The organism is Enterobacter sp. BNK-34 (genome assembly GCF_048684445.1).
Lineage (GTDB): Bacteria > Pseudomonadota > Gammaproteobacteria > Enterobacterales > Enterobacteriaceae > Enterobacter > Enterobacter pseudoroggenkampii.
Genome location: NZ_JBLQUA010000001.1, coordinates 3987142 through 4043792 on the forward strand (window position 1 = coordinate 3987142; position 56651 = coordinate 4043792).

Annotated in this window: 65 protein-coding genes and 6 pseudogenes (2 of these 71 only partly in view); 2 read left to right on the forward strand and 69 right to left on the reverse strand. The window is 48.3% G+C overall.

Translation table 11 applies throughout. The features are described from left to right. Both pth and ychF read left to right on the forward strand, forming a co-directional pair. Positions 1–260 carry the final stretch of an aminoacyl-tRNA hydrolase gene (pth, locus tag ACMGG5_RS19535; protein ID WP_023336005.1) on the forward strand. It extends 325 nt beyond the left edge of the window, so only the last 260 of its 585 coding nucleotides appear in the window; its start codon lies off the left edge, out of view; it ends in the stop codon at positions 258–260. A 126-nt stretch (positions 261–386) separates the two neighbouring features. Further along, the gene (gene ychF / locus ACMGG5_RS19540; protein WP_020690896.1) at positions 387–1478 is read left to right on the forward strand and encodes a redox-regulated ATPase YchF; all 1092 of its coding nucleotides are present in this window, start codon (positions 387–389) and stop codon (positions 1476–1478) included. Between the two features lie 53 nt (positions 1479–1531). Here the strand turns inward: ychF and ACMGG5_RS19545 are convergent. The 69 genes and pseudogenes from ACMGG5_RS19545 to ACMGG5_RS19885 all read right to left on the reverse strand — a co-directional run. Further along, a pseudogene (locus ACMGG5_RS19545) lies at positions 1532–1826 on the reverse strand (YciI family protein). A 99-nt stretch (positions 1827–1925) separates the two neighbouring features. Continuing rightward, complete coding sequence (locus ACMGG5_RS19550; RefSeq protein ID WP_024907060.1) at positions 1926–2291, reverse strand: hypothetical protein; 366 nt, start codon at positions 2289–2291, stop codon at positions 1926–1928. A 16-nt stretch (positions 2292–2307) separates the two neighbouring features. Beyond that, entirely contained in the window at positions 2308–2688 is a 381-nt protein-coding gene (locus ACMGG5_RS19555; protein WP_047958859.1) for a hypothetical protein, read from the reverse strand. Positions 2689–2731: 43 nt separating this feature from the next. Further along, positions 2732–3208 (reverse strand): hypothetical protein, encoded by a 477-nt coding sequence (locus ACMGG5_RS19560; protein WP_061714950.1) that lies wholly within the window; start codon positions 3206–3208, stop codon positions 2732–2734. A 26-nt stretch (positions 3209–3234) separates the two neighbouring features. After that, a complete protein-coding gene (locus ACMGG5_RS19565; RefSeq protein ID WP_024907058.1) occupies positions 3235–3717 on the reverse strand; it encodes a hypothetical protein in 483 nt (160 codons plus the stop codon). 144 nt (positions 3718–3861) lie between these two features. Then, positions 3862–4107, reverse strand: coding sequence for a hypothetical protein (locus ACMGG5_RS19570; protein ID WP_024907057.1), 246 nt, complete (start codon positions 4105–4107; stop codon positions 3862–3864). 173 nt (positions 4108–4280) lie between these two features. Next, a complete protein-coding gene (locus ACMGG5_RS19575) occupies positions 4281–4685 on the reverse strand; it encodes a hypothetical protein (RefSeq protein WP_420278383.1) in 405 nt (134 codons plus the stop codon). Positions 4686–5096: 411 nt separating this feature from the next. Beyond that, a complete protein-coding gene (comJ, locus tag ACMGG5_RS19580) occupies positions 5097–5579 on the reverse strand; it encodes a competence protein ComJ (protein ID WP_048990650.1) in 483 nt (160 codons plus the stop codon). A gap of 630 nt (positions 5580–6209) precedes the next feature. Then, positions 6210–6530: a hypothetical protein gene (locus tag ACMGG5_RS19585; RefSeq protein ID WP_071994458.1), complete on the reverse strand. Its 321-nt coding sequence runs from the start codon at positions 6528–6530 to the stop codon at positions 6210–6212. 64 nt (positions 6531–6594) lie between these two features. Next, positions 6595–7077 (reverse strand): SMI1/KNR4 family protein, encoded by a 483-nt coding sequence (locus tag ACMGG5_RS19590; RefSeq protein WP_420278384.1) that lies wholly within the window; start codon positions 7075–7077, stop codon positions 6595–6597. Positions 7078–7180: 103 nt separating this feature from the next. Next, positions 7181–7612: an immunity 26/phosphotriesterase HocA family protein gene (locus tag ACMGG5_RS19595; RefSeq protein ID WP_024907053.1), complete on the reverse strand. Its 432-nt coding sequence runs from the start codon at positions 7610–7612 to the stop codon at positions 7181–7183. A 551-nt stretch (positions 7613–8163) separates the two neighbouring features. Then, complete coding sequence (locus ACMGG5_RS19600) at positions 8164–8520, reverse strand: SMI1/KNR4 family protein (RefSeq protein ID WP_024907051.1); 357 nt, start codon at positions 8518–8520, stop codon at positions 8164–8166. A 225-nt stretch (positions 8521–8745) separates the two neighbouring features. Beyond that, a complete protein-coding gene (locus ACMGG5_RS19605) occupies positions 8746–9102 on the reverse strand; it encodes a hypothetical protein (RefSeq protein ID WP_420278385.1) in 357 nt (118 codons plus the stop codon). A 240-nt stretch (positions 9103–9342) separates the two neighbouring features. Then, positions 9343–9552, reverse strand: coding sequence for a hypothetical protein (locus ACMGG5_RS19610; protein WP_267214969.1), 210 nt, complete (start codon positions 9550–9552; stop codon positions 9343–9345). A gap of 279 nt (positions 9553–9831) precedes the next feature. Further along, complete coding sequence (locus tag ACMGG5_RS19615) at positions 9832–10275, reverse strand: DUF6386 family protein (RefSeq protein WP_061714945.1); 444 nt, start codon at positions 10273–10275, stop codon at positions 9832–9834. A gap of 92 nt (positions 10276–10367) precedes the next feature. Further along, positions 10368–10838 (reverse strand): hypothetical protein, encoded by a 471-nt coding sequence (locus tag ACMGG5_RS19620; protein WP_048990655.1) that lies wholly within the window; start codon positions 10836–10838, stop codon positions 10368–10370. A gap of 137 nt (positions 10839–10975) precedes the next feature. Beyond that, a complete protein-coding gene (locus ACMGG5_RS19625; RefSeq protein WP_024907047.1) occupies positions 10976–11494 on the reverse strand; it encodes a hypothetical protein in 519 nt (172 codons plus the stop codon). Positions 11495–11502: 8 nt separating this feature from the next. Continuing rightward, entirely contained in the window at positions 11503–11772 is a 270-nt protein-coding gene (locus tag ACMGG5_RS19630) for a hypothetical protein (protein WP_155267927.1), read from the reverse strand. Positions 11773–12041: 269 nt separating this feature from the next. Then, a complete protein-coding gene (locus ACMGG5_RS19635; RefSeq protein ID WP_420278386.1) occupies positions 12042–13028 on the reverse strand; it encodes a hypothetical protein in 987 nt (328 codons plus the stop codon). Next, positions 13028–14226: pseudogene (locus tag ACMGG5_RS19640) on the reverse strand (RHS repeat domain-containing protein); the annotation flags it as partial. The gene ACMGG5_RS19635 and the pseudogene ACMGG5_RS19640, both read right to left, overlap by 1 nt. Positions 14227–14356: 130 nt before the next feature. Continuing rightward, on the reverse strand, positions 14357–14554 hold the full coding sequence (locus ACMGG5_RS19645; RefSeq protein ID WP_023292191.1) for a hypothetical protein: 198 nt from the start codon (positions 14552–14554) through the stop codon (positions 14357–14359). 72 nt (positions 14555–14626) lie between these two features. Next, positions 14627–14743 (reverse strand): hypothetical protein, encoded by a 117-nt coding sequence (locus ACMGG5_RS19650; RefSeq protein ID WP_350310066.1) that lies wholly within the window; start codon positions 14741–14743, stop codon positions 14627–14629. 83 nt (positions 14744–14826) lie between these two features. After that, positions 14827–15171, reverse strand: a complete 345-nt coding sequence (locus ACMGG5_RS19655) for a hypothetical protein (RefSeq protein WP_024907042.1) — start codon at positions 15169–15171, stop codon at positions 14827–14829. A gap of 349 nt (positions 15172–15520) precedes the next feature. Next, positions 15521–15712 (reverse strand): annotated as a pseudogene (locus tag ACMGG5_RS19660) (DUF6386 family protein); the annotation flags it as partial. 41 nt (positions 15713–15753) lie between these two features. Further along, positions 15754–16224: an Imm26 family immunity protein gene (locus ACMGG5_RS19665; RefSeq protein WP_420278387.1), complete on the reverse strand. Its 471-nt coding sequence runs from the start codon at positions 16222–16224 to the stop codon at positions 15754–15756. Between the two features lie 302 nt (positions 16225–16526). After that, positions 16527–17102 (reverse strand): annotated as a pseudogene (locus ACMGG5_RS19670) (RHS repeat domain-containing protein); the annotation flags it as partial. 79 nt (positions 17103–17181) lie between these two features. Further along, positions 17182–17583 (reverse strand): hypothetical protein, encoded by a 402-nt coding sequence (locus tag ACMGG5_RS19675; protein WP_024907040.1) that lies wholly within the window; start codon positions 17581–17583, stop codon positions 17182–17184. Between the two features lie 87 nt (positions 17584–17670). Further along, complete coding sequence (locus ACMGG5_RS19680) at positions 17671–18459, reverse strand: Appr-1-p processing protein (protein WP_048991413.1); 789 nt, start codon at positions 18457–18459, stop codon at positions 17671–17673. A 202-nt stretch (positions 18460–18661) separates the two neighbouring features. Then, on the reverse strand, positions 18662–19111 hold the full coding sequence (locus ACMGG5_RS19685; protein WP_072050682.1) for a hypothetical protein: 450 nt from the start codon (positions 19109–19111) through the stop codon (positions 18662–18664). Positions 19112–19113: 2 nt separating this feature from the next. Next, positions 19114–19431 carry a hypothetical protein gene (locus ACMGG5_RS19690; protein ID WP_228117517.1) on the reverse strand — a complete coding sequence of 106 codons (318 nt, stop codon included), beginning with the start codon at positions 19429–19431 and terminating at the stop codon, positions 19114–19116. Positions 19432–19512: 81 nt separating this feature from the next. Further along, positions 19513–19614 (reverse strand): hypothetical protein, encoded by a 102-nt coding sequence (locus ACMGG5_RS19695; RefSeq protein ID WP_080690917.1) that lies wholly within the window; start codon positions 19612–19614, stop codon positions 19513–19515. 102 nt (positions 19615–19716) lie between these two features. Then, complete coding sequence (locus ACMGG5_RS19700; protein WP_230581847.1) at positions 19717–20037, reverse strand: DUF7660 family protein; 321 nt, start codon at positions 20035–20037, stop codon at positions 19717–19719. Between the two features lie 229 nt (positions 20038–20266). Next, positions 20267–20785 carry a hypothetical protein gene (locus tag ACMGG5_RS19705; protein ID WP_420278388.1) on the reverse strand — a complete coding sequence of 173 codons (519 nt, stop codon included), beginning with the start codon at positions 20783–20785 and terminating at the stop codon, positions 20267–20269. 190 nt (positions 20786–20975) lie between these two features. Then, positions 20976–21635: an Imm43 family immunity protein gene (locus tag ACMGG5_RS19710; protein WP_420278389.1), complete on the reverse strand. Its 660-nt coding sequence runs from the start codon at positions 21633–21635 to the stop codon at positions 20976–20978. A 125-nt stretch (positions 21636–21760) separates the two neighbouring features. Continuing rightward, entirely contained in the window at positions 21761–21958 is a 198-nt protein-coding gene (locus tag ACMGG5_RS19715) for a hypothetical protein (RefSeq protein ID WP_071994455.1), read from the reverse strand. 26 nt (positions 21959–21984) lie between these two features. Next, positions 21985–22436: pseudogene (locus ACMGG5_RS19720) on the reverse strand (type IV secretion protein Rhs); the annotation flags it as partial. Positions 22437–22461: 25 nt separating this feature from the next. Further along, positions 22462–22941 (reverse strand): hypothetical protein, encoded by a 480-nt coding sequence (locus ACMGG5_RS19725; protein WP_420278390.1) that lies wholly within the window; start codon positions 22939–22941, stop codon positions 22462–22464. A 325-nt stretch (positions 22942–23266) separates the two neighbouring features. Next, positions 23267–23675: pseudogene (locus tag ACMGG5_RS19730) on the reverse strand (RHS repeat-associated core domain-containing protein); the annotation flags it as partial. A gap of 143 nt (positions 23676–23818) precedes the next feature. After that, the gene (locus ACMGG5_RS19735) at positions 23819–24079 is read right to left on the reverse strand and encodes a hypothetical protein (protein ID WP_024907031.1); all 261 of its coding nucleotides are present in this window, start codon (positions 24077–24079) and stop codon (positions 23819–23821) included. Continuing rightward, positions 24079–28455: an RHS repeat-associated core domain-containing protein gene (locus tag ACMGG5_RS19740; RefSeq protein ID WP_420278391.1), complete on the reverse strand. Its 4377-nt coding sequence runs from the start codon at positions 28453–28455 to the stop codon at positions 24079–24081. Before ACMGG5_RS19740 ends, ACMGG5_RS19735 begins: the two co-directional genes overlap by 1 nt. A gap of 3 nt (positions 28456–28458) precedes the next feature. Then, positions 28459–28899 (reverse strand): DcrB-related protein, encoded by a 441-nt coding sequence (locus ACMGG5_RS19745; RefSeq protein WP_420278392.1) that lies wholly within the window; start codon positions 28897–28899, stop codon positions 28459–28461. Between the two features lie 73 nt (positions 28900–28972). Continuing rightward, on the reverse strand, positions 28973–30049 hold the full coding sequence (locus tag ACMGG5_RS19750; protein ID WP_420278393.1) for a hypothetical protein: 1077 nt from the start codon (positions 30047–30049) through the stop codon (positions 28973–28975). Between the two features lie 3 nt (positions 30050–30052). After that, entirely contained in the window at positions 30053–30607 is a 555-nt protein-coding gene (locus ACMGG5_RS19755) for a hypothetical protein (RefSeq protein ID WP_417927519.1), read from the reverse strand. Between the two features lie 75 nt (positions 30608–30682). Beyond that, positions 30683–31180, reverse strand: a complete 498-nt coding sequence (locus tag ACMGG5_RS19760; protein WP_232057348.1) for a hypothetical protein — start codon at positions 31178–31180, stop codon at positions 30683–30685. Beyond that, positions 31173–33095: a type VI secretion system Vgr family protein gene (locus ACMGG5_RS19765; protein WP_420278394.1), complete on the reverse strand. Its 1923-nt coding sequence runs from the start codon at positions 33093–33095 to the stop codon at positions 31173–31175. The genes ACMGG5_RS19760 and ACMGG5_RS19765 overlap by 8 nt, the downstream gene beginning before the upstream one ends. Before the next feature lie 158 nt (positions 33096–33253). Further along, positions 33254–34354 carry an ADP-ribosylarginine hydrolase Tri1 gene (gene tri1 / locus ACMGG5_RS19770; RefSeq protein ID WP_420278395.1) on the reverse strand — a complete coding sequence of 367 codons (1101 nt, stop codon included), beginning with the start codon at positions 34352–34354 and terminating at the stop codon, positions 33254–33256. 38 nt (positions 34355–34392) lie between these two features. Further along, entirely contained in the window at positions 34393–34773 is a 381-nt protein-coding gene (locus ACMGG5_RS19775; RefSeq protein WP_022651396.1) for an immunity protein Tsi6 family protein, read from the reverse strand. An 80-nt stretch (positions 34774–34853) separates the two neighbouring features. Further along, positions 34854–35921, reverse strand: coding sequence for an ADP-ribosylarginine hydrolase Tri1 (gene tri1, locus ACMGG5_RS19780; protein ID WP_420278396.1), 1068 nt, complete (start codon positions 35919–35921; stop codon positions 34854–34856). Between the two features lie 25 nt (positions 35922–35946). After that, on the reverse strand, positions 35947–36297 hold the full coding sequence (locus ACMGG5_RS19785; protein WP_420278397.1) for an immunity protein Tsi6 family protein: 351 nt from the start codon (positions 36295–36297) through the stop codon (positions 35947–35949). 253 nt (positions 36298–36550) lie between these two features. Beyond that, positions 36551–37624: a hypothetical protein gene (locus ACMGG5_RS19790; protein ID WP_048992419.1), complete on the reverse strand. Its 1074-nt coding sequence runs from the start codon at positions 37622–37624 to the stop codon at positions 36551–36553. Positions 37625–37646: 22 nt separating this feature from the next. Further along, entirely contained in the window at positions 37647–38081 is a 435-nt protein-coding gene (locus ACMGG5_RS19795; protein ID WP_073961692.1) for a hypothetical protein, read from the reverse strand. 24 nt (positions 38082–38105) lie between these two features. Beyond that, positions 38106–39161: a PAAR domain-containing protein gene (locus ACMGG5_RS19800; RefSeq protein WP_024909805.1), complete on the reverse strand. Its 1056-nt coding sequence runs from the start codon at positions 39159–39161 to the stop codon at positions 38106–38108. A gap of 22 nt (positions 39162–39183) precedes the next feature. Beyond that, a complete protein-coding gene (locus ACMGG5_RS19805; RefSeq protein ID WP_157189340.1) occupies positions 39184–41142 on the reverse strand; it encodes a type VI secretion system Vgr family protein in 1959 nt (652 codons plus the stop codon). Positions 41143–41206: 64 nt separating this feature from the next. Beyond that, the gene (locus ACMGG5_RS19810; protein ID WP_232473022.1) at positions 41207–41617 is read right to left on the reverse strand and encodes a hypothetical protein; all 411 of its coding nucleotides are present in this window, start codon (positions 41615–41617) and stop codon (positions 41207–41209) included. Between the two features lie 230 nt (positions 41618–41847). Then, complete coding sequence (locus tag ACMGG5_RS19815; RefSeq protein ID WP_148768544.1) at positions 41848–43266, reverse strand: serine/threonine protein kinase; 1419 nt, start codon at positions 43264–43266, stop codon at positions 41848–41850. A 24-nt stretch (positions 43267–43290) separates the two neighbouring features. Continuing rightward, entirely contained in the window at positions 43291–45906 is a 2616-nt protein-coding gene (tssH, locus tag ACMGG5_RS19820) for a type VI secretion system ATPase TssH (protein WP_420278398.1), read from the reverse strand. A gap of 34 nt (positions 45907–45940) precedes the next feature. Then, on the reverse strand, positions 45941–46981 hold the full coding sequence (gene tssG, locus ACMGG5_RS19825) for a type VI secretion system baseplate subunit TssG (RefSeq protein WP_420278399.1): 1041 nt from the start codon (positions 46979–46981) through the stop codon (positions 45941–45943). Continuing rightward, positions 46978–48849 (reverse strand): type VI secretion system baseplate subunit TssF, encoded by a 1872-nt coding sequence (gene tssF / locus ACMGG5_RS19830; RefSeq protein WP_090419874.1) that lies wholly within the window; start codon positions 48847–48849, stop codon positions 46978–46980. Before tssF ends, tssG begins: the two co-directional genes overlap by 4 nt. 2 nt (positions 48850–48851) lie before the next feature. After that, the gene (tssE, locus tag ACMGG5_RS19835; RefSeq protein ID WP_024909842.1) at positions 48852–49415 is read right to left on the reverse strand and encodes a type VI secretion system baseplate subunit TssE; all 564 of its coding nucleotides are present in this window, start codon (positions 49413–49415) and stop codon (positions 48852–48854) included. Next, positions 49408–50220 carry a type VI secretion system accessory protein TagJ gene (locus ACMGG5_RS19840; protein WP_290093186.1) on the reverse strand — a complete coding sequence of 271 codons (813 nt, stop codon included), beginning with the start codon at positions 50218–50220 and terminating at the stop codon, positions 49408–49410. Before ACMGG5_RS19840 ends, tssE begins: the two co-directional genes overlap by 8 nt. A gap of 9 nt (positions 50221–50229) precedes the next feature. After that, positions 50230–51228: a hypothetical protein gene (locus ACMGG5_RS19845; RefSeq protein ID WP_420278400.1), complete on the reverse strand. Its 999-nt coding sequence runs from the start codon at positions 51226–51228 to the stop codon at positions 50230–50232. A gap of 16 nt (positions 51229–51244) precedes the next feature. Then, positions 51245–52042, reverse strand: coding sequence for a PP2C family protein-serine/threonine phosphatase (locus ACMGG5_RS19850; RefSeq protein ID WP_008502637.1), 798 nt, complete (start codon positions 52040–52042; stop codon positions 51245–51247). Further along, positions 52039–53814, reverse strand: coding sequence for a type VI secretion system-associated FHA domain protein TagH (tagH, locus tag ACMGG5_RS19855; RefSeq protein WP_290093187.1), 1776 nt, complete (start codon positions 53812–53814; stop codon positions 52039–52041). The genes ACMGG5_RS19850 and tagH overlap by 4 nt, the downstream gene beginning before the upstream one ends. A gap of 87 nt (positions 53815–53901) precedes the next feature. Continuing rightward, complete coding sequence (locus tag ACMGG5_RS19860; protein WP_061714910.1) at positions 53902–54255, reverse strand: T6SS amidase immunity protein Tai4 family protein; 354 nt, start codon at positions 54253–54255, stop codon at positions 53902–53904. Then, on the reverse strand, positions 54252–54743 hold the full coding sequence (locus tag ACMGG5_RS19865; RefSeq protein WP_061714909.1) for a type VI secretion system amidase effector protein Tae4: 492 nt from the start codon (positions 54741–54743) through the stop codon (positions 54252–54254). The genes ACMGG5_RS19860 and ACMGG5_RS19865 overlap by 4 nt, the downstream gene beginning before the upstream one ends. Positions 54744–54801: 58 nt before the next feature. Further along, positions 54802–55284 (reverse strand): Hcp family type VI secretion system effector, encoded by a 483-nt coding sequence (locus tag ACMGG5_RS19870; protein ID WP_008502640.1) that lies wholly within the window; start codon positions 55282–55284, stop codon positions 54802–54804. A 180-nt stretch (positions 55285–55464) separates the two neighbouring features. Further along, positions 55465–55884: a T6SS amidase immunity protein Tai4 family protein gene (locus tag ACMGG5_RS19875; RefSeq protein WP_231103383.1), complete on the reverse strand. Its 420-nt coding sequence runs from the start codon at positions 55882–55884 to the stop codon at positions 55465–55467. Between the two features lie 71 nt (positions 55885–55955). Beyond that, complete coding sequence (locus ACMGG5_RS19880) at positions 55956–56387, reverse strand: Rap1a/Tai family immunity protein (protein WP_061714908.1); 432 nt, start codon at positions 56385–56387, stop codon at positions 55956–55958. Between the two features lie 53 nt (positions 56388–56440). Then, positions 56441–56651 carry the 3' portion of a hypothetical protein gene (locus ACMGG5_RS19885; protein ID WP_061714907.1) on the reverse strand. It continues 23 nt past the right edge of the window, so the window shows 211 of its 234 coding nt (coding positions 24–234); its start codon lies beyond the right edge, outside the window; the stop codon is at positions 56441–56443.

The following is a 56651-nucleotide window of genomic DNA, read 5'->3' on the forward strand; positions in this document are numbered from 1 at the left end:
GCGGGCACGGCGGCCACAACGGTCTTAAAGACATCATCAGCAAGCTGGGCAATAACCCGAATTTCCACCGTTTGCGCGTCGGAATCGGCCATCCGGGCGATAAAAACAAAGTTGTCGGTTTCGTACTTGGTAAGCCCCCGGTTTCTGAGCAGAAACTGATTGACGAAGCGGTAGACGAAGCGGCGCGCTGCACCGAAATCTGGCTAAAAGACGGGTTAACCAAAGCGACAAACCGCTTACACGCTTTCAAAGCGCAATAATCTGCCCGATCCGGCTTTTTTACCGCGCGTCATGCGGGTTACGTGTATAATAGGCGTAGTTATTTACTTTTCATCAATCGGTTATCGTTAACGGATTGATTATCAAGATATTAAGGTGATTTAGAAATGGGATTCAAATGCGGTATCGTCGGTCTGCCAAACGTGGGCAAATCCACCCTGTTTAACGCGCTTACCAAAGCGGGTATCGAAGCGGCGAACTTCCCGTTCTGTACCATCGAACCTAACACTGGCGTGGTGCCAATGCCTGACCCGCGCCTGGATCAGCTCGCGGAAATCGTGAAGCCGCAGCGTATTCTGCCGACCACCATGGAGTTCGTGGACATCGCGGGCCTGGTAAAAGGCGCATCCAAAGGTGAAGGCCTGGGTAACCAGTTCCTGACCAACATCCGTGAGACCGAAGCGATCGGCCACGTTGTACGCTGCTTCGAGAACGACAACATCATTCACGTAGCGGGTAAAGTAAACCCGGCTGAAGATATTGATGTCATCAACACCGAGCTGGCGCTGTCGGATCTTGATACCTGCGAGCGTGCGATCCACCGTATCTCCAAGAAAGCCAAAGGTGGCGATAAAGATGCCAAAGCCGAGTTGGCGGTGCTGGAAAAATGTCTGCCACAGCTGGAAAACGCGGGCATGCTGCGTTCTCTGGATCTGAGCAAAGACGAGAAAGAGCTCATCCGCTACCTGAGCTTCCTGACGCTGAAGCCAACCATGTACATTGCCAACGTGAACGAAGACGGTTTTGAAAATAACCCGTACCTCGATCAGGTGCGTGCTATCGCCGAGAAAGAAGGTTCTGTCGTGGTTCCGGTTTGTGCCGCAGTAGAAGCCGATATCGCCGAACTGGATGACGAAGAGCGTGATGAGTTTATGGCAGAACTGGGCCTGGAAGAGCCCGGGCTGAATCGCGTTATCCGTGCTGGTTATGCCCTGCTCAACCTGCAGACCTACTTCACCGCTGGCGTGAAAGAAGTGCGTGCCTGGACCATTCCAGTGGGTGCAACTGCGCCTCAGGCTGCGGGTAAAATCCACACCGACTTCGAGAAAGGCTTTATTCGTGCGCAGACCATCGCGTTTGAAGATTTCATCACCTACAAGGGTGAGCAAGGCGCGAAGGAAGCCGGCAAGATGCGTGCGGAAGGGAAAGAATACATCGTTAAAGATGGCGATGTGATGAACTTCCTGTTCAACGTCTGAGTCGTCTTGAATGAAAAAAAACCACGCCCTGGCGTGGTTTTTTTATTGCGGGGTCAAAAGACATTGTCTAAGAGTTCTGTTTTCATGCTGGGTTCAAAAGGAATGATTTCAGCCGTCGCGAGCTTTAACCTCTGAAAAAGGATCCTCGCGTAATCGCTCTTCAAGAGAGGCAAGACTCTCACATTTCGCGAGAATGACCCCACCGATTCTCGGCACCCGTTTTCCGGATGCGAGGAAAATTCCCTCTGCATACCCTTTTTTTAGCCACTCGACATGCGCAGGTATTGCTGCGTCAATCTCTTCGAGTGGTTTGATATAGGTTAAAATGACAATATAAACCGTGCTCATCCTTTGCCTCTCAGCTGTGTTTTTAGCCGTTTGTTGGAATTGCTTATGCAGTTCCTCTGTTGCCATCGGGTATCGTTATCATTTTGGGCACATTTGATCTTAATATGCAGGGCCCGATCGAGACAACGCGTTATTCTTCCTATTCCACGAATAGAACCAGTCATGCCAGCCGTTTTGCTTTACCACATAGCTACAGGCCACAATTACTTCCTTTGACTGGTTGAAAGTTAAGTAATAGAAAATAGCGCCTTCAGGAGGTGCAGACCAAAATAGTTTTTCGCCCTGAGCACTGAAGATGGTCAAAATAGTTGGTAATGGCTTTGGTTCGCTTAACGCAAAGACTAACTGGCGTGTTGAGTCGACCATTGCAGAGTCTAAAAATGGCATCCTAACCCGTATGTTACGTTCAGCACACGCCCACTGAAGCAGGTCATTTTCTTTAATACAAATGAGATTTTCAATCATCGGTAAACCTCAACTTTTAAAGTTTGATCTGTTTCAAATCACCTTCAAAAAGCCCCACAAGATATACCCGGTATCGTGCTGGCTGCACTTCTTTATACGTTAATACAGTAGAAAATTCCTTTACACACTTTGAACAAGTGTTTTTCGAAACATATAATTGGCTTTCATCGTAGATATACTTCTTATGTTCACTAACAAACTTCACACCTCTCATTTTCTTAACAAAAAAGTCTTTCACCTCTTCAGAGAGCGAGTCAAATTCATATGAGTTTACGATAGAATAGATTATTACTCCCTCGCATTCAGGGCATGCTATTTCTGCGCCAGAATCTAAAAAGTCATTATCTATGCCATCCAGGACTAGTACCTTCTTTTTCAGTCGATTAGTTATTCTCATTTTCTATAACCTTTTAATTTTATTAATCAATAATGTCATTCAGTCAAACATTCCATTCGATATAAATTCCACAGTCGAAGCTTTTCTCATTAGACTGTACAATAATGCTTCCCCACTCATGATGCCACTGAGTTCCGTATGGAGGCGTACTAATTTTAAGTTTAGGGCGTGAGGTTATTTCACTATCAACCCATGCTGTCAAGCGCTGTTCTTCTTCAGATAAATTACGCAAATTGGCTCTTTTATCCCAATCCCATAAAGTTTTATAAAAATTCCCATTCTTACTGGTAAGGAATATGCAAGGAGAAAAAGAAAACACAGAAGGCCTCAGTTCTAATATGAAAGTTTGATCTTTCCAATCGATATTATCAATAGAGAAATAATAAGAGCCTATTGTATTCAACGGAGAGAATAACATGTAAAATTCGGAGTTTTTAAAAGTCTCAACATCCTTTAACTCGAGGGGGTAATTGTTAATAGCCACAAAGCCACTATTAACATCAAAATTCATTTCTAACATATCTAAACCACCTTGTCTGGAAGTGACTACATTATATTCCAGGTTAAATATATCCCGTGATTAAATGATTTTATCTCATATGAGACAGAAACCCGCCCCCATTCAAAGCGCCACCTAATCATGTCTGTTTCCGTGGTATCAGGCGTGTCCAGATTGAGTGATTCTTTTAGCCAATCAGATAAGCTTTTCACTGATTCATTTAGCATGTGAATATTAGCTCGCGCATTCCAGTCATTTAATGCGTTATAATACTGACTGTTTTTATCAACAAGATGAAGCATAAAAGGAAAACCATAGCACAACGGGCGTATAGTAACTTGAAATTCTTTGTCGAAAAACGCTACTGAGTCAACAAGGTAGTGATTCGGCATGGTTTTATTTACAGCTTTTCGCTTGTTTAATTCGTGGTATAATCCACTCTTACAAAATCCTTCTTCAGTATCAATTCCCAAAGGAAGATCATCAAATGTCAGATCACCGGTAATCGGATTTAAATTGAATTCAATCATGTTCCCCTGCTTTACTTTTGACTGTCTAACAAGATCTTAATGATATAGTCGACTTAACATGATAACAACTATATGACGATAATTTTCCGTGTAAAATCACATTTGTTATAACATTTACAATAATATCCACATAGCAATAAAGTCTTATTGCCAATGGTGCAATAAGTCAATCCACATTTCTTTTTCCCCAGCGATAACTTTTATGCCATCTTTATTTTGTTTTACATACTGCATGTATGTTTCATAAATAGCTCTTATCATCACCGTTTTTTCAGAGCGAGATCCTTCAATCAAAGTCATTATTTTTTCTAAATAAATTGATGAATTCACTCTTTCGTTGAAAAAAACAATGAGGTAATCGAGTACTTCGTTATATGAATCGTAATTCATGACAGGCTTCTCTGAGCTCTTATTTCGATTTATTTTAGTACATCCAACTTTTGGTTGCGCCTAAAACAGTGTTTCCATTTAACAAAGGAGTCATGTATGCAAGCGTTAATTGATACTGGAACGCTACGCATGGAGATTCTGGTTGGTTTGTACACCTGTTTAAGCAATAAAAACTAATCATTTTCTATGTCAGGAGGAGGAGTCGTAATGCCAAGAACATCTCGCCCAAATCGAATTTCATCGTTGGTTTTCTTTTTTAATTTTAGGATTATAACACCCAGTAGAGCATTGTTTTTATCTGAATAAATTTTAAAGGAAAATGACTTAGTTAGGATATTAATTACTAAGACAGTTTCTTCATCATAGTTTTCAAGAGCAATAATTAATTCATCAAGACCTTCTACCTTCAACCCTGTAAGTTTTGTATTATTTTTATGCGCTTTCATTATTCGCAACTCATCTTGAGTATTGTTTATAAATGATGCACATTGAAGATTATTCTTTTTATTTAGAGAAGAATTATATTCATCCGGAATTTTTTCTCGCGCATACTCAATAAGGTCATCATCATTTATCATGGTAAATTCGCCTCAACGTAGCCTCTTAGAAGTCCTTTCAGAATGATTTCATGTTCCTTCATGCGTCAAAAGAAGACTCCCACGACCACGAGTCACCTTGTAAAGGAGTCTATTGAAAGTGCAGTGTCTATATCTGATCCACGCGACCGCGCTGTCATCTCTCTTCATTTCTGTACCTCAGAGTAATCGGCCAGTTCAAAAAATACCGGAACTGATTGTCGTGCAACCCTGCCGGTGCATCATCGCCGTCAATACGCGGCAATGAGCGATCGAGACGGTAGAATTCATCGCATGCGCTCAACAGCCCTGCGTGCGGAAGGGAAAAATTGCATCGTTAAAGATGGCGACATAATGATCGCCTTCTTTACGTCTGATTCTTTATAAATTAATCTTCTTTGGTTAGCTTTAAATTTAAAAAACACCTTCTTTAAGAGGATGATTTTTTATTCCACCCCAGGGATCGTCTAGCAAAAACTTAGCTGCAACAGTTTCTTTTGTCGGTACGAGCGTGAAATTATAATAAATTTCATCTCCTTCACAAACTTCATAAAACAGTGAATAAGTTTTATCATTTAATCCTAAGCTTAAATCAAATTTTTCAGTTGCTGAAGCGACTTGTAATTTATGTTGTTCCGTAACAAAAAATGGCACAACGATGCAGCGCTGAGAATTATCATCTAAATTGAAAGATTGTTCTACTTTAATATTCACGTTTGCGCCAAATGCATCATCTGGCAATGGATCAAATATGACATAATCCTTATGAAGTACAGCACCTTGTGAAATATTTCCTTTCCCCCACTGACTCAGTTTCTCATCATAGTCTCGGGATCGTAACAATATTTGACTATGCGAAATCAGTAGATTAACTATTTGTATGTTTTTATTGTTCATTACCTTACCTCGATTTTTATTCTCGTTACACCTGACTGCTCTGATAAAAATGTTACCAATATTACAACATGCACCACAATTACTGCTCTTTGATATCCGTCATCTCTTGCCAGTTTTGATTATAAAAATTTATTGCCATATATTGAACAACTGCCTCCATATCTCCTGTTCCTCATGAGCAATGACTCTATAATCTTGAGTCTTTCGTCTATATACCATAAAGCATGAGTCTATAGATTGAATAGAAACCGTTTTTTCTTTTCGACAACCCTCTAAAATAGATTGCATATCCTGGAGGCAATTATAATCAAGAATATATTTTTGAAAAAATAATTCCAGAAAATCCAATGCTTCATTATAAGATTGCAAATTTATCATAGTTCCTCTGAGAAAATATCAATCTTGTCGTAATTAATAACTCTATTTTCAGCATGCAGCTGTTGAACACGACCCTGGTCGTATTCAGGGTATGAACTGTAAAGCTACAGACAACATTTACTTCCTTTGACTTTTTCAATTTTAAGTAAAAAAACGCCTTCAGCCGGTAAAACAAAAGTATTTTTTCTTCCTGTACTTTGAAGATTATCTGAATGGTTGATTAGTGCTCTTCAGAATTTATTTTATGAGGGATTATCTCTCCTCTATATGGTATGTATTTCTATTACTCCAGTAAATAATTTTATATTTACCAAATTTGATGTTTTGTTCTTTATAATACTCTATTACTTCAGATGGATACCAACCATGTCCAAATAAAAAAAGAGCACCTTCGTCAACTAACAGTCTTATTATTCGTTGTTTATTCTGTTCGTCAATTACAGGTATAACCATAAACTCATCTTTTAATGAAAAACCTATCGCCTGCATTTTTTTAATTAAACCACTTCCCAAAACACGTATTTTTATACTAGTCCCAGCCACATCAATAACAACAATTGAATTATCTGGCATCTTATTCAATTTACATTTACCCTTATTAATTGTAGTGAATATATTGCTAACATTCAATGGCTTCTTATGAAAGATCTTCTTCTGTTACCAATCCATTAACAAAGATGGAAAATGAATTTGTCAGATATCTTTGAAGTTTTATATGATTCTCTTGCATAGTCAAATACTCATCAAAAGAATCTGTAGCAAAGTATACAATTGAGTAATTATCTAAATCCAGACAGAAGAAATTCCCTCCCCAATCATTTGCGAAGGGAAAAAGGTTTTTTGGGATCACTTGCCTATCCAACATGCTGACATAGCAACCATCAATTAAAGATCCAGGGTCATCATTTGTCTGACTATTATAAATAAACGGTTTAAACCCAGCCACCTCTACTGGTTCAAAATCTTCATCATCGGCCCACCAACTTTTCTCAGGAGTGCCACCATTAAATTGCAGATAATGTGAAATGAAATCATCAGGAAGAATAATAGATAATTCTTCTTCATTTTTAGCAATATCTGCACGTCCAATCTTTTTTTCACAGTTACTGAAATGATTCATATATTATTTGGCCAGATGATCAAAAAAATCGCGAATTTATTTAAGGTGTTTATGAGCTGTTGCTGTATGAAAATTAGCTTAGGAAGCCCGCCTCCCCTGATGATCAAATATTTATCAGAACATTGTCGACAAGCTCAAAGCCTGAAACCCCCATTGTTGTGTAATTTGGATATTCAGCAACAGATAAACGCCTGATTTCGTCCTCCCCATCATATAAGCCGCCAGCATAATTAAATATTTTTAATTCTTTTTTTTCTTCAGTAAGATTAGCGTGGCCAATAATTTTCCAAATGCCTTTGCTAATATTCTGATTGCCAGTGAAAACAACCTTCATCTCTTTGCCAAACTTTTCAAAAGATAAAGGTCTCAGTGAACTGTTATCTTCAAGCTCCTCCGTATTCTGTATTGATAAAATGCAGAAACCTATTGCTTGCTTAAACTTTTCTTTTGGAGCAAATACAATCTGGCAAATCGCAAATTTCCCATTACTCATCGGAATGACAAAGATGTCACCCTCTTTGTATTTTACTTTCATAAGCTATTACCTTTCAGAATTGATAACGCATCTTTCAATACTTTTCCACCCCAATCACTGTTATGACCCGCAATATCCTATGTGCTAGCATTTAGGTTATAAGGACTAAATGATCTGATTTTATTTATGAGATTTTTTAAGGAGATCACTGACTTAGCTCCACCATTAAGAACCATAATCCTTTGTACCAAGAATTTAATTTCCGCTTTGGTCAAATTATTATCAAACATAATCAACTGTTGCAAATGTGATTTACCCGGTGTATTCGCATGGCTATTCAAACGAGCTGGAGCTTCCCCACGTCCTCCATAGATAATATTCTTTTCATCGTGAAGGGTTATCGTCCCGCTCTTCCCACACCAGGTTATTGCGGCAATCGTAATCCAGGCAGAGAGACCAGCGGTGGATCGCGGGTGTGGAAGGGGAAGATTATATCATTAAAAATTGCGATTTGATAAACTACTTTTTACTATTTGATTTGTTTTGAAAAAAATTCACGATTTGACGAGGATTTTTCAATGTTCTGAACTAGATGATTAATAAATCAAACATTATAGCCTAAATATGCTATTACTTTCTTTATCCATGTCCAGACTTCCTAACGCTCCAAGATCTAAAGAATAAATCTCATCAGTACCTTTACGCAAATTCAAAAAGTATCCCAAATCACCATCTTGACCAATCAATAAAACGTCAGGCTCCACCGATTGAATTGTGTATGTATTATTTCTTTCAAGCAAGTCAAAACAATTGAAAACATAAAGCTGGCCACCATTTGCTCGTTGAATTTCATAAGAGTAGCTATCTTTGACGTTCTCAATCATAAAGCGCTTATATTCAGAAGGTAAAGACATGTGTATAATCTTTTCAACTTCATTTAACTGATCAATTAAATCTTGCTTTTCCATATCGGCTTACCTATAAATGAATAAATCCTATATTGAGATAAATATTATCTCCATTAGGTTCGCATTTATTGAGGAATTAGTTGTAATTATTAATAAGGGCAATTATTGTTTCTTTCCTGAAACTAACCAGCCATTAATTGCATAATAAAAAATGGAATAAAAAAACCAATTTTTCTTATCAATGTTCTATATATTCAGCGCAATGGTTAAAGATTGATAGAATCTTTATTTATAAACACCAAGCTCTTCAGATCTTGAAATTAATTCATCTTGTAAGGAGCCTTGTATTTCATCGCCGTCATATTCAAGTTTAAAATCCCCATCAATATTTGGAGGGAAACGTGAACCATCGATTGTTCCGAGAACAGTAGAAGTTGTATCTACAATGACCAACCTAAGGAAATTGAAAATTTTCTCCTGTTCTTCTGGGGATAGTTTATGAATTACACTTCTTGCCCGCGAATAAGGATCATCATCACCATTTGACTTGGATAAATCAGATAGATTATCAATATAATAATTTAGCGTATCGCCTAAAAGCTCGGCAAGTAATGATCTCACAACTAACTCATCTTTATTCACATTATCTCCTACAATTACTTTTACCTTTAGGTTTTGATTTTCTCATTTCAGGATACATTGCTTTATTTTTTGCGATTAATTCCTGAAGAACGCTGTTTGCAATGTCTTGATAAACTCGCCTTAATTCTAAGATGTCTCTAGCAAGCAGTTCCCTCGCATTAGCAAATGGTTAGCCAGTTGAAGGATTAATTTTCTTCGTGAAACAATACCGACACCTTCTTTTGATATAGTATGGCTTTCTTAAGGTACTAAAATTGACGGGCCAGTTTTAGGGTCATAACCTTCTACAAGATCTTTCATAGTAGCTTTTTGCCCCGCTTGATGAGCATCAAGTCCTGTGTTACCTCGCAAAACTATATCTCTCAAATCAGTGTAGACGTAGGTCAGCGTCACGTCTCCATGCAGTTCCTTCAGCAGGCTGAACCCTTCCCGGACAAACCAGGTGGTCACCAGCTTACCGGCGGGCTGTCCGCCCAGCACCTGGCGGCTCGTTGGCGGGTAAAACATCCCGGCGATGCAGAAGCCCGAGGAGGTCGTACTCGCTGCGGGTGGTCAGCAACTACGGGGGCTATCCTGAGGTTGGGGTTATTCGTCACGAGTATAATGACCGATTATGGAGGTTAAGAGTAAGCAAAGTGCAAAAAAGCAAGCAAGGTGCGTGCAGAAGGAAAAAGAAAATTGTTAAAAATGACTATGTGATGAACTACTTGTATTATTCTATTTTTTCATTCAAAGATAAACTCCCTCTTCTAATGAGTTTTCAGTAATCGTTGCTTTTGCAAAGGAAATTAGAATATTTGAATCTTGCTTTTTATATTTAACTTCGTAACTACCAGGTTCTAAAGTAATAAACTCACCTGAAATGGCATCTGAGTCGTCAGGCTCAAGATCTCCGCCAGTGACATCTTCTCCCGCCCCAATGAAAACCTTTCCAGAAGGTACGTTTAAAAATAGCGACCCGGTACATTCATCAACATCTCTTTTAATATGGACTTTATAGGTTCCATCATCTCCAAGATTGAGAAATAACACATTACCTTTATTTATTTCTTCAACTTCATCTTCTGGAAGGCTCCACCAATCTACATCATCGTTAAGTCTATGTTTTAGTGACATTAAATCATAAATCACAATTGTTGCTGTATTTGTTTGGAAATGTATTATTGCATGCATAATTTTCAATACTTAATCTTTTATGAAATAATTAAAAACACTATTATGTCAAGTTATAATCTGTAGTATCAATCCCAACTCACATTTCAGCGTTATATTTTTTGAGGATTCCAGTCAGAGTAATCAGCTACACGGATTTCATTAAGAACGAGATCCAGTGGAACATGTGCAATGCTATCTGCGATTTCATCATAAGGCGCTGGCAACTCAAATGAAAAACCAAAGTCGTCATTTATAATAATGAAACCATTAAAAATGCGTTGTTTATTAGTCAAGTCGATTATTTGCCTCATCGTTTGACCTGGTTGTAATATGTTATTATACCTCCCCTTATAGCTTACATTACAACCAATCGAAATGATCGTTCCATCTTCAAGGGTAGCGATTGTGATAGTGTCATCTACAATATATGCAAGCCTTTTCTCATCATCAGGCAAAAAATAATCAAAGTAATTTACCTTAAACCCGGTATATAACTCATTCATATATTTACTTATATTTTCACCCAAAAACACGTTACCTAGCGCTCTCCCTGATAAAATATCAGCATTAAAATCAATCATTTACACCCATCCATTCGGAAAAAGAATTAAATTATAGTAAATTCCATCTCCTTCACAATTCAGCGCAATGGTTAAAGATTAACATGATGCATCTACCATTGCACACTCAAAAAAAATGGTATGTTGGAAATATATTTTTACCCTTTAGTGATTACAATGCTCCTATGATCTGTCTCATTTTTTATCCATAACATTTCATCTTGAGGTAACGATCCATCACTGCAGAAATCTACAAGTTCACCTTGCCAATCATCAGGAACATATTTGTGATAATGCATACTTTCGACATATTGGGAATATAGTCTTTTATTATCAAAGTCTATAAACAAATCTGGCATTAGATCATATATATCCCACCAGGTGGTTTTTTGCGAAAGCCTATTATAAAACTCCTCAGCTATATCATCCTTATTATATAAATAAGCATCTTTAATTAAACCATCAATGAATATCTTTGCGTTTTCTTCATTTACAACTGGTATGTTATATCTTTCCTTATGAATATCCTGTAGGTTTATTTCCATCCCACTTCTCACAAAATCTTCTACCCATTTTGCTCTGTCTAAAACCCACATTTCTTTAAAGGCCACGAACCAATAAAATCTTCCTTCGTTCTTTATTATCACAAGGAGTTCTTCATCTTTATTAATATTCATATAATAACCTATTTTACACTCCCCGAGACTGGAATCGCTACTTCGTCAAGCCATTCTGCCCATATTGATGGTAATTCATACGATCTAACTGGCGTTGTCGGATCCACACGCTTAGGAATTAATCCCTCTTGATGTAACGGATTAGTACGATAACCAACCTGAGGTATTGCACTTTCTTCTTTTAAATCCGCCATCCGCTTAGGGACTTTAAAGGAGAATACATTTGCCTCGCTCATGTAGATATTTTTAAAAGTTACAAAATGACCCTTTTCCCACATGAATTATCCGTAATACTTGGCGGAAATAACAAATTATTTTTTCCAATAAAGAATCCTCTGGTTAAGAAAATAATCCGCACGATTAATAGAGGCATCCGCCAAGGCACGGTATGAGAGATACCAAGTTTTCAACTTACAACGAGCAAACCGTAAATCTATTGTCCTGCCATGGTTTGGCCTTCAACAATCGAGGGCTCTACAGCGGTTTGAACATTCAAAACCTAATGCCCCCGACAGTGATCTAACATTAATGCCTTAAATCGAATATATTAAATTAAAAAGCATTCGACCTTCATTTTTTTAAGGCTGATGTCATATTCATTGCCAACCACCTTAAATATCTCGTCTTCATTCACAAAAAAAACTCTGTACACTATTGAGGAAATTATTTGTCTAAACATATCTGAAGAAACATGTCTTCTTAAAGTTTTGAGATCAGCCAAATTATTTCTAACAATATAATACGAATAATTCATTAGAATGAAATTTGATATTAGTAAATTCTTCGTGGATTGATACTTGTCAAAACAATGTTCCAAGGCTCTATAAATTGTTTTTTTAGATTTCTCATAAGTATTAATAAAACTATCAGGATCGCAAAGGTAGCAGTTTTTATCATTAAAAGACAGGGAACTTCTATCGTTGTTCGCAACAAACAAAAAATTCAGCACTGATAATTGATAATGTTTTATAGACTTAATATCTTCAAAGTTTTTCTTTTTTTCAAATTGTACATAAAATTGCTCAAGCAAAGACAATATTGAGACATTATCATGCTGAGAAGTATTTATACAAATCCCATCTTTAGTAATGCATAGCAAATTATAAGAGTCATCATCCATGCCCATTTCAAAACACAAAAATCTTAAAAAAAAGCTTTTTGCTTTTATAGCGTAATCTTCTTCGTTATCTTTTAAAGAAAACAGTTGATAGATATAAAACAAGATAAAGATATCTTTATCTATACGCTGTCGGTTATCTATTTGAAAAAGATAACCTAATCGAGAAAGGAAAACTTCAAATGCATACTTACCATCTTCACTTAGGCCTAACTTGTTTAACGCACGCTGAAACATAACTTTAGGAAAGCAAGTTTGCCAACGACTCAACTCTACATGCTTCCCATTTTCTTTTTTAAAACAAACGGGGAATAGGTCCGGTTCATCCTGAACATAGATATATTTTCCAAAACTTTCAATCTCTGCTCTCGCATTAGTGAAGTGTTCAATTTTATGTATAAACATTTCAAAAATCATTACGTAATCCTCTTACCACATTTCTTCCAATTACCTTTAGCATCTTTCTTTTCAATCTGGAATGAAGTGATTTTATCATTAAAACGAGGAAGGATATTTTTATCCAGGGTTAAATCCTGGTCGGCTATCATGATTAACCCATATGGCTTTATCACCTCGATTATTTGGGACCAATCCACCTTTACCACCACGCTCAGAAGCTGATGCAATCGCTTCATCTTTACTCGTATAGCGTATAACTTCCTCTTGTTTTAATCCCAGAAGGTCTATTCGCGTAAGACTATTTGCACCATACAGGTAAAGATTTATCTCCCCCGCCAGCCCTATCGGGTCCTTCTGCGTAAACCGTCCGCAGTCCGGGTCGTAATACCGGAACAGATTGTCGTGCAACCATCTCACAATGCAGGTGTTGACCCTGCATCCGCAGGTTCTGGGAATATCCTGATCCCTGCGTCTCGCTTTCCCGCAACAGCTTGCCCCAGGCGCTGTTCACCCCTTCCCAGCGCACCTGCCCTTCGATATCCGTCATCCGCTCTGGCGTGCCGTTGGACTGGCAGTGGAACCAGAAGATCCCCGGCGCTTCCACGCCGTCAATTCGCGCCAGCGGGTCGTAGCTGTCCTGGTCGCTGTAGACATAGGTCAGAGGCACGTCTCCGTGCAGCTCCTGCAGCAGACGGAACCCTTCCCAGACAAACCGGCTTGCCGGTTAGCTGTCCGCCTTGCATTTGGCGTCGCATTTTGCTGATGCGTGGTCCGAGCGGGTCGTAGCGGAAGCTGACCTGCATCTGCGGCCTGTTGCGATCCCGCGGCTGGCTGATAACCTCCGTCAGGCGGTGTTCGCCGTCGTACCGGTAGTGCCAGCGGATCTGGCCGTTATCCTTCTCTACGGTACGGCCGTGGATGTCATAACGCCACTGAATACCGTTCAGTTGCGTGACCCGGTTATGGGCAATCTTCTTTCCAGCGCCCTCTAACGGATTACCAGCCGCATCCCAGCGCCACTGCTCCTGACCGGGCAGCGAGCCGTCCTGAGCGAGCAGGCCCCGGCGCTGTCGTACTGCCAGCGGTTCCAGTTAAACGGGTTATCGTCCCGTTCTTCCCGCACCAGGTTATTGCGATAATCGTACTCCAGGCGGCGGGACCAGCGGCGCGGCGACGGGCGCTGGGCATTGCCGGTAAAGTTGTCCCATCGATAAAGATTACATCGTTAAAGATGGCGACGTAATGAACTTCTTGTTTAACGTTTGATTTGTTTTGAATGAAAAAAAACCAAGCTTTGGGATGGTTTTTTTCAATATGGGGGACTCATTGCGCCCCCCGAATACTACTTATAATTGAAGTGGTTTATAACTTATAATTTTATCCGCAATTTCTTCTGCGCTAAGTTCTTCATAATAAATATAATTAGCTGCCTGAGGATCTGCGACACTTCTACAAAGGAGGTCGATGTCATTATCAGCTTCTTCTTCTGTCCCTTCGCTGTGTTGGATTTTCCTTATTAGTTCGATAAGCACTTGTCTTTGCATATTATACCTCAAAAATGATAAGCACGATCTAGAATGTCAAGGTGATATTTTGTTGTAACGATTACTTGATTATCAATCATCATAAATACCGCCTCCATGTTGGATAGGGGTTCTCTGGTGTAGGACATAAGATCTATTTTTCCCGCTCCACTGTGTATCATGCACTATTGGAGCTTTTCCGCCCCGCATTCCAGAAACGACAGAGCGTGGGCTTTTGTCAAGGCATTTCGAATTGGTTGCTTAATTAAGCGAACTGCTCATCATTATTAAAATCATGTTCTATATGTGTCATTTTCCCTATAATAATTCACCTCATCGATAAACCATTTATTCCCATGACCTCCACTATTTTTATTCTTCACCATATAGTTCAAAGAACTGACTAACATCCATCCTTTCAAAGAAAAAGTTTCTACTGCTAAGGGCATTTCCAGACCCTCTTCATCAAGGTATATTTCGTCATCCTCCAAACTTTGTATATAATCCCAAGAAATATAAAAGAAGTGAGTATCTTCAGGCCGTGCTTCCCATGTGTTTATATTAGTATAAATCCATTCACCAGGCTCTAACTGAGAAAGACTTGCTATTAATTCATCTATAGATGTATATGTATTCATTATACCCTCACAATTATCTGCATCGAGCCCCCCCAAGTTTTTCTTCCACCATATCCTTTCGGGTCATAATCCAGATGCCTTGAGTTATGATCTGGCCAATCAACCAATTGTAACAACCCACCAACTCGCTCATGATGATGCCTAGTTGTTTCCCAACCAGAACCTGTTGGAGCTGTTCTTAGGAGCGCGCCACGCTTACCTGGTGAAACCTTTTCAAATATGCCCGGGAATTTTTCCTCAAGGGAAGCTCTATATGATGGGTCATTATTCATTTTATAATATAATTGTCTGTTCGCTTTCTGGAAGTGTTTTCCGTCACTCATTCTAAACATGTTTTTAGGTAAGTTTTTTTAATATTGACTTTATAGGCGCCATCATCCCCAAGATTGAGAAATAATACATTCCCTTTATTTACCTCTTCTACTTCATCTTCTGGAAGACTCCACCAATCTACGTCTCCATTTATTCTATGCTTTAATGATATCAAATCATAAATAACTAAAGTGGTAGTATCTGTTTGTATGCTTATGATTTTTCTCATTGCGTAAGCAAAGGCCGGAAATACCTCCCCGGTCTAGCCTATTAGTTAACAAAGCTTTCTATAGATTTTATAATGCTTTTATAGAATTGAATCGACTCTTCACCGACTGGTATATTCTCAGTCGGCGATTCAATTGGCACTCCATGCTGATCATATATTTTATTTCTGACAGGATTTTTAAAATAATGCTGTGGTAAAATATCCACTTCGCTCGTTTCGATAGTTTTAAACGTTACGAAAGAACCGTTTTTCCAACATGAATTATCAGTAATAATTGGTGGCAATAGAAAATTATCTTTTGCCAATACAGCATCTTCTTGAAGCGAAGAAGTAAAATAGTCATATATATATATAACTATAGTATTTTTGAATGGGCCGACATCTATTTTACCCAGGGCGACCATACCATAGCCTAATCGATCATCATTTAACTGGAAGTAAAAAACATCGCCTTCTTTTGGCCACTTTTTTTGCTTTTCATTTCCTGACACTACTGTAAGTCTGTCGGCCATTTTACATTAAACCCATTGTTTTTAAGCCAGTTTCCACCCCACAAAACAGCATCCGAGTATAACTTTCTTGTAGGACTTATGCTATTGATAGAATTTTCAAAATGGGAATTATTGTGAATAACTGCTTATTCTATGCTCCGTGCATGACCGCGATTTAGCCTTCTTCAGTGATTCTAAATCCTAAATACACATGGGTATTATTCCCACCTTTTGCCTTTCTTTTAATCCAGTCAGCAAATGACATGTTTCTCACTGACCGTTTAGGGCTTCCATTTTTGCAAGCGGTTAAACCTATAGGATCCCCCCAGCGCATTCGGCGCATACTGGTAAAGATTTATCCCCCCGCCAGCCCTATCGGGTCCTGATGCGTAAACCGTCCGCAGTCCGGGTCGTAATACCTGAACAGATTGTCGTGCAACTCTCTCACAATGCAGGTGTTGCCCCTGCATCCGCTCGTTCTGGGAATATCCTGATCCCTGCGTCTCGCTCTCCCGCAGCAGCTTGCCCCAGGCGGTGTTCGCCGTCGTACCGGTAGTGCTAGCGGATCTGGCCGTTATCCTTCTCTACGGTACGGCCGTGGATGTCATAACGCCACTGAATACCGTTCAGTTGCGTGACCCGGTTATGGGCAGTCTTCTTTCCAGCGCCCTCTAACGGGTTACCAGCCGCATCCCAGTGCCACTGCTCCTGACCGGGCAGCGAGCCGTCCTGAGCGAGCAGGCCCCGGCGCTGTCGTACTGCCAGCGGTTCCAGTTAAACGGGTTATCGTCCCGTTCTTCCCGCACCAGGTTATTGCGATAATCGTACTCCAGGCGGCGGGACCAGCGGCGCGGCGACGGGCGCTGGGCATTGCCGGTAAAGTTGTCCCATCGATAAAGATTACATCGTTAAAGATGGCGACGTAATGAACTTCTTGTTTAACGTTTGATTTGTTTTGAATGGTATAAATTACTGTTCTTACGCCTTCTTACGCAGATAGAACTCAAGATATTTTTTAGGTCTATCCTGAAAAGCACGCTCTTTGCCGTAGTTATAAGCATCGTTAAAATATTTATACGCTTCATTGAATTGATTCAACTCGTAACAGACCATACCCAAGTCGATTAACGGTGCAGTGTCTATATCCGATCCACGTGTCCGTAAAGCCGTCTCTCCCCATTTCTTTGCCTCAACGTAATCCGCAAGATCAAAATATGCGCTGTACATGCATGCAGAGATCCAGTTGGCAAATTCTGATTCGGACTTTGGTTCAGGAAGAGCTTGCCAGGCCTTTTGGTATTGTTCTAAAGCCTCGGCGTATTTTTGGCTGTCGTGTAACTCGTTTCCTTTTTCAATAGTATTTGTTATAGATATTTTCATACTCAAGCGCCTGTCCTTTTAATTAAAAATCCTTTTCTAAGCAACAATCGAATTCAATAAAATGCATTATTAAATTATCTTTTTATATTATAAAATTATTACATTGCAATCGATCATCTTATAGCAAATCTTTTTAAGTATCAATGACTCTATAACATCCCAATCACCTCCACCGAGGCCAGCGCCTATTCTTGGCATTTGTACTGAAAGGCGATTTACTAAAGCAAAGTCAGATAACTTTTCAAGACAAACTTCCAGGGATGCATAACATACGTATTGATTTTTGTCATTGACATTTTTCTTAATACCATCTTGTGCATACATATTAGCAATAAATATCTGTTCTTTAGCATCAACCAAGACAAAATCAACCGTACCTAATTCTGGGGTGTTATTTCCATTGAAGCTATTGAGATAGTATTCCTTTGCAGAAGGATATTTATTTGAAAGAGACAGAACAAAGCCTTTACCCCATTTCCCTTTATTATTCACAATGTGAGCAATAACTATGGATTTTTTCAAAGGTTCCACAGCATTTCCAGACAAGAGCTTTATTTGTTTTTTTTCTTGCAATGAACTCGTTGATGTTTTCCAGAAAGTTTCAAATTCCTCATTCGAAATTTCTTCAGTATCACTTAAGTCCAGATCGCTTTTTTTACCATCATACAGCAGAAAACCAACTTTCTCGTTTTTATCTAGCAAAGAGGAAGATGCATAACAATCGCCATCTATAATATTTATTTGTCGTGTGGCCACCTCCCCTATGAATTCATTGAGAATAATTCCTTCACCTGCAATAAAATCAACGTTACCTTTATAGTATTTTTTCACATCAACCACAACTCCTCGCACTTTTAACAATTCTTTCGGAGACATCAAGATCTTTTGTGTTTAAGATAAAGAATGTATTTTTCCGGGGTTCAATTACATCCAGGCCAGTAACATCTATGTCAACAAAATGGCTTATACCTTTTTATTTTCTCGTTTAGGATGGCAACTGTCCAATTTATATTGGAAACACTATGATATAGTCATATAAGTAACTTCAATTGAATCATATATTTTACCAGTTCTCCACTTACAATTCATGAGGGTCTAAGCAATAGTGGCAGAGAATTGTTCCTGTTAGGTTATGAGGGTCATAAGCAGCATCAACATGTCCCCACTCCCTTGATACAGGAAGAACAATAGTAGATTTAGTTTTGAACCATTCCCTTAAACATCGGGTGACTTTCCCTTCGGGTCTATTCTGTTTTCCCATCAATAATTTTTCTGGGGCGAAGCGCCAACTACGAATTATTGAGTTAGGATCATTGGGAACCAAGAAGTCAATTATTAGATATATATCTCCGAACTCATGGTCACCTTTAAGGATAGTTCTGTATGAGACTGTTTTATTGTCTTTTTTTTCAGGCCACCCCTCCCACCTTACATTTGTATTATTAAACAACTCTGTCTTAGTAACTCTTGGTCCTAATAGAACCCTTTTATTAAATTTAAGAACACCAGTTTCTGCGTCAAAATTCATTTTCACATCCCAATATCAAATGGAAGACCAATAGGTTCCAGAACTTTTTTATAATTCGAAAGGAAGAATTGGGTACCGCCACCGCTTCCTAACATTTCAGTATCTGGTGACAAAGCTTGTCCCGTACCAGCAATAGCATCTCGTTTGACTCTATACATCTGAATCTTACTTCTAAACCCATATTTTTCATGAGGTAGAACTTGTAAACTTTCCCATAATTTTTGTCGACTACCACTAGCAGCTTCTAAAGTGGCTTTGTCGAAATAAAATCCTGACTGCCCAGGTGCTCCACCATAAACAATATCACCTTCTTTAAGCATTGTGTTTGACCAAGAATAACGGCCTTGATAAATCCCTCTTCCTTGCCACTGCCTACCAAATGCCGCCTGGTTATGGTCATTTTATCGAGTCGGTGCACACTTCGCTTTCAATCCTAATGGATCAACCCAATTCAACGGATTAGTGGCGTAAACGTAAGTATTTATACCGCCATTAAAACCTATCGGGTCATCGGAACGATTCGGACGCCATCATACTTTTTAACACGTTAAATAATAAAACGCCGGGAAGATTTGATGCTCTTCCCGGCCAATTATTATTGAATATTATTCATAAACTCTTGCAGCCATTAAAATATCTGCAATAAATGTCCAGTTAACATTTTCTGGAACAGGTAATTTTTGATTTAAATAATATCCATCCATATCTTCAACCCAAGATGCCATCGATTCAAAATATGAGGGTAAGTCTTTGCTCTCCCACTCACTTAGATCATTTCTGGCATTTGAAGATAAATTCTCAAGAAATTTAATAAAATCGTCTCTAGTATTTATTCCTTTAGTATTCATAACAATATTACTCCAGTACTTTTTTATTCCATCACCCAATTTGAAAATAATCGACTTACCATCTGTTTTTGTTGTCATTTTCCACATCTGATCAGCAACTTCACTAGGTGAGGCCCATTTAAATGGAACTCGTTTCCTTTTTCTACAAGAGATGTAACTTTTTCATCAAATTTATCGAAACCGTTTTTCATATGCTTATTCATTATCAATCGAAAAGAGACCTCCTTGCCTATATAAAAGTGGTTTTAAGCGAAAAATGTTGTCAGAAGTAAGGAGGGTTCTAAAAGTGTTAGTTTTTATTATTAACCTAGCCAAAAAAGAATTGCTTAAAACCTTCCGCCTCAACATCCTTAAGCTTGCTTTTTAGCATTAAATCGATATCTTCCAGAAAGTCCTCTCTGAAATTAAAATCATCATCTGTAGCATCACCATCATATTTACTTTGTTCGATCTCAATGGCAGAACAAAAAGCATCCAAAAAGTCGGCTAACGAATTGGAAATAATGAAATTTCTTTTTTGAATACTACCATAAACAGGAGATGTGATATTTTGGGTATCACAAAAAAGAACATCTCCATTTCGTTCAGCAAAGATTATATATTCATCGCGCCAGGTCGTGTCATTTTGAACTCGCCAGCCTGATAACATTTTATTAAGCTCTTGGGGCTCAACAATCTGTATAATGAATGCACCATCAAATGTTGGGTGGTCATTTAAAATCAAATGGCTATAAAAAAATCGAATTTCACCATTTAAATTTACAGGAAAAGAAGTTTTATTTTCATCGTCTGCATAGTCTATCTCTCCCATATTTAAATCATTCATTTTGAATTTCTTGACAAAGTCTTGGATAGTATTTTTTATATGCATTATTCCTCTTTAAGAGTTATCATTATTGGCTACGCTTAAAATTACCATATCCATAGTTGAAAAATGTACTCATAATCCAAAGAACTTCTTCGCGCCATTAAAAAAGAAAAACAAAGAATCAATAATGGCACGACACCCTTCAATATTAAGGTAGTTTATTGCCCTTTCTTTTACGATTTGAGTGTATTTCGTAGAAATAATCTTCACAAAAAACGTCTAAAGCATTTTCCAGTGGAACAAGTTTCAACCCCCGGAATCCTTTACTGTTTATAACTTCCTTGACCTCTTGTTTAACAATGATAAAACCACCTAACAATGTGTCGTTCAACGAAAGTATATCATTTTCTAGCGCATCATCCTTGAATTCAATTTTAAAAGGTATGGTATCTCCGAACTTATCCTCTTCGAGAATAGATTTATCCTTATCTATAACATCGCCGCCTGGAAAATATGCATATTTAAAATCATCCCGAAGAACTTGACCATTCCCAATCGAAACTGGTGTAATATCTCGGCCAAAAAAAACATTGTGCTTATAATTTTCAAAAATCGAAAATAAAGACTTATCCATCAAGTGTCCAAAGTCTTTTTTATAATAGTCAAATTTCAAAGCCCCAACATTTTTATTGCACAACAAATAAATATGGTCTGGGCATGCATCGTCTGTTATTCGATAAGGGAAGGGAAAGGCAGAGCCTTCTATTTCCCAGTTTTCATTAACCTGTAATCTTTCATCAACCATGCCCTGTAAATTTCTTGGCATGCGTGATGATTCAAAGTCATTCATGATCACATAATAGGACATTAATTCATTCCCCTGATTTTTTTTGTGGGAACATGACCCATCCAAATTTTATTCTTCATATCAATCTGGATCCGCCTTATAGCTATCCTCGCCCCTTTAGCATCTAATCTTCCAGAAATATATCGTTACTCAACACGAGCAATGCGCCGACGGAGAATGTCACTATAGTTATGATAATTACTGCTATGGAAGATATCCATACCTTTCCCTGCATCTTGTTTCATCGCTGATGCGCTACCTGGAAAATTAATACCATTAAACGCAGAGTTCATGTCTTTTCCGATGCCAATATTATTGAAGAATGATTGCTCCTCTTTCCACACCTCAACGGGTATAACATGGTGAGCAGAATTCGCTCCGGCGTGCCGTTCGGCTGGAAGTGGAACCAGAAAATCTCCGGGGCATCAACGCCGTCAATACGCGCCAGCGGGTCGTAGCTGTCCTGATCGCTGTAAACGTAGGTCAGCGGCACATCCCCGTGCACTTCCTGCAGCAGCCGGAACCCTTCCCAGACAAACCGGTTGGCTGTCCGCCCAGCATCTGGCGGCGCGTTTTGCTGATGCGGCGACCGAGCGGATCGTAGCGGAAGCTGACCTGCGTCTGCGGTTTGTTGCGATCCCGCGGCTGGCTGATGACTTCCGTCAGGCGGTGTTCGCCGTCGTAGCGGTAGTGCCAGCGGGTCTGGCCGTTATCCTTCTCCACGGTGCGGCCGTGGATGTCATAACGCCAGCGAATGCCGTTCAGCTGCGTCAGGCGGTTGTGCGTGACCTTATCAGCGGAACCTTCAAGCGGGTTATCAGCACAATATGACAACCTTATTTAATAGTTAATTCCACGTTAAATAAATACCGCAATTAAATGATTTAATATCATAGAAAATAGTTATATCACCCCATTCCAAGTGCCACATTATACTATGTTTTTCTTTTTCATCTGGTTTGCCAAGATCATATTCACCCGACACCCATTGATATAAAAATTCGACTTCTTTATTTAGCATATCAATGTTAGAAACCTTATTCCAATCATTTATTGCCTTATAATACCCTCCCTCTTTATAAATTAATTGCACCGTAAATGGCAAATTACTGAAGCATAATGGTTGTATTATAATCTCGAATTCCTTTCCCGACCAAAGAACGGTATTAACTGTATAATGATGGGGAATTAATTTCTGCATTTTATTTTCTGATTCAAGATATTTGTAAAGATCAGAAGTTATAAATTCCTCCTCCCTTTGTATTAAAACACATTTATTGTCTAACTCAACCTTACCATTTACCACGTTAATTTTAAAATTAATCATATGCTAATGACCTTCCCCGGTATCAAAAGATTTCTAAATTCCTCAGGGATAAAGAATTGCCCCCCCCCTCGACCATATATCTCATTAGCCAATGCTCTTCCATATGCTACATCAATATCCTCACTTACATAATAAGCTCTAACTTGCGTTCTTAATGTACGATGAGGATCTATTTTAACCTGAAGTGCTTCATGGTAGCCTATAGCATTTCCTTTATTTTGCCTAACGGTTGGATAAGTCACTGCATATGATGGAGGAGTATCACCGTTTGGATATAATGCATACAGAATCGTGCCTTTTTTCAGTTTCCTGTTTTTGTAGACATCTATACTTTGTAATCACCTTGACCTTGCCATCTCGTAGCTTCTTTAGATGGATCCTTACATTTACGGCTCAACCCCCACGGATCCACCCACCCCAGCGCATTCGGCGCATACTGGTAAAGGTTTATCCCCCCCGCCAGCCCTATCGGGTCCTGCTGCGTAAACCGTCCGCAGTCCGGGTCGTAATACCGGAACAGATTGTCGTGCAGTCCTGTCTCACGGTCCAGGTATTGCCCCTGCATCCGCAGGTTCTGAGAATATCCTGATCCCTGCGTCTCGCTCTCCCGCAACAGCTTGCCCCAGGCGGTGTTCGCCATCGTACCGGTAGTGCCGGATCTGGCCGTTATCCTTCTCTACGGTACGGCCGTGGATGTCATAGCGCCAGCGAATACCGTTCAGTTGCGTGACCCGGGCTTTGATTTTAATATATTAAGCCAGCCAATAGTGTTCTTTTATTAAAAATCATCTGGTTTTTGTTGTTTGAGTGAGCACTTCAAAAACAGACGCTGCTTAATTATAACCTCGCAAAAATCAATCCTTCTCTTTGCTTAATATCAGGGCATCATTTTTTTAATATCAAGTGCGTAATTAACAACATCATCTAAAAGTTTTTCTTCCCTGAGGGAAAAGTTTGCGTATTGAGCCATAGCTCTGCATGTTGACAGACTTTCAATTATTTCAAATGGAATTTTGTCTCCAAAAATTATTATCTGTTCATAACGAGTTTGAAAAAAATTTACCGATTCATGTTTACCATTGGCATTAAGTTCAAAAATTATTTTTTCAAGTGCATTTTTTAAGTTATTCAATTTCATTACCAGGGAACCCTTAAAGTTTTAACCACCCATGCTCTTGGAAGATTTGATACCACAGCCTGGTATCCCATCCCAGGATATCCTGCCCCTTGAGCTGCAGCAGGACCTTCACTCACCCACGTTCCTTTAGGAACTCTAAACTCTGATACATTAGTAATATTAACACCCCAATCATGGCGAATAGCTAGCTTTTCTCGCAAAACCTCCTCGGAATTGTATTTTTCATTTGTCAGCCAAGAAATTTTTCTTCCTGTTCTATTATTTACACCATGATATTTATAAAAAGTCTCGTCTCTTTTCAGCTGCCTGTTTTTATAAACGCTTTTATCAAATGTTTCTGCAATTCCTCCAGGAAGTTGCGGCCCTGGTTTTTTCCCTGTATTGCATCGGCTTAACCCCCACGGATCCACCCACCCCAGCGCATTCGGCGCATACTGGTAAAGGTTTATCCCCCCCGCCAGCCCTATCGGGTCCTGCTGCGTAAACCTTCCGCAGTCCGGGTCGTAATACCGGAACAGATTGTAGTGCAGCCCTGTCTCACGGTCCAGGTATTGCCCCTGCATGCGCAGGTTCTGAGAATATCCTGATATCTGCGTCTCGCTTTCCCGCAGCAGCTTGCCCCAGGCGCTGTTCACCCCTTCCCAGCGCACCTGCCCTTCGATATCCGTCATCCGCTCCGGCGTGCCGTTGGGCTGGCAGTGGAACCAGAAGATCTCAGGGGCATCAACGCCGTCAATGCGCGCCAGCGGATCGTAGCTGTCCTGATCGCTGTAAATGTAGGTCAGCGGCACATCCCCGTGCACCTCCTGCAGCAGGCGGAACCCTTCCCAGACAAACCGGGTGGTGACCGGCTTGCCGGTTGGCTGTCCGCCCAGCATCTGGCGTCGCGTTTTGCTGATGCGTCGCCCGAGCGGATCGTAGCGGAAGCTGACCTGCGTCTGAGGTTTATTGCGATCCCGCGGCTGGCTGATGACTTCCGTCAGGCGATGTTCGCCGTCGTAGCGGTAGTGCCAGCGGGTCTGGCCGTTATCCTTCTCCACGGTGCGGCCGTGGATATCATAACGCCAGCGAATGCCGTTCAGCTGCGTCAGGCGGTTGTACGTGACCTTCTCAGCAGATCCTTCGAGCGGGTTACCGGCAGCATCCCAGCGCCACTGCTCCTGGCCGGGCAGCGTGCCGTCCTGAACGAGCAGGCGCCCGGCGCTGTCGTACTGCCAGCGGTACCAGCTGAACGGGTTATCGTCCCGCTCTTCGCGCACCAGGTTATTACGGTAGTCGTAATCCCAGCGGCGGGACCAGCGGCGCGGCGACGGGCGCTGCGCATTGCCGGTAAAGACGTCCCGGCGGTGCAGTCGGCCGAGGCGGTCGTACTCGCTGCGGGTGGTCAACAGCCCCTGGGTGCGGCTGGTCTCACGGTGGAGTTCGTCGCGAGTAAAATCGGAGACCGACAGCTTATCGAGAGCAATGCTGAGCAGATGTCCGCTGCCGTAGTAGAACTGCTTCAGCTCGCGGCCATCGGGCAGCGTGACGGAGGTGCGGTTGCCCAGTGCGTCATACTCCCACGCCAGCTCGCCGTGCTCGCCCGCCTCGCGCGTCACGCGACCGAGCGCATCATACTCAAAGACGAGCTCCTGCTCTGCCTCGGTGCTCCACGCGTCGGCTGAAAGCGCAGGATGCAGCCCAATCCGGCTTAACAGCCCGGACGGCGTGTAGTGGTAGCGTGTCTGCCCTTCCGGCGTGGTGCGGGCGACCAGCTGACCGCTCGCGCTCCAGGCGAAGGCGTGGGTGATAGCCTCCGGATGACCGGCGGCAAAGGTGCGCGCAATCGTGCGCCCGCAGGCATCATAGCGATACTGCGAGGCTACGCCATCGAGCCCCACCTCTTCCAGCAGCAGCGAGTCTGGCCCCCAGCGGAACTGATACGCTTCGCCGTTCTCGTTTTCCAGGGCAATCAGACGCCCGCGGCTGTCCCAGCGGCGGCGCACCTCTTCACCCTGCGTATTACGGGTGGCGGTTAAGCGCCCCGCCTCGTCATATCTGAACTCGCTCTCTTTCCCGTCGGCGCCCGCATGCTTCACCGGCAGGCCACGTTCGTTCCATTTGAGCGATTCCGTCCAGCCTTCCGGGCGATCGAGCTGCACCGGACGCCCTGCGGCGTCGTAGCGGTAGCGCGTCTCTTCACCGTCGGCGCCAGTCTCGGCCACCAGCCAGCCCAGCGGATGATAGCGATAGCGGGTAATTCGCCCGGAACAGTCCGTCGCACGAACGATCTGCCCGGCCTCGTTGTACTCCTGGTAGCGGCTGTTGCCTGCGGCATCGACCTCTTCCACGACCAGGCCGAACGCGTCCCGGCGCAGCTGCGTAGTCTGCCCCATCGGATCCACCACGCGCTTCAGCCCGTGGTGTTCGTCGTACCAGAACCGGGTGGCGCTGCCGTCGGCTTCGATAATAGCCGCGGGAAGCGCGCGGTGCTCCAGCCAGGTGGTGGTGCGGGTATTGCCGTCGGCATCGGTCTCCTGCACCCGGTTGCCCATCTCGTCGTAGACGAAGGTGACGGCGTTGCCGAGCGGATCGATGCGACGCGTGAGAAGCTCGTTATCATCCCACTCGTAGCGCCAGTTTTCACCGCGCTCGTCAACGTAGCGGACAATCAGATTCTTCGCGTTCCAGTAGTGGCGGCGCGTCTGACCATCGTAGTGCTCGACGGTCGTCAGCCCGGCGGCTAAATCATAGCTAAAGCGGCAGCCATCGCCGGTGCTGGTGCGGTTTTCCACCACGCGCCAGTGGTCGAATTTTTGCCAGCGGTATTCGCTCTCCAGACCGCCCGGCAGGCAGTGCCAGACCATCAGCCCTTGCTCGTTATAACGGTATTCACGCGTCACCACGCCGGAGGCATCCGTCGCGCTCGCCAGCTGGCCGCTCGCGTCGTAGCCCCACTGCATCAGCGGCCAGGTTTGGTTGCCGTCGAAATGGCTGGCCGAGGTCACGCGCAGCGGGAAGCGCTCATCTTCATAGCGCAGGGTGACGTCTATCGCCCGCGGCTCATCATGGATACCAACCAGCCTGCCGTGCTCGTCCCACGCCGTCAGCAGCGCGTTGCCGTATTCATCGCTAAGGGAGGCCAGACGCAGGATAGAAGGATTGATGCGGGTCGGTTTGTACAGACGCCACACTGCACCGTCATCGTCGGCAATCGCCACGTCGCCGTTCTCATTGCGGCGGATAATGATGCCTTCGCTGATGCTGTAAAACGCACGGTCGACAGGCGGCAGTTCAAAGCTCAGCTCGCGCCCGGTTTCATCGAACCAGGTCGCATTGTTATCTTCCAGCGTCAGATAGCTGTCAAAAGTCGTTGCCCAGCCCAGACCAAACAGCCCTTCGCGGGTCGTCAGGCTGTTGTAGCTGCGCTGCCAGCGAAGCGGGAAGCGCCCCGGCAGCGAGAAGTCGAGCTCATCGTCGTCGTTCAGCACCTTCACGCCGGTGGCGGCGTGGACCGGGTGCGAGGAGCCAAACACGGCGTTGACGGCCATATCCGCCAGCATCCCGCCGCCGGCCGCCGCCAGCGCGCAGGGCATGTTTTTCAGGAGCTTGCCCGGACGCCCGCGCAGCAGGGAGAGCGCAATCATCCCCAGCGCCAGACCCGGCGTTTTACCGCTTTTGATATCGCGAACCGTGAGCGTGTCCCCGCCGATGATCACGTTCGGGGAGACGTCGTCGGACACGGTGCCTTCGCAGGTGGTGCGATCTTTCGCACGCACCGCGGGCTGTCCGTTGATGAAGACGCTTTTAGAACCTTCCGCCAGATACTGCGGCCCGGAGTGCTTTTCACACGCCACCTTGTCTTCTTCCAGCGGCGAGGTCCCCGCGGCGGCAGAGGCCACGCTCGGCTGCCACATTTCGCTGCCAAACTGTCCGGCGGCGGAAAGCAGCATGCCCGCGTAATCGGCAAAGCTGCCCGGCGACTGCGGCTCAGGGGACGGTGTATCGGCGGGCGTCAGCGTCCCTGCCGCACGGGCTGCGGGGATTGCGTTGGTCAGAACGTTGTTCGAGCCGGTGGTAATTTTACCCGCAGGCGACGGCGGGAAGAGCGCATTGCCTAACCCTTCCGCGGAGTTGCTGATATCGTCGGTGATCCCCGCCACGTTCGCCAGCACGCCACCGATAATCCCGCTTAACAGACAGCTCGATCCAACTGCCGCCACGCCTGCTGCGGCGGCTCCGGCACCGAGGAGTGGCGCGGCGGCCGTAGCCGCCAGCCCCACCGCCGCGCCGATCACCGCATAGGCAGCACCTTCCGCCACAATGCTGGTGATGTCAGCAAAAATGCTAGAGTGAATAATCTCGTCGCCCTTACGGGCCGCGTTGTTATCGCTCATGCCTTACACATTCCGGTTGTCGTTTAGCGTCAGGCTCTGCTTAAGCGCGCTCCAGCGCACCTCGTCCTCTTCGGTAAAGGCTCTGAGTGCCGAGAGGGTAAAAATCATCAATACCGGTTTGCCCGGCGTCTGCACGGCCAGCTGTTTTTGCCACAGGCGTTGCCCGTTACGGTCAAACGTGGTTTCAACTTCCAGCCCGCTAATCTTTCCGTCAGGCCCGGCTTTTACGTCCCGGAATTCGCTCTGGGCGATCTCACCCATCTGAGGACGCAACACATCCCACTGGCGGTGAAACTCTTGTTTGTAGTCGCTGCCATCGGGAATCACACCGCGGCTGACCACTACGGACAGCCCGCTTTCGTCATCGCGAATAATGTTCATACTGTTATCCTGCCAGGCAGCAGGAAAAAGGGAAAACGAGCCTTCCTGGAGGGTGTATTTCATAAGTGAACTCGGGATGCTTAATATTGAGAGAAACAAGAAGGCCAATCGATGCTGGCCTTTTGGCTGGCTATGGTTATTTAAGCCACTGGCCTGACTGTTCGACTAAAACATGGCTGCCTTTGCTGACAACCAATTTCACGGGTGCATACGTGACGGTATAAGCGATCTCGCCATTCTTGTACGTTGAGCCGATTATTTTACCTGCGGGGTCGTGTAACGTTTTTCCCTTTAAGGAGATCGTACTGTTATCGCTTTTGCGCACGCCGAGATAAACCATCTGGTCACATTCACCCTCGAAACGCCCGCACTTGTTTATCAGAGAGATAGTGAACTTTTCGGTGTCCAGTTTTCTGGTTTCCGCGTTTTGAACCGAAGCGGCTTTACGTAACGTATAACGCAGCGGAGCAAAATCATTTCCTTTTTGAGGAGGAGTAACTAAACGCCATTCCATTTCACTCCCCTTTAGTTCCAGAACAGCCCGTCCGCCTGCGCCGCCAAACGATGAATTGAACTCAACGTCCGCACGGTTTCCCGCGATCGTACCGCTAAGATTATGCTCATCATCTTCCGGGCAATCGATGCGATTTCCTCTCCGGGAGACATAGCAATAAGACCCGGTGATACGGTTGCCAGATTCAGCTAGCCGCAGGGTTAACGTCGAGTCGTTCTCGAATTCACCAGCCCACTCCCCGTCAAACGCGAGTCCTGATTGGCTGCTTTTTGCAAACTGCATCGTATTGAATCTGGCGGCCCATTGCTGAATATCGGCATTAATGGCCTGACTATTATCAGATGACTGGTAATGGATAACGTTTGATTCTGGAACCACCCAGGCCGCAAAGATTTTGCCGTCAGGATTGATGACCAGCGCGGATGCGTTCTCCAGATAAAGATCTTTTAGCCAGCCCTCAACAAACAATCCTCCACCTGGGGTGGTATGCGGTTCGCCGAAGACATCAAAGTTATCAATAAAGGTCTGGTAATGATCTCCCAACGTCTTCCTGAGATTGTCTGTCACTTCGCTGTCGTTAACGATGCGTCTGACCGTATTGAGGTTATTGTATTGCGATAACTCTAACGCAGATGACGTTTCAACTGCGCCTGTCAATAAAGCCGTGAACAATACGGCTGCAACATATTTTTTGGTCATAAATTATTCTTGAGAATCATTGTTGTAATTCATCGTTATTTTTATAACGTTGTCGCCTTTTATCTCAAAAGAGAGCAGTTTTTTATCCAATTCGTAGGTAATCCACTGCTCCCCGGCATCATTTTCGACCTGACCGGTACCGTATGCGCTGTTCAGTTCCTTTCTCGTTGAACCCACATGGACACCGCGCGGCGTTGCGAAGTCTTCGGCAGTCAGTGTAATTTGAGACACGATATAATCATCAACGCTTCTTTCCGCTTTATCCCACCAGAGGTTGGAAGTGAATATTTCTACTCCAGCGTTTTGATGCTGAAAGAATTTATATTGGACTCCATCAAAAGGAACCTCACCGGTAAAACTGCCTTCCACCGGCACGTCAATTTTACGGGCAATATCAGACGTCCATCTGTCGCCCAGGGCGACAGGCTGGTCTTTGATCTGCACAGAAAAATCCCGTTTTGTCAGAACGGGAGGCATCACCTGAGCCAAAACCACATTGCTGCCGAGACAGGTAAACATCAGGACGGAACAAAGAAATATCGGCGTGTGTTTTTTCACGTTAATCGTCATTTATTGAATGTGTATGGCCATTATCACCCTGAAGAAACCGTCAGGACATGAGTGCAGTATTTCTTAGTCGGCGCTAATGACGACTGAACCCAGACAGTGAGGATTTTTCACGGTGAAACTGAAGCTCACTTTTTGTCCATTCATATCTTTTCGGGCTGTATAGCTGGTCACTTCGTTCTCCGAACGGCCGCGCGGATAATCAGTTAACCTCAGCTGCGGATAACGCTTTTTAACGGTATCAAGCGTTATGCATTGACCTGAGGAAGGTGAAAAATTCAGTAAAGGCGCCATGCCGTCGTTTTGTTTGCTTAAACGTAACCCAATTGCGGTTATGTTCGTTCCATCAGCGAGTTTGATATCGTCGGCATTGTAGAAATTGATATATTCATTTTGCCTGGTCATCTTAAACGATAACGGCGCGTTACTAAGGGTTGTAACGGATAACGTCTTAAGCGATGCACTCATCCCGGAAATAAACATCCAAAGATCCTTTTTCTGCGCATCTCCTCCAGCCATTCCCGTCGTTAGTAACGCGATAAGCACCGCACCTGCTTTACTCATCTTTGGCCGTAAATTTCGCCTGCACCGCCGCATCAATATCCCCTTTATGCCCCGATCCCGGCGCCGTGGTGCCCGGTTTTGTACCAGAGGTATTCAGATGCAGCTTACCGCCCGTGGTGATATACCCATCCCCTTCCACGAAGAAGTTAAACTCTTTGCCGATGAGGTTAATCTTGCCGTTAGCATTCAGCTCAATGGCACTCTCACCGGAGACCAGCCGCAGCTTCGTCCCGGAAGCAATGACGTACTGCTCCACCGCCGCATCCAGCTTGCCTTTCCCCGTCAGGATCTCGGTGCCACCTTTCACGGCCTGAGTCTGATTCGCTTCCACGCGATGCAGTTCATTTTTCTTCACGTAATGGCTGCGCTCGCCGCCGACGCTGTGCGTTTCATCATTTTTAACGCTGGTGTCCATGTTACGCTCGGCCTGGATCCACACCTGCTCTGCACCCGCTTTATCCTCAAACCGCAGGGCGTTGGCGTTGTCCACGGAACCGTCTTTCGTGCGGCTCATAAAGCCCATCTGCGTGGCCGCAGCCGGCAGCGCCCACGGCGGCATGCTCGCGTCGTTGTACACGCGCCCGGTAATGATCGGACGGTCCGGGTCGCCGTTGATAAAGTCCACCACCACCTCATCGCCGACGCGCGGGATTTGCACCCCGCCGTAGCCCTGGCCCGCCCACGCGCTCGACACGCGCACCCAGCAGGAGCTGGTGTCATCGCCCTTCGCCAGACGGTCCCAGTGGAACTTCACCTTCACCCGACCGTATTTGTCCGTCCAGATACTCTCCCCGTTCGGCCCCACCACTTTCGCCGTCTGCGGGCCGTAGGTGCGCGGCCACGCCGTGCTCTGCGCCGGACGGTACACCACCGCCGACGGGATGACCGTGAAATCGGTCCGGTGAATGGTCTCCCCCTCGCCGCTGGCATAGCGGTTCTCTTCGAGGTGGTAACCCGCCGCCGTCACCAGATACTCACCGTTGTCGCTGAAGAACGGCGCGTTGGTTAAGGTGAAGGTGTGCCCGGGCGCAATCCCCGCCGCCGTCGCGGTGGCCTGAATCTGCTGGTGCTCCACCTGCCAGCGCTCCTGACGGATGCGGGCATAGAACTCCCCGTGCCCCTTGTCCACAAAGCGACCCGGCCAGTCGTACACGTCGATGCTGCCCGGCTTCGGCGACGCCGGGTTCTGCTGGGCCTGGAACAGCCACGCGTTCGGCTTGCGGAAGTCATAGTCGTCGAGGCTGTAAATCCCCGGAGTCACGCTGTCCTCCAGCGCCCACTGGCTGATGCCCTCTTCATCCGTACTGCCGCCTGACGGCGTCTGGTGATACGGAATGACCTCATAGCCGCTGAACGGCTGGTACTGCGTGGCGGCGTCGGTGAGCACCAGGGTGTGCTTGTCCGCCTCATGGCGGAAGTGATACGCAATCCCCTCCAGCTCCATCAGGCGGCTGATGAAGTCCAGGCTCGACTCCTGATACTGCACGCAGTAGTCCCACACCCGGTAGCTGCCGGTGAGTTTGTCCTCAGCGTTGACCTGATGCTCACCGAGCAGGGTTTTCACAATCTGCGGCACCGTCTGCCCCTGGAAAATACGCAGGTTACGGTCGCGCTTCATCGGCCACAGGTCAGGCTCCACCGTCAGCTGGTACACCGCATAGCGGGTGCCCGTCAGCTCAACGGCGCTGACCGCCACGCGGGTAATCTTGCCGTTAATATAGCGGGACGTCAGCAGGCTCTGCGTCGGGATGGTCACCGTGACCGGCTGGCCCAGCAGCTTACTGCGGTCAATGCGCGCGTCCGTGCCGAGCACGGTCAGCGTCAGCGCGAACGACTCGGACATCGCCTCGCGGCCCGTCAGTTTCCAGAACAGAAGCCCCTCCACCGGGAGCTGAACGGTAATTCGGTTGAGCATAATCTTTATTCCACTATGGACTAATCTCAGTGCCAGAAGTTAACTCATTTCAATACGCAAAGCGTAAACGCTGCTGGTTTGATAATGAGTAGCTGTAAGTTTGACTTCCCATGCCACAAAAAAAACAACTTTTCCTGAATTTTCATCGAGATAAACAGTTACAAGAAAGTGTCTTCAGGGGCTCTATCGAACAATTCACCAGCCATTTTGGCGATACGTTCATGTTGTACGAGTTTATTTTTCCACTCCTGCGGAATAGCGGAATAACCATATAATGCTCCCGCTATTTGTCCCGCCGTCGCCGCAACGCTGTCAGCATCATCGGCAAGGTTGGCTGCCAGCAGAATGGCATCACGGAAATTATCCGTTTTCCATACGGACCACATCGCGGCCTCAAGCGTATCGATAACGTAACCGCTTGAACGAATCTGATCGCGAGTTTTTTGCTTATACTCACCCGCGTTAATGATCATTACACGTGGCTGAAGCGGCATAACGTGTGGTGTAAAAACAAAATCTTTATTGCTACCGTTAATCATATGCACAAGCAAAAAACTTAAATACTGCGTGCTATTTATTGCTTCCGCGGCACCGTGTGTTGCGATACATTGTTTTTTAGCTTCATAAAACGCTTTGCTTAATGATTTTCTAAAAAAAATAGAGACAGGTGCTTGTCTGATAATGGAAGCATTACCTGCAGTTTCTGGCGAAGTATTACCGTTCCACCCAGGACCAACTATTAAATATTGTTCTAAAGCAAACCGAGTTGTATTGCCTATATCAAAACAGACGCCATTTGAACTGTTATAACCATGCTGATACCATTCCAGAAGCTTATTCCTGAAGCATATAGTATCAGCATCACCCTTCTCAAGGAGTGTTTCCGCAAGACATAACGCCATGGATGTATCATCCGTCCATTCGCCGGCACGAAGCCGAAATGGCCCACCACCTGTCATATCTTTGACGTGTGCTTTGTCACGAGGTAAAAATTCGAGCGTCGTACCTACAGCATCTCCAACAGCAAGACCAATAAGCGTACCTACCGCACGATCCCGTGATTGCGCTAGTGAGATATTACATGGTGGTGTTAAATCCCATTGTTTTTGTACATCACTATTTGAGGATGATTCTAATGGCTTATTATCATACGTATACTGCATCCTTCGCTGGACTGAAGGTCTGCTAATGGGTAAGTATTTACGATATCTATCAACATATTTTAACAAGGCATTTAAATCAGCATGTAAGTCAATCACCTTTCACCCATAATAAAAAATATTATTCATATGAAATACTAAAATTCATCAGGGAATTTCTTCATGAGGTTTTGTTTCTTTTTATTATAGTTGGTATCGACCTCATGCGGCAGCCTAACCTTTAACCCTCGGCGGATTTGATCCACAATAAACCAGGCATCTGACAACCTTTCAAAAAACAACTCATCAGAATGATCAAACTCCTTCCCTGCATACATACCGAACGTCATATCCCATAATTTCGCTCTATCCTTTTCCTTGCCTTCGATTAAATCCCGTAGAAATAATAATTGTTGTACAATAGAGTCGTACATTTGCAACAGCGGGGATTGGGGATCACGATTCTTGACGTCTGCATATCTTTTCTGTGCTAAAGTTAATGCTCTATCAACGTAACCAAACATTGTCATTTCATTCATTGCAGTAGATTCAGTTAACTAAAAATTCCATACCTGATCGCAAGTCATCATATGCCCTCGCTTACCCTTGGTAATTCTAACTATAAAAAATTATCCTCAGGCGCTCTATCGAATAGTTTACCCGCCATTGTGGCAATACGTTCGTGTTGTACGAGTTTATCTTTCCAGTCCTGCGGGATAGCGGAATAACCATACAACGCCCCCGCTATTTGTCCCGCCGTCGCCGCGACGCTGTCAGCATCATCGGCAAGATTGGCAGCCAGCAGAATCGCATCACGGAAATTGTCAGTATTCCATACGGACCACATCGCGGCCTCAAGCGTATCGATAACATAACCACTTGAACGAATCTGATCGCGAGTTTTCTGCTTATACTCACCCGCGTTTATGATCATTACACGCGCGCATAATGGGAAAACATGAGGCGAAAAAGCTTCGTCTTTTTGATAACCGTTAATTAAATAGTGCAATACTAATCCGAGGAATTGGCATGCATTAATTGACTCTACTGCACCATGAGTTGCTCGACTCTGAGCCTGGGATTCGAAGTAAATCGCACGCAGCGATTTCCGACGGAAGATAGACACCGGAGCTTGACGAATAACCCCAGCATTACCAGCCGTGTGCTTTTCTGTATTACCATACCAGGAAGGTCCGACAAGCATATACTGTTCAAGCGCGAATCGCGTCGTTTTACCGATATCAAAACAACGACCATTACTGCTGTTCTCCCCATTGAGATACCATTTCAGGAGATATTTTCTAAGTACATCGGTATGCATTCTGTTTTCTGAAAGATAAGTTTCTGCCAGACATAATGCCATAGACGTATCATCTGTCCATTCACCGGGTTTTAATTCAAAGGGCCCGCCACCAATCATATCCACTACATGTTCACTATCTCTGCGTTTAAATTCAAGAGTAGTGCCAACTGCATCGCCAACAGCCAAACCCACTAACGCCCCAAGTGCTTTATCGCGTGAAACATCTTCATTTGTGATTAAAGGTAATGTTTCATCCCATACATGAGAGTAATTTGAATCATCAATGCTGCTTCTTATTACCTTACGAACATTAACTGGCATGTAGTGATGATAACGATCGGCATAATGATTAATTACTGAATCTTCGCTGTAAAGATCTATCATCCCGCACCCTTTAATCAAACGTTGTTTACCACTTGCGATACCGTCTTTGCCTTTTCAAATACTCAACGTCTTGCTCATGAGGGAGAATAAACTTCAATCCTTTTCCCATTTGCGAAGCTATATAATTAACATTGGACAAATGCTGAGCAAGTTCTGCATCGGTTGTATCAAACTCTTTTGACGCAAGCACTCCAAGATTTAATTTGTGCAATTTACTTTTATCTTTCTCAGACCCCGTTAGAATAGACTTAATATAGTCCAACTGATTCTTTGCCATAACATATAAAGGAAATGTAGGATTTTCTTCTAATCGATGATTAATTGCGTCAATAGCATCATTGATATAATCCAGCGCGGTGTGATTTTCTTTACTCATGAGTCACCTCAAATACTGCCCTGGCGTGCCGTTAACATAGCGGGATGTCAGTTTTCAGAACAGAATATCCACTCCCGCGAGCTGAACGATAGTTCAGCTGAGCATGATTTTTTATTCCACGATGATCTGTTCTCAGTGCCTGAAGTTAACTAATTCTCAGAACGAAGGCGGTTATGATATTGTTTCTGTGAAACAAAAATAAAACCACATTTCTGTGGTTTTATTTAGATGGTCATGAATTAACTTTGTCAGCTCATCGTTTTTCTATGCGAAACGTAGAAAGAATGATTTCCATGCATCGTTTATTGGCTTCGTAATAATAATCCTGATGATTACGATGAGGCCCAACCACCTCAACGTAACACCACAAATCATTAATTTTAAAGATACGCATATCGTAATAAGCCCTGATATTCTCAGCAGCACTGACTACCTCTCCCGTACAGCTATAAAGATCGCCTGTAAACGTGGGATTGATATCATTTGGGATGCTGGCAATGTCCGATGTCGTAAGAGAGACTGCACTATCGTGGCGGTTAAAGCGCGCAGTTGCTTCATCGAAAATAGCCTGCGCAGCGGGATAATCAGCCTGACGGAAAAGACAGAAATTAATCACTCCATGGTTGACGTTACCTATTGTGTGTTCAATTACCAGACGATTATCATCCAGCGTATTCACCAGCCATGAATCCGGAATTTTAAATCCACTGTCATTTTTGTTGCTAAGGCTGACTGTTTTCAACAGTTCTGAAAGCATCAAATTGCTGCGATGCAGTAAATCCCAGTTGATAGCAATCAGGAAAATAGTATCGGCAATCGTGTTGTAATCCTTCGACGCACAAGCCGTTTTCAAAAGGAAGTAATTTCCCCCACCATTTACAGGATTATAATCCTTCTGCACCGTATATCGTGAAACGACCTCATCACCCGATGGCATCGTTTTAATGGACAGGATATCCGCAAACTTCCCGCTTCCTGAAGGATGAGTAATTATCCTTTGGCTCAGTACTTTCTCACCCATTAAATCGAGCTTATTGATAAGCCAGTCTGACGCATTCATCTCCCACTGACAGTGTTCATATGCAGCCCAGACTTCAATATAGGGGCCGGTGTCATCGGCGATGTATCGTCCGATATTCGTCAGCCCAACCTCCTGAAACGTGATCGGCTTTAACTCTGCTGGCTTAACATTCTGGGGTAACAATAGCCAGTAATGAAGCATCTCTTTTTCTGCAGAGGTATAGAGACATTTCCAGAAATTTTCCCGAATCTCTTTTTCCTGATCCTTTATCTCAAGAGGAAAAAAATATTGTTTTTCAGTAACCATAATGCAACCTCACTCGTCGCGCTTACTTAAGCCATAAACCCGAAAACATAAGGAAGCTTCCGAGGGTAATTAAGCTTTTAGCAAAGATAAGTAAGCCAGGCGCCACGGCACGTGTCATAGACGATAATTTTTCATAATTTTCCGCGTTGTATCTTTTGTGCCCCCCCATAATCCCGGAAAATAACGTGCAGAGCAGCACTACTGTGATCTTTAATCCCCAAACACACAGGAAAGACATGGATAAGATGATCGAATAATGCTTGGCCGTTGCGACGGAAAATAATGACATTGACTGAGCAAGCCATTTCAACGTAAAGCCAATGACGACCGTAGCCACTAACACCAGAACGAACATTAACCCCGCAAGGAGCCACTGCTTTTTGTTAAATAAATCTTTTCCATTCCAGATAAGCGCTAGCGTCCAAATCATAAAGAGAATAAAGAAAAACCAATGCATCACAACGTTCCCCATTTACACATTTTAATCTCCTATCAGGACTGTAACACAGCCAGTCTTAATCACACCATCGCCACTGCCCGCCGCTGGGGACGGCTTACTTTCATCATCGTCATAAATCCAGTCAAGGATCGGTTTGAGAGCAAATTTGATACTGGCATCCCCTCCCAGACCGAGCGCCGCTGCAAGCTCACCGGACACCTTAAGGTTAAATGAATAATCAGTGCTATCAATCCAGGTTCCCACGCCTGCAGAAGCGCCAGCGCTCCCTGCACTCCCTGAAAGTTTGCCATCGGCAACGACTACGCCATAAAAATCGGCTTTAGCCGTCGCCTCTCCTTTGACCGCCGCGGCTTCTGCGCCAAGTTCAACATTAAAACCATAACGCCCTTTATTTCCGTCATATAGTTCACTGACGGCCTTCGCTTCAGCGGTTGCCAGGTATACATCCCCACCGACGCCGCCGTATTGTTGCCCTTCTTTTCCAATGCTTCCCGAGGCGCCATATTGTATCGCGGTGGCGTTTGCATTGAGATTAATCGCCCCGTAATCAGCTCGATCGGTCACTAACGTGCCACTGGCAGTCGCCACCCCTACTTTAGTACGTACCTCGCCTTTATATTTATCCTGGCTTTTTGTATTCCCGACCGTGATATCGGCAAGTGCGAATCCGGCTGAAGCCGTATCGGGTTTTCCAAAGCCGGATTTATCTTCAAGGCTTGCATAGGCGCCAAGCACACGGGCGTCGTAAACATCACCATGTATAGCACCATCTTTACCCGCATCCTTCGCCGCCGTACCGCCCCAGTATTGCGGAGGTGCGGGTTGAGTGGATGCGACTGCAGGGGTCGCTGAGGTATTGCAACCCGTCTTGTCACCTTCCCTGGCGAGAGGCAAACCGTTCACAAATACCGTTGTTGAACCACTGAGAATACTTCCCTGACCATGTTGGGAGCATGAAAGCGGGTCGCCTTTTCGTGCTGCCGGAAATCCGCCAATAATTACGTTGGGACTTCCGCTTTGAATTGGGCCAGTATGTGCGCTGGAATCAATGCGCGCTCTGGCGGCTGGTTTTCCCATAATAGCGTTCTCTGTACGCAGATTAACTGTTAACTTTTACAATCGCGCCCTTAATATCGGTAAGGTTAGTTCCCGTTATACTCACCGTATCATTTGCCTTGAGCTCGGTATTGATCCCATCACCTAGTTTTGTAAGCTCATCACCTTTGAAGATGGCTTGTTCCACAGCCTCTGCTTTGAGGTTGCCCTGGCCTACGTGAATCTCAATGGTATCCGGGGCGATCAGAATATAGTTGTCTTTAACTTTGAGTTTAATCGTGGTCACAGATTCCAGCAGCGCGTTACCTTCTTTATCCATGGTCAAGACGGTTTGATCTTTCCCAACGTTTATAACGTGCTTGTTACCAATATTATGCGTTTCATTATTACCTACATCTGATTTCAGGTTCCGCTTAATCGTAATATTCTCATCCTGTCCGATGGTTTTTCTACGATCGACACCGACATCATGAGTTTCAGAATTTTCAATATCCGTATCCATATTTTTTTCTGCATGGATCCAGATCTGCTCGTGCCCGGCTTTATCTTCAAAACGGAGAATATTGGCATTGTCTTTATGGCCATCTTTGCTGCGGCTATAAAAGCCCATCTGCGTCGCCGCAGCCGGCAGCGCCCACGGCGGCATGCTCGCGTCGTTGTACACGCGCCCGGTGATAATCGGGCGGTCCGGGTCGCCGTTGATAAAGTCCACCACCACCTCATCGCCGACGCGCGGGATTTGCACCCCGCCGTAGCCCTGGCCCGCCCACGCGCTCGACACGCGCACCCAGCAGGAGCTGGTGTCATCGCCCTTCGCCAGACGGTCCCAGTGGAACTTCACCTTCACCCGACCGTATTTGTCCGTCCAGATACTCTCCCCGTTCGGCCCCACCACTTTCGCCGTCTGCGGGCCGTAGGTGCGCGGCCACGCCGTGCTCTGCGCCGGACGGTACACCACCGCCGACGGGATGACCGTGAAATCAGTCCGGTGAATGGTCTCCCCCTCGCCGCTGGCATAGCGGTTCTCTTCGAGGTGGTAACCCGCCGCCGTCACCAGATACTCACCGTTGTCGCTGAAGAACGGCGCGTTGGTTAAGGTGAAGGTGTGCCCCGGCGCAATCCCCGCCGCCGTCGCGGTGGCCTGAATCTGCTGGTGCTCCACCTGCCAGCGTTCCTGACGGATGCGGGCATAGAACTCCCCGTGCCCCTTGTCCACAAAGCGACCCGGCCAGTCGTACACGTCGATGCTGCCCGGCTTCGGCGACGCCGGGTTCTGCTGGGCCTGGAACAGCCACGCGTTCGGCTTGCGGAAGTCATAGTCGTCAAGGCTGTAAATCCCCGGCGTCACGCTGTCCTCCAGCGCCCACTGGCTGATGCCCTCTTCATCCGTACTGCCGCCTGACGGCGTCTGGTGGTAAGGAATGACCTCATAGCCGCTGAACGGCTGGTACTGCGTGGCGGCATCGGTGAGCACCAGGGTGTGCTTGTCCGCCTCATGGCGGAAGTGATACGCAATCCCCTCCAGCTCCATCAGGCGGCTGATGAAGTCCAGGCTCGACTCCTGATACTGCACGCAGTAGTCCCACACCCGGTAGCTGCCGGTGAGTTTGTCCTCAACGTTAACCTGATGCTCGCCGAGCAGGGTTTTCACAATCTGCGGCACCGTCTGGCCCTGGAAGATACGCAGGTTACGGTCGCGCTTCATCGGCCACAGGTCCGGCTCCACCGTCAGCTGGTACACCGCATAGCGGGTGCCCGTCAGCTCAACGGCGCTGACCGCCACGCGGGTAATCTTGCCGTTAATATAGCGGGACGTCAGCAGGCTCTGCGTCGGGATGGTCACCGTGACCGGCTGGCCCAGCAGCTTACTGCGGTCGATGCGCGCGTCCGTGCCGAGCACGGTCAGCGTCAGCGCGAACGACTCGGACATCGCCTCGCGGCCCGTCAGTTTCCAGAACAGAAGCCCCTCCACCGGGAGCTGAACGGTAATTCGGTTGAGCATAATCTTTATTCCATCTAGCTTATGCGATGCAGAAAAGGGGTTCGCATCTGTGATAAAGCGTCATTCAAGAAAGGGGCTTTTCCCTCTTGATCATCCAAAAAACAAGAGAGTAGATTTTCAGTAATTCTGAAGTGACAAATAAGCCTACATTCAACCAGATGTTTGAAATATCAAACATACTTACTAAAAGAGGGAAAAATGAGACCGAACATCTGAATGAAATCAAGCGAAATACTTCCTGAGCAAGGGCAAATTTAATCGCTCCGATCTTTCGCTTGAAGAATAACCAGGCCGAAGCACACAAAGAGAGTAATAAAAGTAAGTCAAGCACAAAAAAAAGCATGACCAAAATGCTGAAACCATCACCTGCATAATAATGCAACGAATCACTAAACGCTTTTGCATCAGAAATGAATGGAATTCTGTCGTGGCGAACTGAATTCACGCAATAAAGCAATATTGCGAGAAGATCCATACTTCCCCAGAAATACCATAATTTGCTATTTAAATGAGCGAGGTTATTTTGCGTACGCCCGATATTGTTATTTACAAAAATGGGGAGGCACATGTTGGCTTCAACTCAACTCTCCGGGTTAGGATTAAATTCAAAACGCATAAACAGGAGAGACAATCTTCTCGCATTCCCTGGATGAAGCCTCTGGCTTCGAAAAGCGTACACTTCCATAGTCTCTCCTGTTTAAATTCCTACGGATTCACCAGCCAGGTGCCCGGTTTGGCAATATCCAGCGTCTGGCCACGCGTTCTTCCGTTGCCCTGCAGTTCAATCTTCGCCTCACCGGCCGGCAGCTTGAGCGATGCATAGCCGTTGGTTCCCGGGCGCAGCGCTTTTGGCTCGCCGTTCACTTTCAGCGTTTCGCCGTCGAGGATGCGGATATAGACCAACGCAACAGGGTTCGCGACAGGCGGTGGCGTCTGTTGCGCCGTCGCCTGCTCGCTCACCTTCGCCGTTTCCGGCTTCACGTCTGGCGCGTTCGCGGCGGTTTCGGTCGAACGCGCCTCTGCCGGTGCCTGTGCAGCCTGCTCAGGCGTATCGTTACCGCCGCTGAACAGCATCGCCCCGGCGACAATACCCACCAGCACCCCTGCGGCAACCATGCCCGGGATCTTGTAGCGGCGCCAGTCGAGCAGCGAAGCAGGTTGTTCCTCCTCCACCGGTACCAGCATCGTGCCGGGCTTTTTCGCCGTCAGCACATCGTTGATACCGGCGACCGGCATCTCTATCAGCGCGGCGAACTCGTCGATGGACTGCGGACGGTCCTCCATGTGCAGCGCCAGCGCGCGGTCAATGGCCTGCAGCAGCGGAATGGAATAGCCCTGCGGCATGATTTCCACCAGCGGTTTGCAGGTATCCTGAATAGAGCGCACCACGCTGACCGGCGGCGGAGAACCCACAATCAGGGTACGCAGCACCGCGCCGAGGGCGTAAATATCCGTCCACGGGCCCTGCTCGCTTTCGTTGTCGTCGGTGTACTGCTCAATCGGCGCAAATCCCGGACGCAGCATGGTTTCCGTTTCGTCGGAGAGATTACCGATGGTGCGTCGCGCGGAGCCGAAATCGAGCAGCACCGGCAGGCCGTTATCCTGGATCTGAATGTTATCCAGAGAGATGTCGCGGTGCAGGTAGCCTTCGTCGTGGATGGTCTTGATCGCACCGAACAGCATCGGCAGCGTGCGGCGGATCCAGGCTTCGTTGATCAGCTCCGGCTTTTCTTCGCGCAGGCGCGACAGCGTGGTGCCGCTGTAAAACAGCGTCCCCATATAGGCCGTGTCGTTTTGCACCCAGAAACGCAGGACGTGCAGCAGGTTCGGGTGGTTAAAGCGCGCCAGCAGACGTGCTTCCTGAATAAAGCTGTTCAGGCCCGCGGAGAACGCTTTGCCAAAGCGCTCGCTGCGCAGCACCAGGGTCATGTCGTCGCCGCGCACGGCGAGCGAGGAAGGCATAAATTCTTTGATAGCGATAGTGCGTTCGAGCTGGTGATCCCACGCGCGATAGACGATGCCAAAACCGCCGCCGCCGATCACCTCTTTGATTTCAAACTCGTTGAAGCGGTACCCGACCGGGAGCGCGTTTGGGACAGTCCGATTGTTATCATTATCCGTCATCTTTTACAGTTCTCTTGATGATTATTACGCGGCAAACTGACAGTGAAACTCGCCCTGCTCGCAGGTGACGTGCAGACGTCGGTACTGCTCGTCGCTGCGGCTGGCGGTAAGTAAGATCTGGCTCATCTGAGGCAGCAGAGTGTTGGTCAGAATAGCGTCCACCATGCGGCCGCCGGACTCCACCTCGGTACAGCGCTGAACGATTTGTTCCACCACGCTGTCGTCAAACTCAGAAATAATGCTGTGATTCTCTTCCAGACGACGCTGAATGCGCTTGAGCTGCAGGCGAACAATCTGCCCCAGCATCTCGTCGCTGAGCGGGTAATACGGCACCACCAGCAGACGGCCCAGCAGTGCCGGTGGGAACACCTCCAGCAGCGGCTGGCGCAGCGCGCCGCTCAAGGCGTCCGGCTCCGGCACCAGCTCCGGATCGGCGCACATGGCGCTAATCAGGTCGGTGCCGACGTTAGACGTCAGAATAATGATGGTGTTACGGAAATCAATGTGGCGCCCCTCTCCGTCTTCCATCCAGCCTTTATCAAAGACCTGGAAGAAGATTTCGTGGACGTCCGGGTGCGCTTTTTCAATTTCGTCCAGCAGCACCACGCTGTACGGGCGGCGGCGCACGGCCTCGGTCAACACGCCGCCTTCACCATACCCTACGTATCCCGGAGGCGCACCTTTTAAGGTGGACACGGTGTGCGCTTCCTGGAACTCACTCATGTTGATGGTGATAACGTTCTGCTCGCCGCCGTACAGCGACTCCGCGAGCGCCAGCGCGGTTTCGGTTTTACCGACGCCGGACGGGCCGCACAGCATAAAGACGCCCACCGGTTTGTTGGGATCGTCGAGCTTCGCCCGCGAGGTTTTCACGCGGCGGGCAATCAGATCCAGACCGTGACGCTGGCCGATAACGCGCTGGTTCAGCGTGTCGGCAAGGTTTAGCACCGCGTCGATCTCGTTTTTCACCATCCGGCCCAGCGGGATCCCGGTCCAGTCAGAGACCACCGCGGCAACCACGTTTTCATCCACCGCCGCAAACAGCAGCGGTTCATCACCCTGTAAGGCGTTCAGCGCCTGCTGCTGTTCCGTCAACTTGCCGCGCAGCTCAGCGGTATCTTCTTCGCCCGCCGCGAACAGCGCGGCGCGCAGGCGGATAATCTCCTGCACCAGACTGCGCTCTTCTTCCCAGCGCCGGGACAGGGCTTCGCGTTTTGTCTCATACGCGTCACGTTCGGCGCGTAACGTTGCTACGCGCTCAGCGTCTCCGGCACCGACGCGCGCCTCGCGTTCTGCGATCTCAATTTCCACGTCCAGCGCGGCAAGATGGCGCAGGCAGTCTTCCAGCTGCGCAGGCGGCGCGCTCTGGCTGACCGCGACGCGGGCGCAGGCGGTGTCGAGCAGCGCAACGGCTTTATCCGGCAGCTGACGCGCCGGAATGTAGCGATGCGACAGCTTCACCGCCGCGCTGACCGCTTCGTCAAGCAGCAGAACCTGGTGGTGCGTCTCCAGCGGCGACACGGTGCTGCGCAGCATCAGAATGGCTTTCGCTTCGTCCGGCTCGTGCACCTGCACCGTCTGGAAACGACGGGTCAGCGCGGGGTCTTTCTCGATGTACTTTTTGTATTCCGCCCAGGTAGTGGCGCCGATGGTGCGCAGCTGACCGCGCGCCAGCGCGGGCTTCAGCAGGTTTGCCGCATCGCCGGTCCCCTGCTGGCCGCCTGCGCCAATCAGGGTGTGGATCTCATCAATAAACAGAATGATCGGCGTGGCGCTGGACTGGACTTCATTAATAAGCGCCTGCAGCCGGGCCTCGAACTCGCCTTTCATGCCTGCGCCGGCTTGCAGCATGCCGATATCCAGCAGCCACAGCTGAATGTTCTGCAGCGGCTCCGGCACGTCGCCGTCGGCGATACGCAGCGCCAGACCTTCCACCACCGCCGTTTTCCCGACCCCGGCTTCCCCGGTCAACAGCGGGTTGTTCTGACGACGGCGCATCAGGATATCCACCATCTGGCGGATCTCCTCGTCGCGCCCGACAACCGGGTCAATCTTCCCGTCGCGGGCGCGGGCGGTCAGGTCCTGGCCGTACTGGGCCAGCGTCCCCTGCGCAGCCGGTACCGCACCCGCCGGTGCATCGACGGCAGCAGTGGCCTGCTGCGTCTCTTTGCTGTTGGCGCAAATAGCGTCGAACTGCTCAATCAACACCTCGACGTTAAGGCGGGTGAACTGCGACGAGATGCTTTTCAGCACGTTGGCCAGATTCCAGGTTTTCAGCATGCCGATCAGCAAATGGCCGCCGCGAATGCGGCTGACGCCAAACTTCAGCGAGCCGAAGACCCAGGCGCGCTCCACGGCGCTGTCGATGTGTTCGGAGAGATCGGAAACGGAACTCGCCCCGCGCGGAAGGACATCCAGCGCGGCAACGATATCGCGCGTCAGCTGCTGTTCATCAAGGGCAAAGTGGCGGATGACCTGCTGCAGATCGCCATCCTGCTGCTGCATCAGCTGATGCAGCCAGTGCACCAGCTCAACATAGGGGTTGCCGCGCAGCTTGCAGAACGCAGTGGCGCTTTCCAGAGAGGTAAATAACAGCGTATCCAGTTTGCCGAAAAGCACGGCACGGCTTATTTCTGACATGTTCGGTTCCATTGATAACAATGCGTTAGAAAAATTATCGCTCTGCGCAATACACCAGATCGCCACGCGGGACAGGCCGCGGCTGAAGGCCCAGCCAGGTGTTGTAGCCTAATCGCCCGGCACCGCCGAGCGTGGTGCCCTGCACCGCGTCTTCACGCAGGATCACCCGTGTTTCCCATTCAAACTCCACCCCGGCGTACTGACGCACCCAGTCACGCAGCTCGGTGACCCACGCTTCCCCCGGCAGAAAACGGTTGTACTCTTCCGCGCTCAGCGGGCCAATCTCGATGCGAAACTTATGCTGCACGTCGCGGACGGCGACGCCGAGAAAGGCGGACTCACCCATGCGCGGCATGCGGCGTCCTGCTCCCAGCTGCGCCTGCTCGCGCGTGGAAAGCGGCATCCACTGCGGCACGTTGCTCACCAGCTTAACCGGCGCCTTAAAATAGCTGCGCAGGATCTTCTCCAGCCCCTCCGGATCCCGCCCGTGACGGGTCAGGTGTCCGGCGTGGGTAAAGCGGGCATGCGAGCTCAGGCTGCCTTTGTTCATCTGACCCGGCTGCCCCATGCCAATCAGCGACGCCAGGTAGCCTTCAAAACGCCTGTTATCGGCGCGATCCAGTGAGACAGTGGGCTGCGCATCCGCCCAGGCACGGTAAAACAGCAGCGCAAGGCGGTGATGGAACAGATCGGCAAACGCGCTGAGGCTGGTGTCCTGATGATGATAAATACGCTCGCGGGCGTATTCGGTCATGTGGACCGGCAGCGGGCCGTTCGGGCCAAACAGGCCGAAGCTGAGGATAGACACCTCATGCAGCCCGCTTTCCTCCCGCTGACGTACCTGAGCCAGCGTCGACGGGGCAAAACTCATCGACGGCTGCTGGCCGATGCGCAGCGGTTCAAATTTTGGCAGCGGCGCGCGGCCCAGCGGGTAGCGCTCGCCGCCCTGGGCATCAATGCGCCTTAACAGCTGAAACAGATCGTAGCGCCAGGGCGTCTCGCGCACCCCATGCCAGAACGCATCCGGCAGCTTCGTCAGGCGATGCACGCGCAGCGGTGCAGCGGTGTCACTCATATCAGCGCCCTTTTACCCATGCGCGGCGCCCAGTAGCCAATCTCGCCGCGCTGCTGACTTTTCAGGGTGAACTCCGTAAAGCTGTTGATCGACACCAGACGGGCAAAGAGACGCTCCATCACGCTGCCGAAGAGCCACGGACTGGCGCCGGAAAAGGCTCGCTCATCCACCGTCAGGGTAATGCCGATCCCGCGGGCGAACACCACCGGGCCGGGTTCAGGCACGCGGCGGTGAACCGGTTCCAGCACGCAGTGACGAACGCCTTCCACCTGACGCGCCACGGGCGTTTCTGCCAGGTTGGCGTACAGCCCTAACAGCTGTCGCAGCGCGGCTGCGCCCTCTTCGTTTTCGCTGTCCATCAGGCTGAGGTAGTTCATCTGCAGCTGGCTGATGAGCCGCCAGGTGCTGAACCCTTCGGCCAGCGCCGGACGCGGCGGCGTCGGGCCTTTACGCAGCGTGAGGGATTTCACCGGCATGGAATCGGCCATAATGAACTGCCCGAGCTCCTGCTGCAGCATCAGCGGCAGATCGCGGCTGGTGCAGAGCACCTCGGCAGAGATATAGCGCAGGTTTTCCTGCCAGGGGGCGTGCTGTTCATCCACCAGCGAGACAAAGACCTCCGAGCCGATATAGCCGGTTCGCGTGCCGTAGCGCAGGGCGTGCTCGGACAGCACGCGCTGTTCGCGGCGCAGGGAAAAATAGGCCCCGTAGTTGCCCGCATCGCCGCTCCAGGTGCTCCAGAACGGACGAAACGTCTGGTCATCACGCTGGCCGTCCGCGCTGCCATAGATTTTTTTGACCGCGTAAATTTCATAATCCAGCGGACGGATGTTATCCACCACCAGATGGTATTCATGCTGGCCTTCATTCAGCTTCTGACGCGCCGCGACCTTTGGGAACAGATTGATGACCGGCGTGCAGTGCAGCGCCAGGTGGCTGGCGTCGACCACGCGCTCCAACTGCTCATCCGACTTATCCAGCAGAATGAAGATATCGAAGGCTTTTTCGTCTTCACAGCGCTGGATGAGCTTGCTCAGGCCGCTGAGGCTAATGAAGCGGAAACGGGCCGGAAAGGCGAAATACTCCTGCAGCAGGCGATAGCCGTCAAAGTTGCGCAGATCGTCCGGAAGCAGCGCCTGGTCAGGCTCAAAACCCTCCTGGCGCAGCGCATCCGACGCCAGCAGCTGTCGCTGCGGCTGCGGGCCGACCGTCTGACAGACGATCCCGACGTGGTGCTCCATCACCAGCTCCAGCAGCTTCAGCGCTTCAATATCCGGACCGCCGAGGAAAAATTCCAGACGGTCGAAATCCAGGTGCCCGAGGTTTTGCGGGCCGTCGCAGGCGATGCGGATCCGCAGAGCGCTGCCGATCCCCCGCTGGCTCAGCCCCAGCTGCGCGAGCGGCAGATCGGCGGGCACGCCGCCCAGCTCGACCTTGTCGATTTTCAGCGGCAGTAGGTTGACCTCGTGCGCCGTGGTATAGCTGCAGGTCACGCCGGTTTTTTTCAGCGCCAGGCTGTCCATCATGGTACCGCGCGGCACAATGAAGCCCTTGCTCAGGTCGCCCCGGCTGCTGTCGGGCTCAATCTCCGCGATCGCCATCGACGGCGTGGGCGCAAGATAGTTCGGCGCAATCATCTCCAGCAGACGCTGAGAGAAGCGCGGAAACTCCGCGTCCATTTTCATCTGCACGCGGGAGGTCAGGAAGGCGAAGCCCTCCATCAGACGTTCGGTATACGGGTCCGCCACCTCGATGCCGCGCATGCCCAGCCGCCCGGCGACTTTAGGATAGCGTTCGGCAAACTCGGCCCCCATTTCGCGCAGGTAGGCCAGCTCACGGTTGTAGTATTCGAGCAGTTTACTTTCCATGATTACCCCGCATCTTTCAGTTCAAAATGGCCGTTTTCCAGATCGACATCGGTACGAAACAGAAACTCCAGCGGGTAAGGCACACACCATAAACGCCCTTTGATCTCGATGGAGAGCACGTTGTGCAGATCCAGAGAGGAGGTATCCGACACGCAGCGGACCTGCAGCCCCTGCGGCAAAATGCGCGGTTCAAAATTGATGATGGCCTCGGTGAGCTTGCGCTGAATATCGTGCCATTCGATGTCCGACATTCTCTTTCCGGCCAGCGGCGCGACGCCGAAGTTAACCACCGAGCGGCTCACGTGCGGTAACGCGCTCAAATCACCGGAGGCATCGTGGTTGATGGTATTAAACAGCCACTGCAGATCCCGCAGCACATTGCGACGCAGGGCGGCATGGGTGATCAGATTGCTGTTGGCCGACTCGCGCTTTTTTTCCGGGTCGTTATCAGTGAGGCGATCGAGCAGCGAAGGCTGCATTTTGTCGCGCGCCCCCACCTTCTCCTGCTTGCTGCGGGCTTGCCAGCCGCTGCGCAGCAGATCGCCTTCGCCAGCGGGATTACTCATCGGCTCCATCCGTCGCGAACGTCACGAGGCTCAAGGACAGCAGCGGGCTTTCGCTTTGCTCGCTCAGCCAGGCCTTCTGGCCCTGGCCTTCATACAGCGTGCCGTCAGTATCGAGCGGGTGCCAGTCGGTGGTGCGCCCCAGTTTGACCGCATCAGAGGCGTCGTCTGCAAACGGGTAACGCGCCGGGATCTGACACACCTGTTCCGTTCCGTCGGTCAGGCGCACCAGCGCGTGACGCCAGACCAGATCGGTGACGCTGGCAGGCGCCTGGAAACGGATCTCCGCGATGGCGTTAAACGGCAGCCAGAAATAGCGGCCGTTGACGATGGTTTCGCACACCGGGCCGAGACGGGCATCGCCGTCCATCAGCCAGTCAAAGGCCTGCGTCTCCTCGTTTTCAAGGGTGACACTACCAGGGTTTGCCTGCGCCTGTTCAAGGGCTTCCAGACGCAGCGCCTGCGCGCGCTCGCCCTCCTCGCTCAGCGCCGCGGCAAGGGTGGTCAGCCACGGCCACTGGGTTTCAGGCATCGCCGGACGCGCCTGTCCCGCCATCACCTGCGCGCGCTGCAGCTCGCCCTGAATGGACTGCTCCAGCAGCGTGACGGTGGGCTTCGCCTGCGGCTTCAACGCCAGCCAGCTTTTCAGCTGGGTCAGGGCACGCGTCCAGTTGCCGCTAAGGGTTAAAAACTGCACGAACGCGGCGCGGAGGTCGGCATCTGCCGGACGGGCTTTGATTTCTGCTTCCAGACGCGCGAGCGCGTCGTTAAGCGACTCACCCGCCAGGTGTTGATAGAGCGTATTCATTGCCATTCCTTAATTTGCCGCGCGCCATGCGCCGACGGCCGGATCGCGCAGCTGAGGACGCAGGGTGTCAATCAGAACGATATTCAGCGGAGTGCCGGGTGCCACCCAGGCGCTCCAGGTTTTTTTCACCGCCGCGATACGCGCCTGCAGTTTTGCATCATCGCTGGCGGTTTCACGGGAAATCTCCACCGCGACCGTGCCGTTGCTCTTCCAGCTGTTCAGGGCATTGTCGTAAGGCAGGATCATCCAGCTCTGGTCGCTGTTTGGGGTGCTGAATACCATGCGCTCTTTGTTGACGGAGGTGATCAGCGCGTTTTCCGGGTCGGCGCTTTGATTCAGCCCGGTGACCGGGAAGCCATGAATGTATGTCACCGCCATCTCTTTCTGCCCGCCGTTGCGGGACTGCGACACAACGGTGTGTCCGCTCAGCCAGCTGCCGTTCCCGCAGCGGGTGGTGTCAGAATCCGGAATAAAGAGCGCCGGTGCAGAAGCGCCCCCTTCCCAGAAGGTCCGCAGGTGGCAGCCGTCCTGAAGCGTAAACTCCTGCCACGGCGTACGGTCGGCGGCAACGGTGCGGGAAGCCACGTTCTGATCGGGCGGCAGTAACGCGCCGCTGGCTGGGGTGGCGGTGACGGTCGCGGCAGACGCGGCCTGCTCCTGTTTCACCACCAGCGCCCAGTCCTGCGCTTTGCCAGCCGTACCCTGCGCCAGCGTGGTACCCGCCGGATCGTTGAGCGTCCAGCTAAGCTTATTCACTTTGTTGCACTGGTGTTCCAGCAGTGAGCCAAGACGCGGCACAAAGTTCTCCAGCACGGAGACGTCTTTCTTGCCGTTCGCCACAATACGCAGCGCCACCTCAGGCTTACACCAGCTCTGCGGCGTGTTGTCTTTGATGTTGTCGATCCAGATATCCAGCTTCTGCGCAGGAGACTGCACGATGCGGAAATTTTCAGCCTGCGCGGTGGAGGTCGCCGCCAGAAGTGCCAAACCCGATAGCCAAAGTTTCATATCGTTCCTTGTGTGTCTAATCAGTTCCGCAGGGAAGAAATTGTGCTGCGTCAGAGAGGGTGTGCAGCAAAGTGGTGTCCTGAGGGTTGCCCATCCATACCGCCAGGGCAGTATAGTTATCCTGGGCATTCCCCTCCTGCTCGCCATTCTTTTGAATGATTTGGTTCATTAAGGTCAGCCACTCCTGCGGCGTATTCACCATGTGCAGCGACTGCTTCATTTGCTCTTCGCTGACGCCGTGCCAGAATCCGTCGGTGCAGAGTAAGAATGCATCGCCGTCTTCAACCTGTACCACGTCGCTGTAGCTCGCTTCCGGCCCGCCGTTTTCAATCCCGAGCGCCAGATAGAGCAGATTGCTGTTCAGGTTGTCGGTCTGGTGTCCGGCATCTTTCATCTGCTGCACCAGGCTGTGGTCGGTGGTCACATGCCACAGCCATCCGCGGCGGAACAGGTACAGGCGGCTGTCTCCGGCATGCGCCCAGTAGGCGAGCCCGTAATCACGGTCAATGAACAGGCTGACCAGCGTCGTGCCCATCCGGCGATAGTCCTGAACGGCCTGCTGTTCGCTGAGAATGGTGCGATTCGCCGTCTGCACGTAGTCGCGGATGTGCTGCGCATTAAGATGTTTGTCGCCATCGAAGCGGGAGATAATGCTGTTGCGGGCCAGCGCTGCGGCCACCTCGCCGCCCGGCAGCCCCGCGATGCCGTCGCAGACGACAAAGCAGGCTGAACGTTCCCCTATGGTTTCTCCCGTCTGATCCTGGTTGCTGGCGCGCGTCCCCTGGCGGGAGAGAGAAGCCGTTGCGATATTCATTTGTCTTCCGATCCGCTCTGTGAGTCTTTGTACTGATTGACCTCCATGTCATAGGCATGAAGGAAGGCCTCGCCGAACAGGGTGTGGAAGTCGTCCTCAATCTCGCCCGCCGTCTCGCCATAGCTGCGAACAAAGTAGTCCCACAGGGCGGCTTTGCGGCTGCCCGGCAGCGCCAGACGAGAGGTCATCCCGTTCTGCTTCGCCTGCTCTTCCAACTGCTCCGGGTTAAAGGACTGCAGCATCGCGGCGATAATGGCGCGGATGCCGGAGATCATGCCCAGCTGGTGCGCCTGCAGATCGATCAGCGCGTCGCGCACCGATTTTGTCGGCGGCATAAAGCCCGGCATTGGGGTGCCGAACATCTGGATCAGCACGGTTTTGCCGGTCGGCAACAGCTTGAACGGGTTGTTGGCATCGTCCAGCACCATGGTCATATCGGCTTTCACGCCGCGCTTGAGGATGGAGCGCGAGGAAAGCAGCGCCACGGTCCCCTGAGAGAACATGCCGAGGATCTGCCCCAGCTGACGCATATTTTCACGGTCAAACTGCGGGACGGGCTGCATTTCGCTCAGCCCCATCCCCTCCAGCAGTGCCTCCAGCAGCTCGCCCTGCAACACTTCGCCCTTCTCACCGCTGTTTGCCGTGGTGGTTGGTGAGGCGGCGTTATTGACCGGGTCGATGCGCAGGCGGCCCTTCGGGGCCTGAGCGCTGCTGCGCGCAACGGCCTGTGGCGTAGGCATGGTGAAGCCTGCGTAATCCGGTCGCGCGGGCTCTTCTTCAGCACGCGGTTCTTCCTGCGGCTCTGGGGCGAACAGCGGAGAATCGGCCAGCACGTCCTCTTCCTGTTCAGATTCAGGTTCCGGCACTGGCGCAGGCTTCTCGGCAATAATGTCATCCGGATGGGTTAGTGGCGCGCCGCCCATCAGCCCGAGCGGGTCGTCATTACGCGCGGCTGGCGCGCTGGCCTTACCGCCAAACAGGGCCAGCGGATCGAGCTCATCCGTCGCCTCTTCTTCTGGCTTCACGGGGTTCGTCTCGCCCGGCGGCACCAGCGTTGACGGGGTGACGTCGTCAAAAATACTCTCTTTTTTGAACAACGCCTCGTCACTGAACAGCGTGTCCGGATCGACATGCTTACGCTCGAGTTTTGGATCGCTGTCGTTGAACATCGCCAGCGGATCTTCGGCGTTACGCTCCGGGGCCGCAGGCTGGGAGAACGGATCGTGCGATGCAGCAGGCTGCGGTTTTGTACGGTTGCTGGAGATGCTGTCGGAGATGGAGAACTCCTGCATCAGGCTATCCCAGATCTCCGTTGGCACGGCGGTCGGCTCGGCTTTCCCGCGCGGTGCGGCACTTGCCGGTTTCGGTTGAGAAGCTGGCGCGGTCGCGGGTGCGGCTGTCGGACGCGCCTGCTGGTGCAGGCTGGCCGCCATACGGCTCACGGGCTGGGTATCGTGGATCAATTCGGTCACTTCGATACGGTAGTCATCAATACCGAGAATGTCGCCATCCTGCAGTTCAACCTGACGCCCTCGCTCCAGCGGAATGTCATTTAATACCACGCGGGTGACGCTGCCACGGTTGGTCACGCGGCATTCGCCCTGGGCGTCCACGTGAACAATGGCCTGCAGACGAGAGATGGTGCGGTCATTATCCGGCAATACCAGATTGTTATCCGTACCGCGCCCAATGGTGCCGCCCGGGGCGTAAAAATCACAGCTGCTTTGCGGCGGCTGATGACCGGGTTTCGTAGAAATAATCGTGAATCGCATGGCGTATTCCTGCTGGTATGATTAGCGCTCAAACGCTGCCGCTCTCGGGGCGAGAACGGCGGCGTTTGGGGCCGGATTCCATTGATTCTATTTTGCGGTTTTGAGCGGACGAATCGCGTCGCTGTTGGCGATTAAGCTGCACTTTAAAACCTGATATTGACCCGGTTCGGTACCGCCTACTTTCTCTTTCAGTAAAGAAACAATCACCTTGTCAGCTTTTTCAAAATTCTCTGCAGGGAGATTGCTTGCTTCCAGCCATGCGGCCGCGCTGGCCTCTGCATCGTCTTTCAGACTTTTACTGTCCGCAATCTTACTGATGCATCGATTTTGCACCCAGTTTTCAAAGATTTGTTGCTGAGAAAAAGCGCTGACATCAGGCAGGGTTTGGGCATAAACAGCAGAGGCATTTATAGCCAATACCAGCAGTAATAAACGTTTCATTTCAGGCTCCAGAATGTTGCGTTGGTCGGAATAAACGAACCATTACCCGGTGAGCCCAGAAAATGGCAATCATCAGAGCAAATATTACCATTCCAGAGTGTGACATGCCCGGTTGCGTCGCTCCAGCCGTGCCCGGTAAAGATGATAATGCCTTGTTTGCCTGCAAATTGCGCAGGAGTGGGAGAAGAGACAGACATATCGGCATTGCCCAGTACCGTGGGTAGAAATGCAATCATATCTTTAACGCGGAACATATAGCGCTTTTTGTCGTTTCCGGTCACTGTCGCATATTTACTGTTAGCAGGAATAGGAATGCCACAGTAATTTAAAACGTAGCTCATACGAATTGGGCAGGCATTTTTAAAAATACCGGCGTCGATATTATGCTGAACTTTTCCACCCAACAATTTGCCAACCTGTTCTACGCTTACGTTCACTTCTCTGAATCTGTTCCAGGCGGCACCAAAAGCAGGACGCATTTGAGACATCTTGTTTCTCCTTGATAAGAAGCTCCGGATAAAGTGAGCCCTTTCGGGCCCACTATTATTACGCTTCTTTGTTCTCTTTGATGTTCCAGCCAGCGCTGCTTTCAGCACCTTTACCACCCGACGTGGTCTGCTCCCAGTACTGCTGTTTCACTTTCGCAGCCTGGAATGCATAGGTCACACCAACGGTGTCGCCGTTGTCAGCACCGGTGTACTGAACAGAGGTCACCAGCACATCTTCCAGCGTGATGCGGGAGTATTCCACCTGCTGGCCGCCCGCTTTACAAACGGACAGTTCAACTTTAGTCAGGTGTTTACCGCTGGCGCAGTGTTTCAGGATAGCGGTGGTGGATTTGTCGATCAGCGCGTTAACGTGCAGGTCGTTAAAGTTAACTTTACCGGCACCGCCGCCACCGCCAACGCTCATATTACCTGGCTGGGAAGCGCCCCAGGAGAAGGAGGTAATATCAGTCCAGCCGGTGTGGTTAGAATCTTTCGATTCGCCCGTAACACCCTCGACCTTCAGAAACATATCAATAGCCATAATATCTACTCTTCGTGGATGAACAATATTGCTTTCGAAAAAGCACTTATATGGCAAACAGGAAAGCATGGGGCTGAATAAAACCGTCCATATTTTACCTCTGCCTCATATCAAATGACCCGTGTCATTTGACAGTCTTACATTCTCCCGGAATAAATGGAAGGAATGTGAAGTCTTTTACTACTCTGGGTTATCCTGGATCCAGCTACGGTCAGGATCGCCAATGATGACTTGCGGAACCAGTTTGTTCAGTTCGTCGCTATGATAAAGACGTATACAGTTTAAGGTTACGCCTTTGACATCGGGTTTTCGCTCTGAATGAAAACCATTAATTTGATTTTTATATTTTTGGATGAGGGCATTCACTTTATCCGTGCCATTTTCAGCATCAAAAGGTATCCACTCAATAAATGCGCTCGCACTTCTGGCCGCATCAGCAGAAAACTGACTGCCTTTATCTGCCACCTGAGCAAGACAGCGCGCCAGAACTAAATCTTTTAAAACCTGCCGGTATGTTTGCTGATGATAAAAATCAGGATAGTTATTTCCGGCACACACATAAAAGGTCATAAATACGAGGAAAAAACAGAAATGTTTCACCTTATATCCTTTGCCATCGGCCCCACAGCGCATCAGCTATCCAATTCCAACCGGTTCAGCAGTGGAGCGTTCTATAAGCCAGTCCGATGTTGACAGGGGCTTAATTCTCCCATTGCATCGGAAATGATTTCAGAAGCCCGCCGTTTGCTCTCCTGCTCAGATAAATGGGCAAAGCGAGAGTAAAGAAATTCATGAACCGTATTTGGCAAAACCGGATGACCTTTACACCAGGCCTTCCCCTCTGATGCATCAACCACGCCTAATAGATACATATCCGCCTTAATGCGCTCGCGTTCATTCGTTTTTGAAAGCCAGGCACTGGCGAAGCGCGCTGCGCTGAGATTGAAATCGTACCCCGTTAATAAGCCCGGGTCGCGAAGCAAATTTGACGTATCATCCTGCGGTAATGCTGTTGCGTCAGGATAAGAATAATTTCCCGTTTGTGCTTCTGCCAGAGACGCGATAAACAACAAAGCGATTGCAAACAGGTTTATTTTATTCATTGTAATATCGCGTTAGTGGAATACCTTAATTAAATATAAGCCAGCACGAGGTATTAACGTTTCTCTTTCCATTTCTCTGCAACAACGTAGATACCTATCGCTAATGCATTAAGTCCAGCACATAAGAATCCATGCATTGCGATTTGCGGGACATCTTCTGGCCAGTCAAAGATAAACAGATAGTAGCCGGATACCGTCACAAACAGCATGAATGAAATAATTAACAACGCATAAACCATTAAATAGATGATGAATTTTCTTGTT

Bases quoted from the DNA above. Each gene is read 5' to 3' on its own strand.
- ychF (WP_020690896.1), top strand. From the start codon at position 387: ATGGGATTCAAATGCGGTATCGTCGGTCTGCCAAACGTGGGCAAATCC.
- ACMGG5_RS19550 (WP_024907060.1), bottom strand. From the start codon at position 2,291: ATGATTGAAAATCTCATTTGTATTAAAGAAAATGACCTGCTTCAGTGG.
- ACMGG5_RS19555 (WP_047958859.1), bottom strand. From the start codon at position 2,688: ATGAGAATAACTAATCGACTGAAAAAGAAGGTACTAGTCCTGGATGGC.
- ACMGG5_RS19560 (WP_061714950.1), bottom strand. From the start codon at position 3,208: ATGTTAGAAATGAATTTTGATGTTAATAGTGGCTTTGTGGCTATTAAC.
- ACMGG5_RS19565 (WP_024907058.1), bottom strand. From the start codon at position 3,717: ATGATTGAATTCAATTTAAATCCGATTACCGGTGATCTGACATTTGAT.
- ACMGG5_RS19570 (WP_024907057.1), bottom strand. From the start codon at position 4,107: ATGAATTACGATTCATATAACGAAGTACTCGATTACCTCATTGTTTTT.
- ACMGG5_RS19575 (WP_420278383.1), bottom strand. From the start codon at position 4,685: ATGATAAATGATGATGACCTTATTGAGTATGCGCGAGAAAAAATTCCG.
- comJ (WP_048990650.1), bottom strand. From the start codon at position 5,579: ATGAACAATAAAAACATACAAATAGTTAATCTACTGATTTCGCATAGT.
- ACMGG5_RS19585 (WP_071994458.1), bottom strand. From the start codon at position 6,530: ATGCCAGATAATTCAATTGTTGTTATTGATGTGGCTGGGACTAGTATA.
- ACMGG5_RS19590 (WP_420278384.1), bottom strand. From the start codon at position 7,077: ATGAATCATTTCAGTAACTGTGAAAAAAAGATTGGACGTGCAGATATT.
- ACMGG5_RS19595 (WP_024907053.1), bottom strand. From the start codon at position 7,612: ATGAAAGTAAAATACAAAGAGGGTGACATCTTTGTCATTCCGATGAGT.
- ACMGG5_RS19600 (WP_024907051.1), bottom strand. From the start codon at position 8,520: ATGGAAAAGCAAGATTTAATTGATCAGTTAAATGAAGTTGAAAAGATT.
- ACMGG5_RS19615 (WP_061714945.1), bottom strand. From the start codon at position 10,275: ATGCATGCAATAATACATTTCCAAACAAATACAGCAACAATTGTGATT.
- ACMGG5_RS19620 (WP_048990655.1), bottom strand. From the start codon at position 10,838: ATGATTGATTTTAATGCTGATATTTTATCAGGGAGAGCGCTAGGTAAC.
- ACMGG5_RS19625 (WP_024907047.1), bottom strand. From the start codon at position 11,494: ATGAATATTAATAAAGATGAAGAACTCCTTGTGATAATAAAGAACGAA.
- ACMGG5_RS19630 (WP_155267927.1), bottom strand. From the start codon at position 11,772: ATGTGGGAAAAGGGTCATTTTGTAACTTTTAAAAATATCTACATGAGC.
- ACMGG5_RS19635 (WP_420278386.1), bottom strand. From the start codon at position 13,028: ATGATTTTTGAAATGTTTATACATAAAATTGAACACTTCACTAATGCG.
- ACMGG5_RS19645 (WP_023292191.1), bottom strand. From the start codon at position 14,554: ATGCAAAGACAAGTGCTTATCGAACTAATAAGGAAAATCCAACACAGC.
- ACMGG5_RS19650 (WP_350310066.1), bottom strand. From the start codon at position 14,743: ATGCGGGGCGGAAAAGCTCCAATAGTGCATGATACACAGTGGAGCGGG.
- ACMGG5_RS19655 (WP_024907042.1), bottom strand. From the start codon at position 15,171: ATGAATACATATACATCTATAGATGAATTAATAGCAAGTCTTTCTCAG.
- ACMGG5_RS19665 (WP_420278387.1), bottom strand. From the start codon at position 16,224: ATGGCCGACAGACTTACAGTAGTGTCAGGAAATGAAAAGCAAAAAAAG.
- ACMGG5_RS19675 (WP_024907040.1), bottom strand. From the start codon at position 17,583: ATGAAAATATCTATAACAAATACTATTGAAAAAGGAAACGAGTTACAC.
- ACMGG5_RS19680 (WP_048991413.1), bottom strand. From the start codon at position 18,459: ATGTCTCCGAAAGAATTGTTAAAAGTGCGAGGAGTTGTGGTTGATGTG.
- ACMGG5_RS19685 (WP_072050682.1), bottom strand. From the start codon at position 19,111: ATGAATTTTGACGCAGAAACTGGTGTTCTTAAATTTAATAAAAGGGTT.
- ACMGG5_RS19690 (WP_228117517.1), bottom strand. From the start codon at position 19,431: ATGCTTAAAGAAGGTGATATTGTTTATGGTGGAGCACCTGGGCAGTCA.
- ACMGG5_RS19700 (WP_230581847.1), bottom strand. From the start codon at position 20,037: ATGACAACAAAAACAGATGGTAAGTCGATTATTTTCAAATTGGGTGAT.
- ACMGG5_RS19705 (WP_420278388.1), bottom strand. From the start codon at position 20,785: ATGAATGATTTAAATATGGGAGAGATAGACTATGCAGACGATGAAAAT.
- ACMGG5_RS19710 (WP_420278389.1), bottom strand. From the start codon at position 21,635: ATGTCCTATTATGTGATCATGAATGACTTTGAATCATCACGCATGCCA.
- ACMGG5_RS19725 (WP_420278390.1), bottom strand. From the start codon at position 22,941: ATGATTAATTTTAAAATTAACGTGGTAAATGGTAAGGTTGAGTTAGAC.
- ACMGG5_RS19735 (WP_024907031.1), bottom strand. From the start codon at position 24,079: ATGAAATTGAATAACTTAAAAAATGCACTTGAAAAAATAATTTTTGAA.
- ACMGG5_RS19740 (WP_420278391.1), bottom strand. From the start codon at position 28,455: ATGAGCGATAACAACGCGGCCCGTAAGGGCGACGAGATTATTCACTCT.
- ACMGG5_RS19745 (WP_420278392.1), bottom strand. From the start codon at position 28,899: ATGAAATACACCCTCCAGGAAGGCTCGTTTTCCCTTTTTCCTGCTGCC.
- ACMGG5_RS19750 (WP_420278393.1), bottom strand. From the start codon at position 30,049: ATGACCAAAAAATATGTTGCAGCCGTATTGTTCACGGCTTTATTGACA.
- ACMGG5_RS19760 (WP_232057348.1), bottom strand. From the start codon at position 31,180: ATGAGTAAAGCAGGTGCGGTGCTTATCGCGTTACTAACGACGGGAATG.
- ACMGG5_RS19765 (WP_420278394.1), bottom strand. From the start codon at position 33,095: ATGCTCAACCGAATTACCGTTCAGCTCCCGGTGGAGGGGCTTCTGTTC.
- ACMGG5_RS19775 (WP_022651396.1), bottom strand. From the start codon at position 34,773: ATGAATGAAATGACAATGTTTGGTTACGTTGATAGAGCATTAACTTTA.
- tri1 (WP_420278396.1), bottom strand. From the start codon at position 35,921: ATGATAGATCTTTACAGCGAAGATTCAGTAATTAATCATTATGCCGAT.
- ACMGG5_RS19785 (WP_420278397.1), bottom strand. From the start codon at position 36,297: ATGAGTAAAGAAAATCACACCGCGCTGGATTATATCAATGATGCTATT.
- ACMGG5_RS19790 (WP_048992419.1), bottom strand. From the start codon at position 37,624: ATGGTTACTGAAAAACAATATTTTTTTCCTCTTGAGATAAAGGATCAG.
- ACMGG5_RS19795 (WP_073961692.1), bottom strand. From the start codon at position 38,081: ATGCATTGGTTTTTCTTTATTCTCTTTATGATTTGGACGCTAGCGCTT.
- ACMGG5_RS19800 (WP_024909805.1), bottom strand. From the start codon at position 39,161: ATGGGAAAACCAGCCGCCAGAGCGCGCATTGATTCCAGCGCACATACT.
- ACMGG5_RS19805 (WP_157189340.1), bottom strand. From the start codon at position 41,142: ATGCTCAACCGAATTACCGTTCAGCTCCCGGTGGAGGGGCTTCTGTTC.
- ACMGG5_RS19810 (WP_232473022.1), bottom strand. From the start codon at position 41,617: ATGGATCTTCTCGCAATATTGCTTTATTGCGTGAATTCAGTTCGCCAC.
- ACMGG5_RS19815 (WP_148768544.1), bottom strand. From the start codon at position 43,266: ATGACGGATAATGATAACAATCGGACTGTCCCAAACGCGCTCCCGGTC.
- tssH (WP_420278398.1), bottom strand. From the start codon at position 45,906: ATGTCAGAAATAAGCCGTGCCGTGCTTTTCGGCAAACTGGATACGCTG.
- tssG (WP_420278399.1), bottom strand. From the start codon at position 46,981: ATGAGTGACACCGCTGCACCGCTGCGCGTGCATCGCCTGACGAAGCTG.
- tssF (WP_090419874.1), bottom strand. From the start codon at position 48,849: ATGGAAAGTAAACTGCTCGAATACTACAACCGTGAGCTGGCCTACCTG.
- tssE (WP_024909842.1), bottom strand. From the start codon at position 49,415: ATGAGTAATCCCGCTGGCGAAGGCGATCTGCTGCGCAGCGGCTGGCAA.
- ACMGG5_RS19840 (WP_290093186.1), bottom strand. From the start codon at position 50,220: ATGAATACGCTCTATCAACACCTGGCGGGTGAGTCGCTTAACGACGCG.
- ACMGG5_RS19845 (WP_420278400.1), bottom strand. From the start codon at position 51,228: ATGAAACTTTGGCTATCGGGTTTGGCACTTCTGGCGGCGACCTCCACC.
- ACMGG5_RS19850 (WP_008502637.1), bottom strand. From the start codon at position 52,042: ATGAATATCGCAACGGCTTCTCTCTCCCGCCAGGGGACGCGCGCCAGC.
- tagH (WP_290093187.1), bottom strand. From the start codon at position 53,814: ATGCGATTCACGATTATTTCTACGAAACCCGGTCATCAGCCGCCGCAA.
- ACMGG5_RS19860 (WP_061714910.1), bottom strand. From the start codon at position 54,255: ATGAAACGTTTATTACTGCTGGTATTGGCTATAAATGCCTCTGCTGTT.
- ACMGG5_RS19865 (WP_061714909.1), bottom strand. From the start codon at position 54,743: ATGTCTCAAATGCGTCCTGCTTTTGGTGCCGCCTGGAACAGATTCAGA.
- ACMGG5_RS19870 (WP_008502640.1), bottom strand. From the start codon at position 55,284: ATGGCTATTGATATGTTTCTGAAGGTCGAGGGTGTTACGGGCGAATCG.
- ACMGG5_RS19880 (WP_061714908.1), bottom strand. From the start codon at position 56,387: ATGAATAAAATAAACCTGTTTGCAATCGCTTTGTTGTTTATCGCGTCT.